45 protein-coding genes and 2 pseudogenes (1 of these 47 cut by a window edge) are annotated in these 57,671 nt (G+C 60.8%); 23 read left to right on the top strand and 24 right to left on the bottom strand.

All coding sequences use genetic code 11. The annotated features are described in order from the left end of the window. The 6 genes from I5961_RS17720 to I5961_RS17745 form a co-directional block, all read right to left on the bottom strand. Nucleotides 1–431: the 5' end (the start) of an efflux RND transporter periplasmic adaptor subunit gene (locus tag I5961_RS17720; protein WP_085699073.1), read on the bottom strand. The gene continues 772 nt to the left of window position 1, outside the view; only the first 431 of its 1,203 coding nucleotides appear in the window; it begins with the start codon at nucleotides 429–431; its stop codon lies off the left edge, out of view. Nucleotides 432–446: 15 nt separating this feature from the next. Next, nucleotides 447–1,916: an efflux transporter outer membrane subunit gene (locus I5961_RS17725; RefSeq protein WP_085703253.1), complete on the bottom strand. Its 1,470-nt coding sequence runs from the start codon at nucleotides 1,914–1,916 to the stop codon at nucleotides 447–449. After that, the gene (locus I5961_RS17730) at nucleotides 1,906–2,388 is read right to left on the bottom strand and encodes a MarR family winged helix-turn-helix transcriptional regulator (RefSeq protein ID WP_085699069.1); all 483 of its coding nucleotides are present in this window, start codon (nucleotides 2,386–2,388) and stop codon (nucleotides 1,906–1,908) included. The genes I5961_RS17725 and I5961_RS17730 overlap by 11 nt, the downstream gene beginning before the upstream one ends. 279 nt (nucleotides 2,389–2,667) lie before the next feature. After that, nucleotides 2,668–6,342, bottom strand: a complete 3,675-nt coding sequence (locus I5961_RS17735; protein ID WP_085703254.1) for a translocation/assembly module TamB domain-containing protein — start codon at nucleotides 6,340–6,342, stop codon at nucleotides 2,668–2,670. Next, nucleotides 6,339–8,066 carry an autotransporter assembly complex protein TamA gene (locus tag I5961_RS17740; RefSeq protein WP_227232941.1) on the bottom strand — a complete coding sequence of 576 codons (1,728 nt, stop codon included), beginning with the start codon at nucleotides 8,064–8,066 and terminating at the stop codon, nucleotides 6,339–6,341. Before I5961_RS17740 ends, I5961_RS17735 begins: the two co-directional genes overlap by 4 nt. Nucleotides 8,067–8,132: 66 nt before the next feature. Continuing rightward, entirely contained in the window at nucleotides 8,133–8,783 is a 651-nt protein-coding gene (locus I5961_RS17745) for a GNAT family N-acetyltransferase (protein WP_007951503.1), read from the bottom strand. A 174-nt stretch (nucleotides 8,784–8,957) separates the two neighbouring features. Between I5961_RS17745 and xthA the strand changes: the two genes are divergently transcribed. Continuing rightward, entirely contained in the window at nucleotides 8,958–9,770 is an 813-nt protein-coding gene (gene xthA, locus I5961_RS17750) for an exodeoxyribonuclease III (protein WP_085703255.1), read from the top strand. Between the two features lie 172 nt (nucleotides 9,771–9,942). Continuing rightward, nucleotides 9,943–11,271: a substrate-binding domain-containing protein gene (locus tag I5961_RS17755; RefSeq protein WP_085703312.1), complete on the top strand. Its 1,329-nt coding sequence runs from the start codon at nucleotides 9,943–9,945 to the stop codon at nucleotides 11,269–11,271. A gap of 174 nt (nucleotides 11,272–11,445) precedes the next feature. On the opposite strand, the gene I5961_RS17760 is transcribed toward I5961_RS17755, so the two are convergent. Continuing rightward, on the bottom strand, nucleotides 11,446–12,675 hold the full coding sequence (locus I5961_RS17760; RefSeq protein ID WP_011334996.1) for an acyl-CoA dehydrogenase: 1,230 nt from the start codon (nucleotides 12,673–12,675) through the stop codon (nucleotides 11,446–11,448). Between the two features lie 189 nt (nucleotides 12,676–12,864). On the opposite strand from I5961_RS17760, the gene I5961_RS17765 reads away from it, so the two are divergent. The 3 genes from I5961_RS17765 (at nucleotide 12,865) to I5961_RS17775 (ending at nucleotide 15,313) form a co-directional block, all read left to right on the top strand. Further along, entirely contained in the window at nucleotides 12,865–13,809 is a 945-nt protein-coding gene (locus I5961_RS17765; RefSeq protein WP_011334997.1) for a LysR family transcriptional regulator, read from the top strand. 55 nt (nucleotides 13,810–13,864) lie between these two features. Further along, nucleotides 13,865–14,266: a MerR family transcriptional regulator gene (locus I5961_RS17770; RefSeq protein ID WP_007951507.1), complete on the top strand. Its 402-nt coding sequence runs from the start codon at nucleotides 13,865–13,867 to the stop codon at nucleotides 14,264–14,266. A gap of 147 nt (nucleotides 14,267–14,413) precedes the next feature. Then, nucleotides 14,414–15,313 carry a hydroxymethylglutaryl-CoA lyase gene (locus I5961_RS17775; protein WP_227232942.1) on the top strand — a complete coding sequence of 300 codons (900 nt, stop codon included), beginning with the start codon at nucleotides 14,414–14,416 and terminating at the stop codon, nucleotides 15,311–15,313. A gap of 606 nt (nucleotides 15,314–15,919) precedes the next feature. On the opposite strand, the gene I5961_RS17780 is transcribed toward I5961_RS17775, so the two are convergent. Further along, nucleotides 15,920–17,617 carry an AMP-binding protein gene (locus tag I5961_RS17780; protein WP_085703257.1) on the bottom strand — a complete coding sequence of 566 codons (1,698 nt, stop codon included), beginning with the start codon at nucleotides 17,615–17,617 and terminating at the stop codon, nucleotides 15,920–15,922. A gap of 200 nt (nucleotides 17,618–17,817) precedes the next feature. Here I5961_RS17780 and I5961_RS17785 point away from each other — a divergent pair, with 200 nt between their 5' ends. From I5961_RS17785 to I5961_RS17800, 4 genes are read left to right on the top strand one after another with little or no spacing between them, the layout of a single operon-like run. Then, a complete protein-coding gene (locus I5961_RS17785; RefSeq protein ID WP_227232943.1) occupies nucleotides 17,818–18,981 on the top strand; it encodes an isovaleryl-CoA dehydrogenase in 1,164 nt (387 codons plus the stop codon). A gap of 12 nt (nucleotides 18,982–18,993) precedes the next feature. Continuing rightward, nucleotides 18,994–20,601, top strand: coding sequence for a carboxyl transferase domain-containing protein (locus I5961_RS17790; RefSeq protein WP_085699053.1), 1,608 nt, complete (start codon nucleotides 18,994–18,996; stop codon nucleotides 20,599–20,601). Nucleotides 20,602–20,614: 13 nt separating this feature from the next. Further along, entirely contained in the window at nucleotides 20,615–21,430 is an 816-nt protein-coding gene (locus I5961_RS17795; protein WP_085703258.1) for a gamma-carboxygeranoyl-CoA hydratase, read from the top strand. Beyond that, nucleotides 21,430–23,379 (top strand): acetyl/propionyl/methylcrotonyl-CoA carboxylase subunit alpha, encoded by a 1,950-nt coding sequence (locus tag I5961_RS17800; RefSeq protein WP_227232944.1) that lies wholly within the window; start codon nucleotides 21,430–21,432, stop codon nucleotides 23,377–23,379. Before I5961_RS17795 ends, I5961_RS17800 begins: the two co-directional genes overlap by 1 nt. A 39-nt stretch (nucleotides 23,380–23,418) precedes the next feature. On the opposite strand, the gene I5961_RS17805 is transcribed toward I5961_RS17800, so the two are convergent. Continuing rightward, complete coding sequence (locus tag I5961_RS17805; RefSeq protein ID WP_085699254.1) at nucleotides 23,419–24,075, bottom strand: LexA family protein; 657 nt, start codon at nucleotides 24,073–24,075, stop codon at nucleotides 23,419–23,421. Between the two features lie 129 nt (nucleotides 24,076–24,204). Between I5961_RS17805 and I5961_RS17810 the strand changes: the two genes are divergently transcribed. The 3 genes from I5961_RS17810 (at nucleotide 24,205) to I5961_RS17820 (ending at nucleotide 27,529) form a co-directional block, all read left to right on the top strand. Beyond that, nucleotides 24,205–24,543 (top strand): DUF6124 family protein, encoded by a 339-nt coding sequence (locus I5961_RS17810; RefSeq protein WP_085699047.1) that lies wholly within the window; start codon nucleotides 24,205–24,207, stop codon nucleotides 24,541–24,543. A 479-nt stretch (nucleotides 24,544–25,022) separates the two neighbouring features. Continuing rightward, nucleotides 25,023–26,174 (top strand): M14-type cytosolic carboxypeptidase, encoded by a 1,152-nt coding sequence (locus I5961_RS17815; RefSeq protein ID WP_085699045.1) that lies wholly within the window; start codon nucleotides 25,023–25,025, stop codon nucleotides 26,172–26,174. Between the two features lie 146 nt (nucleotides 26,175–26,320). Then, nucleotides 26,321–27,529, top strand: coding sequence for an MFS transporter (locus tag I5961_RS17820; RefSeq protein ID WP_227232945.1), 1,209 nt, complete (start codon nucleotides 26,321–26,323; stop codon nucleotides 27,527–27,529). 5 nt (nucleotides 27,530–27,534) lie between these two features. Here I5961_RS17820 and I5961_RS17825 read toward each other — a convergent pair whose 3' ends face one another. Together I5961_RS17825 and I5961_RS17830 are read right to left on the bottom strand one after the other, a co-directional pair. After that, entirely contained in the window at nucleotides 27,535–28,080 is a 546-nt protein-coding gene (locus I5961_RS17825; protein WP_085699041.1) for a cytochrome b, read from the bottom strand. Further along, the gene (locus I5961_RS17830; protein ID WP_227232946.1) at nucleotides 28,077–29,171 is read right to left on the bottom strand and encodes a catalase family peroxidase; all 1,095 of its coding nucleotides are present in this window, start codon (nucleotides 29,169–29,171) and stop codon (nucleotides 28,077–28,079) included. The genes I5961_RS17825 and I5961_RS17830 overlap by 4 nt, the downstream gene beginning before the upstream one ends. A 157-nt stretch (nucleotides 29,172–29,328) precedes the next feature. Here I5961_RS17830 and I5961_RS17835 point away from each other — a divergent pair, with 157 nt between their 5' ends. The 4 genes from I5961_RS17835 (at nucleotide 29,329) to I5961_RS17850 (ending at nucleotide 33,352) form a co-directional block, all read left to right on the top strand. Further along, nucleotides 29,329–29,835 (top strand): RNA polymerase sigma factor, encoded by a 507-nt coding sequence (locus I5961_RS17835; protein WP_085699036.1) that lies wholly within the window; start codon nucleotides 29,329–29,331, stop codon nucleotides 29,833–29,835. Beyond that, nucleotides 29,832–30,584, top strand: coding sequence for an anti-sigma factor family protein (locus I5961_RS17840; RefSeq protein WP_085703263.1), 753 nt, complete (start codon nucleotides 29,832–29,834; stop codon nucleotides 30,582–30,584). Before I5961_RS17835 ends, I5961_RS17840 begins: the two co-directional genes overlap by 4 nt. Nucleotides 30,585–30,843: 259 nt before the next feature. Then, the gene (gene zapE, locus I5961_RS17845; protein WP_085703264.1) at nucleotides 30,844–31,977 is read left to right on the top strand and encodes a cell division protein ZapE; all 1,134 of its coding nucleotides are present in this window, start codon (nucleotides 30,844–30,846) and stop codon (nucleotides 31,975–31,977) included. A 61-nt stretch (nucleotides 31,978–32,038) separates the two neighbouring features. Next, nucleotides 32,039–33,352 carry a leucine-rich repeat-containing protein kinase family protein gene (locus I5961_RS17850; RefSeq protein ID WP_085703265.1) on the top strand — a complete coding sequence of 438 codons (1,314 nt, stop codon included), beginning with the start codon at nucleotides 32,039–32,041 and terminating at the stop codon, nucleotides 33,350–33,352. A gap of 38 nt (nucleotides 33,353–33,390) precedes the next feature. Here I5961_RS17850 and I5961_RS17855 read toward each other — a convergent pair whose 3' ends face one another. After that, nucleotides 33,391–34,095, bottom strand: a complete 705-nt coding sequence (locus I5961_RS17855) for a YebC/PmpR family DNA-binding transcriptional regulator (protein WP_027614601.1) — start codon at nucleotides 34,093–34,095, stop codon at nucleotides 33,391–33,393. A gap of 220 nt (nucleotides 34,096–34,315) precedes the next feature. Between I5961_RS17855 and I5961_RS17860 the strand changes: the two genes are divergently transcribed. Next, nucleotides 34,316–35,722 (top strand): type VI secretion system Vgr family protein, encoded by a 1,407-nt coding sequence (locus I5961_RS17860; protein WP_227232947.1) that lies wholly within the window; start codon nucleotides 34,316–34,318, stop codon nucleotides 35,720–35,722. Between the two features lie 3 nt (nucleotides 35,723–35,725). Here the strand turns inward: I5961_RS17860 and I5961_RS17865 are convergent, their stop codons facing one another. Both I5961_RS17865 and I5961_RS17870 read right to left on the bottom strand, forming a co-directional pair. Beyond that, on the bottom strand, nucleotides 35,726–37,117 hold the full coding sequence (locus I5961_RS17865; RefSeq protein WP_227232948.1) for an FAD-dependent oxidoreductase: 1,392 nt from the start codon (nucleotides 37,115–37,117) through the stop codon (nucleotides 35,726–35,728). Nucleotides 37,118–37,189: 72 nt separating this feature from the next. Further along, entirely contained in the window at nucleotides 37,190–38,515 is a 1,326-nt protein-coding gene (locus tag I5961_RS17870) for an MFS transporter (protein ID WP_085703268.1), read from the bottom strand. A gap of 269 nt (nucleotides 38,516–38,784) precedes the next feature. Between I5961_RS17870 and I5961_RS17875 the strand changes: the two genes are divergently transcribed. Beyond that, on the top strand, nucleotides 38,785–39,657 hold the full coding sequence (locus I5961_RS17875) for a LysR family transcriptional regulator (RefSeq protein WP_085703269.1): 873 nt from the start codon (nucleotides 38,785–38,787) through the stop codon (nucleotides 39,655–39,657). A gap of 104 nt (nucleotides 39,658–39,761) precedes the next feature. Here I5961_RS17875 and I5961_RS17880 read toward each other — a convergent pair whose 3' ends face one another. Continuing rightward, entirely contained in the window at nucleotides 39,762–40,622 is an 861-nt protein-coding gene (locus tag I5961_RS17880) for a LysR substrate-binding domain-containing protein (RefSeq protein ID WP_085703270.1), read from the bottom strand. A gap of 113 nt (nucleotides 40,623–40,735) precedes the next feature. Here I5961_RS17880 and I5961_RS17885 point away from each other — a divergent pair, with 113 nt between their 5' ends. From I5961_RS17885 to I5961_RS17895, 3 genes are all read left to right on the top strand, one after another. After that, a complete protein-coding gene (locus tag I5961_RS17885) occupies nucleotides 40,736–41,845 on the top strand; it encodes a 2-aminoethylphosphonate--pyruvate transaminase (protein ID WP_085703271.1) in 1,110 nt (369 codons plus the stop codon). 145 nt (nucleotides 41,846–41,990) lie between these two features. Then, entirely contained in the window at nucleotides 41,991–42,818 is an 828-nt protein-coding gene (gene phnX, locus I5961_RS17890) for a phosphonoacetaldehyde hydrolase (RefSeq protein ID WP_085703272.1), read from the top strand. Between the two features lie 188 nt (nucleotides 42,819–43,006). Next, nucleotides 43,007–43,561 carry a cytochrome b gene (locus I5961_RS17895; RefSeq protein WP_085699015.1) on the top strand — a complete coding sequence of 185 codons (555 nt, stop codon included), beginning with the start codon at nucleotides 43,007–43,009 and terminating at the stop codon, nucleotides 43,559–43,561. Here I5961_RS17895 and I5961_RS17900 read toward each other — a convergent pair. Next, nucleotides 43,558–44,466, bottom strand: coding sequence for a 1-aminocyclopropane-1-carboxylate deaminase/D-cysteine desulfhydrase (locus I5961_RS17900; protein WP_085703273.1), 909 nt, complete (start codon nucleotides 44,464–44,466; stop codon nucleotides 43,558–43,560). The two genes, I5961_RS17895 and I5961_RS17900, sit on opposite strands and share 4 nt — an antisense overlap. 174 nt (nucleotides 44,467–44,640) lie before the next feature. After that, entirely contained in the window at nucleotides 44,641–46,680 is a 2,040-nt protein-coding gene (locus I5961_RS17905; protein WP_085699011.1) for an NADPH-dependent 2,4-dienoyl-CoA reductase, read from the bottom strand. A 205-nt stretch (nucleotides 46,681–46,885) separates the two neighbouring features. Between I5961_RS17905 and I5961_RS17910 the strand changes: the two genes are divergently transcribed. Together I5961_RS17910 and I5961_RS17915 are read left to right on the top strand one after the other, a co-directional pair. After that, complete coding sequence (locus tag I5961_RS17910; RefSeq protein WP_085699009.1) at nucleotides 46,886–48,016, top strand: nitrilase-related carbon-nitrogen hydrolase; 1,131 nt, start codon at nucleotides 46,886–46,888, stop codon at nucleotides 48,014–48,016. Between the two features lie 3 nt (nucleotides 48,017–48,019). Then, nucleotides 48,020–49,060 (top strand): AraC family transcriptional regulator, encoded by a 1,041-nt coding sequence (locus I5961_RS17915; RefSeq protein ID WP_085703274.1) that lies wholly within the window; start codon nucleotides 48,020–48,022, stop codon nucleotides 49,058–49,060. 321 nt (nucleotides 49,061–49,381) lie between these two features. Here the strand turns inward: I5961_RS17915 and I5961_RS17920 are convergent, their stop codons facing one another. The 7 genes and pseudogenes from I5961_RS17920 to clpP form a co-directional block, all read right to left on the bottom strand. After that, nucleotides 49,382–50,251, bottom strand: a complete 870-nt coding sequence (locus I5961_RS17920) for a DUF2242 domain-containing protein (protein WP_085703275.1) — start codon at nucleotides 50,249–50,251, stop codon at nucleotides 49,382–49,384. Nucleotides 50,252–50,343: 92 nt separating this feature from the next. Next, nucleotides 50,344–50,442, bottom strand: a pseudogene (locus tag I5961_RS17925) (LysR family transcriptional regulator); the annotation flags it as partial. Nucleotides 50,443–50,519: 77 nt separating this feature from the next. Beyond that, nucleotides 50,520–52,391: a SurA N-terminal domain-containing protein gene (locus I5961_RS17930; RefSeq protein WP_085703276.1), complete on the bottom strand. Its 1,872-nt coding sequence runs from the start codon at nucleotides 52,389–52,391 to the stop codon at nucleotides 50,520–50,522. 230 nt (nucleotides 52,392–52,621) lie between these two features. After that, a complete protein-coding gene (locus I5961_RS17935; protein ID WP_002552737.1) occupies nucleotides 52,622–52,894 on the bottom strand; it encodes an HU family DNA-binding protein in 273 nt (90 codons plus the stop codon). Nucleotides 52,895–53,042: 148 nt separating this feature from the next. Continuing rightward, nucleotides 53,043–55,439: an endopeptidase La gene (lon, locus tag I5961_RS17940; protein ID WP_085690114.1), complete on the bottom strand. Its 2,397-nt coding sequence runs from the start codon at nucleotides 55,437–55,439 to the stop codon at nucleotides 53,043–53,045. Nucleotides 55,440–55,601: 162 nt separating this feature from the next. Next, nucleotides 55,602–56,885 (bottom strand): ATP-dependent Clp protease ATP-binding subunit ClpX, encoded by a 1,284-nt coding sequence (gene clpX / locus I5961_RS17945; protein ID WP_085699001.1) that lies wholly within the window; start codon nucleotides 56,883–56,885, stop codon nucleotides 55,602–55,604. 113 nt (nucleotides 56,886–56,998) lie between these two features. Beyond that, nucleotides 56,999–57,633 (bottom strand): annotated as a pseudogene (gene clpP / locus I5961_RS17950) (ATP-dependent Clp endopeptidase proteolytic subunit ClpP). Between the last annotated feature and the right edge of the window lie 38 nt (nucleotides 57,634–57,671).

Raw genomic sequence — 57,671 nt, forward strand, 5'->3', positions numbered from 1 at the left:
TTGTCCTGGGCTTTCTGCACTTCGGCCTGTTGCGCGTTGACCTGAGCCTTCATGCCGTCGACGTTGCTGTACAGACCGCGCACCTGACGCACGGTGCGGGCCAGATTGGCCTTGGCACTTTGCAGGCCGACTTCGGCGTCGTTCGGGTCGAAGTTGATCAGCACCTGGCCTTCCTGAACCAGATCGCCATCGTCGGCGCCGATGCTGACCACGGTGCCGGTCACCAGCGGGGTGATTTCCACCACGTTGCCGTTGACGTAGGCGTCGTCGGTGCTTTCGCTCCAGCGCCCGATGAATTCGTGATACGCCCAGACACCGGCACCGGCGAGGGCAACCACAACGGCCAGCACCAGCAGCATCACCTTGCGTTTGCGCGGATTGCCAGTGTCCTGGGCGTTGTCTTGAGCTTGTGTGTTTTCGGCAGTGGCCATGACAAATACCTTGAATTAGTTGTGCGGCGTGGCTGGGGTGGCGTTGGCTGCGGTCAGGGTTTGCCCCTGGAAGCCGCCGCCCAGCGCTTGCATCAGTTGAATCGACAGGTCGATCTGCTCGGCATTCAGGTTGGCCAGCTGACGCTGGGCCTGCAGCAATTGCTGCTCGATGCTGAGCACGTCCAGGTAGTTGCCGATGCCGGAACCGTAACGCTGGACGACGGTGTTGTAAGAGTCCTGGGCAATCTCGGTCGCGTGCTGCTGGGCGCCGATCTGCCGGCCGATATCACGCAACTGGTTGATCGTGTCGCTGACATCGCCCAAGGCTTTCACCAGGTTTTTGTTGTACTGCGCCACGGCGAGGTCGTAGTCGGCGTCGCGGGCATCGAGGTTGGCGCGCAGGCGTCCGCCATCGAAGATCGGCACCGAAATCGTCGGGGCAATGTTGAAGAAGCGACTGGCGGAACCGAACATCGCGTCCCCCAACAAGGATTCGGCACCGGCGGAAGCCGACAGGTTCAAGTTGGGATAGAAGCGGGTCTTGGCTGAGTCGATGTCCTTGCTCGCCGCCTCGACACGCCAGCGCGCGGCAACCAGATCCGGGCGACGGCCCAGCAGTTCGGCCGGCAGCACCGATGGCAGCGCGACGGCGCTGGCTTGCAGGACTTTCGGCCGGGCGATTTCGCTGGCGCGATCCGGGCCTTTGCCGAGCAGTACCGCCAAAGCGATTTTTGCGCTGTTCAGGCGCTTTTCGGCGTCGATCAGGCTGGCTTCGGAGCTGGCTTCCAGGCTTTGGGTCTGCTGGAACTGGTACTGACTGTCGATCCCGGAGCTCAAACGACGCTGACTCAGGTCGAGCATCTGCTTGGTGCGCTTGAGGTCTTCGTTGGCCAGGTCATAAACGATATGCGCCTGACCCAGATCGCTGTAGGCCCGGGCCACGTCGGCAGCCAGGGTCAACTGCGCGGCCTGACGGTCGACTTCGGCGGCACGGGCCTGACCGAGTGCGGCTTCCCAGGCATCGCGCTGACCGCCCCACAGGTCGAAGTTGTAATTGAAGCCGGCGCTGATGTTGCGCGTGGTGGCGTAGGCATCGCCCTGCCCTCGCGGGTCCTGATCCTTGGCCAGACGCGAACGGCTGATGCCTGCGCTGGCGTCGAGGGTCGGATAGCGCTCGGCATCAGCGGCATACGCGGCGGCGCTGGCCTGATGGGCACGGGCGTCGGCGATCTGCATGTCCGGGCTGTCTTTCAGGGCCTCGCGGATCAGACCGTCGAGCTGCGGATCGCCGAGGCTGGTCCACCAGTCGCTTTTCGGCCACGCGGCCGGCGACAGTGTCACGCCATTGAGGGATTGGCCGACCTTAAGGTCTTTCGCATCAAGGTTTTTGCCATGGGTATCGAGGCCGCTGTAGTTGGCGCAACCGGCGAGGATCATCGCCGACAGCACCAGTGTCAGGCTGCTGCGCAAGGTTTTACCGCTCATTGTGTTCACCTAGCCGCTGGATGGTGATCGGGTCACCGGCCGCCAGCAAAATTTTCTTGAGGATGTATTCCAGGGTTTTCAACTCATCCGGAGTAATCGCGCCGGCCAGCTCATTCATGGCGTCGGCACCGATGTGCGGCAGACGATCGGCCAGCGCCTGACCTTGCCCGGTGAGCTTCAACTGCACCTGACGACGATCGCCTTCGCTGCGCTGGCGGATCAGGAAGTCTTTCTGCTCCAGACGGTCGAGCATGCGGGTCATCGAACCGCTGTCCAGCGACAGGTGCCGACACAGCTCGGCCGGGGTGTCGACGCCGTACTGGGCCATGATGATCAACACCTTGAACTGCGCGGCAGTGATGCCGTGGGGTTCCATGTGGGTGTCGATGATCCTGTCCTTGAGCAAGGCTGCACGGCCGAGCAACAGGCCGAGGTGACAATGCTTGAATTCATCCGGGGTGAAATGCTTCATGTACGCACCTAATAACTGCCTAGGCAGTGAATGTATGTCGAGATGTTACTGCCTAGGCAGCGAATGTCAACGCAATAGTTAGGCTGCTTTGTAATTAGGCGATAACTGACCGCACGAGATCGTTCCCACGCTCTGCGTGGGCATGCAGCCCGGGACGCTCCGCGTCCCATTCAACAGCGGACGCGGAGCGTCCATTGAGGCATTCCCACGCGGAGCGTGGGAACGATCAGGTGTTTGGGCGTGGGGACGATCAGGCAATCCGGCGATGGAAAAAGCGGGCTAGAAATCCCGCTTGTAGAAGATGTCCAGCGAACTGGCCACGCCGCTGGCGGCTTCGAGGTAGACCTTCTTGCTCAGTTTGTAACGCAAGGCAATGGTATTGGCCGGTTCGAACACACCGACGCCATAACGCAAACTGAGCTTCTCCGAGATATTGCCGCTGGCCACCACGCTGGTGGTGTTGCCGCTGCCCTGGGTGTCGAGTTGGAAGTCCTGAATGCCCAGATCACTGGCCAGACTGCTGGTGACCCCGGAACTGCCCATCAGACCCAGACCGAGCGCCGCCTGCGCGAGCATGTTGTTGTCCTCGCCGGTGGTGCTCAGCGGACGCCCCAGCACCAGATAGGACAGCGCCTGCTCCTGGCTCATCGCCGGTTCGGAAAAAATCTGCGTAGTCGGCTGCTCGGCGCTGCCGCTCAGTCGAATACCGGCGATCACGTCGTCAGTCTGGCGAATCGCTTCGATGTCCAGATACGGCTGATCGATCGGCCCGGCAAACAGCAGACGCGCGCGACGCACCGTCAGGCGCTGACCATAGGCGCGGTAGCGACCGTCGTTGAGCCACAGTTCGCCACGGGTGTCCATGTTGTCGCCGATGTGCACGTGACCTTGCAGGTTGGCGGTCAGGCCGAACCCGGCGAAGCTCAGTTTGTCCTCGCCGACCACCACGTCGATGTCCATCTTCATGGCCATCGGTGGTTTGCCCTCTTCGGTCTGCGCGCCGACGATGATCGTGTCATCGCTGACTTTCACCGTCGATGGCGGCAGCTCGCGCACGGTGATTTCGCCTCGGGGCACCAGCACCTTGCCGGCAATCGCCAGTTCATCGCCGGCCATGGAAATCTTCAGGTCCGGCGCCATTTCAAGCTTGGCGTAGGGCTCGACGGTCACCGGCAGTTGCGTACCCTTGAGCGCCAGATCCACCATCAGCGCCTGACCCCAGGCGATGTTGCCGCTCAGACTGCCCTGCCCGCTCTTGCCGCTTTTCCAGCTGCCGTTCAGTTGCACGGATTCTCCCGCGATCACGGCCTGCAGTTGCAACGCTTGCAGTTCGATCGGCAGCTCCGGCCCGGACACTTCGCCGTCGCTGAGTTGCACGGTGCCGTTGACCAGCGGCGCGAGCAGCCCGCCGGAAATCGTGCCGCTGCCATTGAGGCGCCCGGTAAGTTTTTCGACCATTGGCACAAACGGCCGCGCCACCGACAGGTCCAGCCCGCTGAGACGGAATGAACCGCTGAGTGGCTTGTTCTTCGGCAGCGGATTGATCTGCGCCTGCACCATCAACTCACCGAGTTTGCCACCGACGAAATTGAGGTCAGTGTCAATGCGTTTGGGCGTGAGTTTGCTGGTCAGCTTGAGGGTCTGGTACGGGAAGTCGACCCACTGATCCTTTTCCTTCATGCGCAAAGTGCCACCGCTGGCATCCACGCTGATCTGGCCGTTCGGGCCGCTGGCCGGCAGGTCCAGTTGCAGGTCGGCATTGAGCTTGCCCTGCCAGGCGAAATCCTTCGGCAACCATTGCGCGAGGCTTTCGATCGGAAACTGCTTGAGGTGGTAACGCAGCTTCGGCTCCGGCATCAACCGCTGATCTTCGCCACACAGGCTGGCATTGCCGGACATCCAGCAATGGGCGCCGAAGTTGATCTTGCCGTCGGCCAGACGTTCGAGTTTCGCCGGGTTTTGCAGCTTCCAGTCCTGACCGCCGGCCTGGATATCGCCGCTGGCCAGACGCCCGCGCCAGTTGCCTTTGTCCAGGTTGCCGTCCAGCCCCAGCGCGAGTTTCAGCCTCGGCCCGAGCAGGTCGAGGTTGAGCTTCTGATTTTTGATATCGCCCTGAGCGCTGACGGTCAACACACCCAGGTTCGTGTCGCCAGCCTGGATGCCGCTACCCTTCAGATCGATTTTCGCCCGCTGCGCGCTGTCGAGGGTGGCATCGAGGTTGAGGCTTTGCAGGCGGTTGTCCTGGAACACCAGTTGCGAGCCTTGCAGGTCGAGCTTGCCTTGCGGTGCTTTCAGCGTACCGGCGACATCGACTCGACCGTTGATCTGCCCGCGCAACTGCGGCCAGAGCTGGGCCAGACGCGGCAGCTTGATATCGATCTGCCCGGCAAGCTTCTGTTGCAGGCTGCCCTTGCCGTTGATGCTGTTGTCGCCGAGACGGATTTGCAGAGCATTCAGATTCCACTGCTCGCCGGCGCCGTCGGCCTTGGCTTGCAGGATCGCCGGCTGGCCGCGCAGTTTGCCTTTCAGATCGAGGTCGGCATTCAGGCTCAGGCGCTCGTTCTTCATTTCGCCTTTGCTCTTCAATGGGCCGGCCAGCGTGCCCGGCAATTCCGCGACCCAATACGCCGGGTTGAGCGCCGACAGTTCCAGCGCGGTGTCCCAGGCGATGCCATCGGCGAACTGCACGTTCACATGGCCTTCGGCCTTGCCCTGCCCGGCTTCGAGTTTCAGCTGTGGCAGGAAGATCTGCTTGAGATTGCCGCTGAACGGACTGCTCAGGGTGAACGCCCCCGCCGGCCCATCTGCAGCGGCGGCAAAGTTACCAATGTATTGACCGTCGGTGTAGGAGACTTCGCCGGTGAAGGTACGCAACGTGATCTGCGGCTCGTCGATCTCCGGATAGAGCCGGTGCCACGGAAAATCCAGCCAGTTGATATTGGCCTGGGCACTGAGGCCTTTGCTCCAGTCGACATTGCCGGTGAGCTTGAGGCTTTGTTTGTCGCTGGCCGTCAGATCGAGGCCGGCGATCTGCGCGCCGTTGGCGTCGACCTTGCCTTTGAGCAGCAACGCCACCGGACCTTTCTCGGCAGGCAGCGTCGCATTGCCGAGCAATTGGTAACCGTTTTTCAGGTCGCCTTCGCCGGTCAATACCAGTTGATTGAATTGCAGGGTGTCCGGCAGATCGGCGCTCGGCTTGAACGCCTCCGAGGTGATCCGCACTTTGGCCGGCAGGTTTTCCACCAGCGGTTGCAGCTCGCCGCTCAACTGGCCGTCGAGGTAGCCACGGCTGTCGGCGTGCAGGTTGAGGGTTTTCAGCAGGTCGCCGTCGATTTTCAGCGCCAGCGTCCACGGCTCGGGAGCCGGCGACGGCAAGGTCAGATCACCGGCGATGTTCAGCGGCCAGTTGCCGGTCGGTTGCAACAGACCGGACAGATTCAGGCTCAAGTCGTCACGCTGCAGTTTCACGCTGTCGATCTGCAGGCCTTTGGCGGTCCAGTGCGCCGCCAGTTGCAGGCCTTTGAGCTCTTCACTGCCGTTGAACAGCAGACTGCCGACCTGCACGTCGCCCAACTCGATGGCCACGGGCAATTGCAGATCAGGAAGTTTGATCGGACCGCTTTCGGTGACTTCTTCGCTCGGCGGAAATTGCAGGCTGACGGTATCGGCCTTGAGCTGTTCGATGCATAGCGTCATGCGCGTCAGGCACAGCGGCGACCATTCGAAGATCGGCTTGTCCAGTTCGACGCGGCTGGTGTCCTGCTGCCACAACAGGTGATCGGCGCTCCACTGCCCGCCGAGGCGACCCTGGAAATTGTCGACGCTCAAGCCCGGAACCAGTCCCAACACCCAACGGCTGCCGGCCTGCGTTCCGAGCACAACGGCAATACTCAATACCATCAGCAACACCAGCGACAACAGCGCCAGCGCCGACATTTTCAAACCACGCTTCACAGCTCAGGCCCCATGGAAAAGTGCAGCCGGATGCCGCCATCGTCGTCCAGCGCGTGGGCCAGGTCGAGGCGGATCGGCCCCACCGGCGAGACCCAGCGCACACCGATACCGACCCCGGTCTTGAGGTTCGGCAGTTCGAGTTTGTTGAAGGAGTTGCCCTGATCGACGAAGGTCGCCACGCGCCACTTCTCGGCAATCGAGTATTGGTATTCGACGCTGCCGGCCACCATGTAGCGCCCGCCGATGCGGTCGCCTTCGGAGTTCTCCGGGGACAGGCTCTGATAGTCGTAACCGCGCACGCTCTGATCGCCACCGGCGAAGAAGCGCAGCGACGGCGGCACCGATTTATAGCCGTTGGTGGCGCTGCCGCCGACCTGCACCCGACCGAGCAAACGGTGCTTGTCGAACACGGTGGTCAAGCCTTTGACCAGCGCCGTGCCGTAAACCAGGTTGTTGTCCGAGCCGAGGCCTTCTTTTGCCACTTTGCTTTCGAAGGTCAGGCGATAGCCATTGTGCGGATCGATGCGGTTGTCGCTCTTGAGGTAGGAATAGCTGACGCCGGGCATCAGCAAGGTGCTCAGGCCGGAGTCGTCGCCGAGCTGGTATTCCTCGCGCTGCCATTTCAAAGAGATGACCCGCTGCCAGCCGCTCGGCAGTTTGCTGTGCCATTCCGGGCCGAAAGTCAGCAGCTTGCTCAGGGTGTCGGAGCCGTCGATGTCCTCGTATTGATAACCGCCGGCCCAGCGCAGCTTGTCGGTCAGCGGCGGGTCGAGCAGGATGTCGTAAAACAGGCCGACGTTCTGCCGTGGCGCGGACAGTTCGGCCTCCCAGCCATAACTGTCGCCCTGCGGATTGACCCAGTGACGGGTCCAGTTGGCCTTGATTCGCGGGCCGACGTCGGTGGAATAACCAAGACCCAGGCCCATGGTGCGCGGCTTGCGGGTATCGAGTTTGACGTCCACCGGGATCACGTCGTTTTTCGCGGCGGTCGGCGCGGCGTCAACCCGCACGCCTTCGAAGTAACCGCTCGATTGCAAGTCGCGGTTGAGTTCGGCGATCAGCTCGGAATCATACGGCTCGCCGGCCTTGAACGGCACCATGCGTTGCAGCAGGTCTTCATCGAACGGTGTGTCGCCTTCAAAACTGACTTTGCCCAGCGCATAACGCGGGCCGCTTTCGTAGATCAGTTCGACGTCGGCGACCCCGGCGCGGGGATCGACCATCAATTTCTGACTGGTGAAACGACCGCTGAAGAAGCCATAGCGCGAAGCCTGGTTCTGAATCAGGCGCTTGGCGTCTTCGTAACGCCCATGGTTGAGCACCGCGCCGGGCTTGAGCACGTCGCTTTTCGGGACTCGAAAGGATTTGAGGGAGGCCGCCGGGCCGTCGATGCGCACGGTCACGTTACGCAGGCGGATCGGCTCGCCGGGATCGATGTTCAGCACTAGTCGCGGTTTTTCGCCGCCCTTGACGTCACTTTCGATCTGCGGCTGGTAATAGCCCAAGGCCTGGGCGGCCTTGCGCGCCTGTTCTTCGGCGCCGCGACTGAAGCGCTGCAAGGCTTCTTCGTCACGATCGCCGAGGCTGCCGATATAGCCTTCTATATTGGCTTTCAGTTCATCGTTGGACGGTTTGATCCGCACATCCAATTCACTTTGCGCCAGCGCCGCGCAGCTGGTTAACAGCATGAGCACGCCACTGGTAAATCTTCCTGGAAACTTCATAGGCGCGGATGCTATCACGGGCTTGGGAGCGTGATAGAAGAGGAAATTTCCGAAAAAGTTCGATGGTTATCCCGTTGCAGTTTGTAACACCTGCGGGTTGGCATGGAAAAACACGTGCTCGCGCACCGGGCCGACAGCGACTTCGCCGATTTCTTCGTAACCCTGACGCTTGTAGAACTCCAGATATCGCGGGTTGCCGGTGTCGAGGATCACGCCTTGGGAGCTTTCGTCCACCGCGCACCAGTTGTGCACCGCTTGCAACAATTGTTCGCCGAAATGCTTGCCCTGAAATTGTGGGTGCACGCCGAGCAGCGGCAGCATGTGCACCGAGTCGGTCGGCACGCAGGCTTCGACAGCGGCGTGGTATTCCAGATAACGGCGGGTGCAGCGAAAACCGGTGCTCAGCACCATGCGCAGACGCCAGGCCCAACTCTCGGTGACGCCCAGACGCCGTTGCGGCGGCGCGATCAGGGCGATGCCGATCAAACGGTCGTTGACCAACAGGCCGATAGCCGGCAGATCCTGCAGGAAATGCTGTTTGACCAGTTCCCGCACCGTCGCGCGCACCCGCTGCTCGTAACCCGGACGTTCGGCCTCGAACAGATAAGCGAAAGTCGGCTCGTGGCGATACGCCTGATAAAGAAGGGATCGCGCTTCCCGGGAATAGCCGCGGTCGAGCATGTGGATGTCGGCGATGGCAGTTTGGGTTTCAGGCATGACGGTGATTCTCCCTGGACAGGACTCGACAGGCCCCGTTCTTGTTATACGAGCCTTGGGCTGAAGGGATCGTTCCCACACCCGAAAGACATTAGCAGCGCATATGGACTACCGCCACGCTGGCCCAGATCCTACATGTCAGCTAGCATCGCCCTTTTGCCAGGACTGCCGACCATGAAGATCGTTTCCTTCAACATCAACGGACTGCGGGCCCGCCCGCATCAGCTGGCGGCGCTGATCGAAAAGCATCAGCCGGACGTCATCGGCCTGCAGGAAACCAAGGTCCACGACGACCAGTTCCCGCTGGAAGAAGTGCGGGCCCTGGGTTATCACGTGTATTTCCACGGCCAGAAAAGCCATTACGGCGTTGCCCTGCTCTCGCGCCAGGAACCGATCGCCGTGCACAAAGGCTTCGCCACCGATGAAGAAGACGCGCAGCGACGCTTTATCTGGGGCACATTCGCCGACGCCAACGGCGTGCCGGTGACAATCATGAACGGCTATTTCCCACAGGGCGAAAGCCGCGACCACCCGACCAAGTTCCCGGCCAAGCAGCGCTTCTACAGCGATTTGCAGGCGTTGCTGGAAAGCCAGTTCCACAATGAACAACCGCTGGTGGTGATGGGCGACGTCAACATCTCGCCGGAAGACAGCGACATCGGCATCGGCCCGGACAACATGAAGCGCTGGCTGAAAACCGGCAAATGCAGTTTCCTGCCGGAAGAGCGCGAGTGGATGGCCCGCCTGAAAAACTGGGGCCTGACCGACAGCTTCCGTCACCTTAACCCGGACGTGACCGACATGTTCAGCTGGTTCGACTACCGCAGCCGTGGCTTTGAAGACGAGCCGAAGCGTGGTCTGCGCATCGATGTGATTCTGGCGTCCCACGGCTTGCTGCCACGGGTGAAAGCCGCCGGTGTCGACTATGAACTGCGCGCAATGGAAAAGCCTTCGGACCATGCGCCGATCTGGCTTGAATTGAGCTGAGATCCTGTGGGAGCGAGCTTGCTCGCGATAGCAGAGTGTCAGGCTGCAAAAGCTTGACTGGCACACGGCAATCGCGAGCAAGCTCGCTCCCACATTGATTCAGCTGTAATGTTTTGGTCATGCGCCTGACTTAATCTCCCCGGCAATCCCCTTGGCTGCATTCGGTGCCGGCATGACCCTGCGTGTTCTGTTCGTCTTTCTCCTCAGCGCCTGGCTGCAGGTTGCGGCGTTGCCCATTCCCGAGAACGGCCCGGTATTGCGCATCCAGGGTTCCAACACCATTGGCGCGGCGCTCGGCCCGGCGTTGGTGGAAGGCCTGCTGCAAGACCAGGGACTGCTGAAAGTCCACAGCGAAACGCCGGACACCGCCAACGAACAGCGAGTCGCCGGCTTGACGGCCCAAGGCCAAAGGGTCGTCGTGGAGATCGCCGCCCACGGCTCGAGCACCGGTTTCACTGCACTCAAGAACGCCAGCGCCGATCTGGCCGCCTCGTCACGCCCGATCAAGGACAGCGAACTGCTGAACCTGCAAGCCCGGGGCGATCTGAAAAGCCCTGACGCCGAGCAGGTCATCGCCATCGACGGCCTGGCGATCATCCTTCACCCCGCCAATCCGCTGAATCAATTGAACACTGAACAACTGGCGCGGATCTTCAGCGGCGAGGCGAAGACGTGGGACGACGTCGGCGGCAAGGGTGGGACGATTCATCTGTATGCGCGGGATGATCAGTCCGGTACCTACGACACGTTCAAGGAATTGGTTCTCAGCCGTCGTGGGAAATCCCTGAGCAATGCCGCGAAACGGTTTGAATCCAGCGAGCAGTTGTCCGACGCCGTCAGTGCCGACCCGCAGGCCATCGGTTTCATCGGCCTGCCCTACGTGCGTCAGGCCAAGGCCGTGGCGATTGTCGACGGGCAATCCCAGGCGATGCTGCCACTCGCCAGCCTGATCGCCACTGAAGACTATCCTCTGTCGCGGCGGCTGTTCTTCTATCTGCCACCCGACAGCAACAATCCCTGGGCCAAGGCCTTGGTGGAGTTTGCGCAGAGTCGTCGGGGTCAGGCAATTGTCGCGGCCAACGGTTTTATCGCCCAGACCGTGCAGGCCATCGCCGTCACGCCGAATGCGCTGATGCCCGAGGGTTATCAATCCCTCAGCCGCCACGCCCAGCGTCTGACGGTGAACTTCCGCTTCGAAGAAGGCAGCGCCAGCCTCGACAACAAGGCCCGCCAGGATCTGGCCCGGGTGTTCGACTATATAAAGCACCACGACAAGACTGACCGTGCGATAACACTGGTGGGATTCGGCGACGCCAAGGACGACCCGGCACGGGCGGATTTGCTGTCGAAGCTGCGGGCGATGGCGGTACGCCGGGAGCTGGTGAAAAACGGCGTGGTACTGCGCGAAGTGCGCGGGTTTGGCGCGCTGATGCCGGTGGCGACCAACAGCGGGGATGAAGGCCGGATCAAGAATCGGCGGGTTGAGGTGTGGGTTTACTGAGCGTCGAACCACTGATCGTTCCCCCGCTCTGCGTGGTAACGCAGCCATGGATGCTCCGCATCCACTGTGACGCGGAGCGTCACGTTATGCATTCCCACGCAGAGCGTGGGAACGATCACCGCGATCTCCTCGATCAGAGCTTTGCGTGGGAACGATCAGGGCTGAAGTGCTGGATCAGCGCTCGCTACGCAGCATTTCCTTCGGCACATACTTGCCGATCTCGAACTTGCCGATTGCCGCGCGGTGCACCTCGTCCGGGCCGTCGGCCAGGCGCAGGGTGCGTTGCATGGCGTACATGTAGGCCAGCGGGAAATCGTTCGAGACCCCTGCCCCGCCATGAATCTGGATCGCCCGGTCGATCACCCGCAACGCGACGTTCGGCGCAACGACCTTGATTTGCGCGATTTCGCTCTTGGCGACCTTGTTACCCACGGTGTCCATCATGTACGCCGCTTTCAGGGTCAGCAGACGCGCCATGTCGATTTCCATCCGCGAGTCGGCGATCTTGTCGACGTTACCGCCCAGACGCGCCAGCGGTTTGCCGAATGCAGTCCGGCTTACCGAACGTTTGCACATCAGTTCCAGTGCACGCTCGGCCATGCCGATCGAACGCATGCAGTGGTGAATTCGGCCCGGGCCAAGGCGACCCTGAGCAATTTCGAAGCCGCGTCCTTCACCGAGCAGGACGTTTTCGTACGGCACCCGCACGTTGTCGAACAGCACTTCGGCGTGGCCGTGAGGTGCGTCGTCGTAACCGAACACCGGCAGCGGACGGATGATCTTCACGCCGGGGGTGTCGACCGGCACCAGGATCATCGAGTGCTGGGCGTGGCGCGGCGCATCGGGGTTGCTCAGGCCCATGAAGATCAGGATTTTGCAGCGCGGATCGCAGGCGCCGGAGGTCCACCATTTCTTGCCGTTGATCACCCACTCGTCGCCATCGCGCACGGCACGGGCGGCCATGTTGGTGGCGTCGGAGGACGCGACGTCGGGCTCGGTCATGGCGAACGCCGAGCGGATTTCGCCGCGCAGCAGCGGTTCGAGCCAGCGTTGCTTCTGTTCTTCGTTGGCGTAACGCACCAGCACTTCCATGTTGCCGGTGTCCGGCGCCGAGCAGTTGAACGGCTCGGGACCGAGCAGCGAACGACCCATGATTTCCGCCAATGGCGCGTATTCGAGGTTGGTCAGGCCGGCGCCGAGTTCCGACTCAGGCAGAAACAAATTCCACAGCCCTTCGGCTTTTGCCTTGGCCTTAAGTTCTTCCATGATCGCCGTCGGCTGCCAGCGATCGCCTTCGGCGACCTGGCGCTCGAACACGGCTTCGGCCGGGTAAACGTAAGTGTCCATGAACGCGGTCACGCGCTCACGCAGTTCTTGCACCTTGGGCGAATAAGCGAAATCCATGAGCAATTACCTTTTTTCGGCAGGTTGTTTAAGTCATGCAATCGATGCTAGAACAGCGTTGATAATTTACCTAGCCTATTCTCGGCGTGTATAAACATTCATCACCGATATATGATTGGTTGATTTTCCTGGCCGCCCTGACCCGTGCCATCCATCTATAACAAGCACCTATAACAAGAGAGCCGCGTAATGAATCTGAGCAAGGTCGACCTCAACCTTTTCATCGTCTTCGACGCGATCTACACCGAAGCCAACCTGACCCGCGCCGGGCAGATTGTCGGCATTACCCAGCCAGCGGTGTCCAACGCATTGGCGCGGTTGCGCGAAACCTTCAACGACCCGCTCTTCGTGCGCACCGCTCAGGGCATGGTGCCGACGCCCATGGCGCAAAACATCATCGGCCCGGTGCGCAACGCACTGTCGCTGCTGCGGGTGTCAGTTCAGGAAAGTCGGATTTTCAACCCCTCGCAAGCGGTCAAGACCTACCGCATCAGCATGACTGACCTGACCGAAGCGGTGATTCTGCCGCCGCTGTTCCAGCGCCTGCGTCGTCTGGCGCCGACGGTGATCATCGAAAGCTTCCTGTCCAAACGCCGGGAAACCACCAAGGAACTGGCCGCCGGGCGTCTCGACTTTGCCGTGGATGCGCCGCTCAACACCGACCCGCAGGTACGCCACGTCAAGCTGATGGAAGACCGTTACGTCTGCGCGATGCGCAAAGGCCACCCGCTGGCGACCAAGGAAAAATTCACCCTCGACGATTACCTGTCGCTGACCCACATTCATATTTCCAGCCGTCGCAGTGGCCTGGGTCATGTCGATCTGGCACTGGGCAAGATGGGCATTCAGCGCAAGATTGCCCTGCGCTCGCAGCATTACCTGATGGCGTCCCAGGTGTTGCAGCAGACCGACATGGTGATGACCGTGCCGGAGCGTTTCGCCCGCCGCCATGACCTGCATGCGTTCAATCTGCCGGTCAACGATGTGCCGCCGGTTGAAACCCATTTGTACTGGCATGAAAGCACCGATCAGGATCCGGCCAACCGCTGGATGCGCGAGCAGATGATCGAGTTGTGCCAGCAAGTGACGGCACATGAGAAGAAGCTCGACAAGCTGCAGGCGCCCGCCACTTGACGTAAACGTCAACCTGCCATTAGCTTAGCGCCAAGCCCCTTCTTCGAGCGCTTTCATGAGCAGCCAGACCTACAGCATTTCCGACCTCGCCCGCGAGCTGGACATCACCACCCGGGCGATCCGCTTCTATGAAGAACAAGGCCTGCTCAGCCCTGAGCGCCGAGGCCAGGAACGCATCTACTCGCCGCGCGACAAGGTCAGCCTGAAGCTGATCCTGCGGGGCAAGCGCATCGGTTTTTCCCTGGCCGAGTGCCGCGAACTGATCGAGCTCTACGACCCGTCCAGCGGTAACACCAAACAACTCAACAGCATGCTGGCGAAAATCAGCGAACGCCGGGAACAGCTCGAGCAGCAATTGCTGGACATCGAACAGATGAAGCTGGAACTCGACACCGCCGAAGAACGCTGCGTGCAGGCGCTGGAGCAGACGCTCAAGAGTCAGCAAGTCGCGCAGTAACAGCCACACTTCATCTCCTGTGGAAGCGGGCTTGCTCGCGATGAGGCCGGAACATCCAGTATTGATGTTGACTGACCCAACGCCATCGCGAGCAGGCTCGCTCCCACAGGGTTCTCGATACAGTCAGATAATGAGCAGGTTCAGCCCATGTCCCTCCCCTCCAAAGTACGCCTGATCGAAGTCGGCCCCCGTGACGGTTTGCAGAACGAAGCCCAGCCCATCAGCGTCGCCGACAAGGTGCAACTGGTCGACGCGCTGAGCGCCGCCGGCCTTGGCTATATCGAAGTCGGCAGTTTCGTCTCGCCCAAGTGGGTGCCGCAGATGGCCGGCTCCGCCGAGGTGTTCGCGCAGATCCAGCGCAAACCCGGCGTGACCTACGGCGCACTGGCGCCGAACCTGCGTGGTTTTGAAGATGCGCTGGCGGCGGGGGTCAAGGAAGTCGCGGTATTCGCTGCAGCGTCCGAAGCGTTCTCGCAACGCAACATCAATTGCTCGATCAGCGAAAGTCTGGCGCGGTTCGCGCCGATCATGGAATCGGCGAAACAGCACGGCGTTACCGTGCGCGGTTACGTGTCTTGCGTGCTCGGCTGCCCTTATGAGGGCGAGGTCGCGCCGGAACAAGTGGCCATGGTGGCCCGCGAGCTGTACGCGATGGGCTGCTACGAAGTGTCGCTGGGTGACACCATCGGCACCGGTACCGCAGGCGCCACCCGCCGGCTGTTCGAAGTAGTGTCGAAGCAGGTGCCGCGAGAGAAACTCGCCGGCCACTTCCACGATACCTACGGCCAGGCCATGGCCAATATCTACGCCAGTCTGCTGGAAGGCATCGCGGTGTTCGACAGCTCGATCGCCGGCCTCGGCGGCTGCCCGTACGCCAAGGGCGCCAGCGGCAACGTTGCCACCGAAGACGTGGTGTATCTGCTCAACGGCCTGGGCATCGAGACCGGTATCGACTTCGACGCCTTGATTGCCGCCGGCCAACAGATCAGTGCCGTGCTGGGTCGCCCTACCGGTTCGCGCGTAGCCAAGGCCCGTAGCGCACAGTGAGGGCGAAGGTGTTACCGCTGCGTCCGAAACGTGGGCATAGGCGAGTAACACGGAAACAAATTGTCTGGTTTTGCCTGAAGGAGAAATCCTTCAAAAAATTCAACTCCTTGATTTATAAGGTTTTTTAAAAGTTGGCACGGCTTCTGCTATCTCTATGGCATAACAAGAATAAAAAGCAGCAAACCAATAAAAATAAGACGTACCGACTCTGACATAACAAAAACAACACGGCAGAGACGCAGCTAACAGATTTTTTTGGAGAAGGTGTGCTTTTCAGGGTGTTCCTCGGAATGACCCGCAACCGGGCAGAGAACAATAAAACTACCTTAAGGTAGCTCCCGAATCGGTTGGATCGCCTGGCGAGAAAGCAGATCAGCGCTCAAAAAAATACGTTTGCTCTTGACCCCGGATGGGGGTCGCCAAAAACAGCGGTAAAGGGCCACGGTTGCCAAAAACAACAACAGACCGCCCCTCAATAATAAAAAAGAGCACGCGACGACAAAATTAAAGGGGAGCTTCGGCTCCCCTTTGTGCTTTCCACGATTCCTGTTTTCACCGCCGCCCCCTTGTGGGAGCGGGCTTGCTCGCTCCCACATTCGATCTTCGTCAGGCCTGCTTTTCTCGCAACTCCTCGATACTGATCTCGCGCATCCGGAATTTCTGGATCTTGCCTGTTACCGTCATCGGAAACTCCTCCACAAACTTGAAGTAACGCGGCGTCTTGAAGTGGGCGATGCGTTCCTTGCACCACGCTTGCAGCTCTTGTTCGGTGGCGCTGTGGCCGGGATGGAATTTGATCCAGGCGACGATTTCCTCACCGTAACGCGAGCAGGGAATGCCGATCACCTGCACGTCCGCCACCGCCGGGTGGGTGAAGAAGAACTCTTCCAGTTCACGCGGGTAAATGTTTTCGCCACCACGGATGATCATGTCCTTATTACGACCGGCGATGCACACGTAACCCTCGTCGTTCATGCTCGCCAGATCGCCGGTGTGCATCCAGCCCGCCGCGTCGATGGCTTCGGCAGTCGCCTGCGGATTGTTCCAATAGCCGAGCATCACGCTGTAGCCACGGGTGCACAGTTCGCCGATCGTGCCGCGTGGTACCGGGTTGCCGGCCTCGTCGATGATTTTGCTTTCGAGTTGCGGCTGGGTGCGGCCGACGGTGGTGACGCGCAGTTCCAGTTCATCGGATGGGCCGGTTTGCAGCGAGACCGGGCTGGTTTCGGTCATGCCGTAGGCGATCTGCACTTCGCTCATGTGCATTTCGCTGATGACCCTGCGCATCACCTCGATCGGGCACGTGGCGCCGGCCATGATTCCGGTGCGCAGGGTCGACAGGTCGAACTCGGCGCGTTGCGGCTGATCGAGCATGGCGATGAACATGGTGGGTACGCCGTACAGCGCGGTGGCTTTTTCTTCGGCGACGGTGCTCAGGGTCAGCAGCGGATCGAAGGCGTCGTTGGGATAAATCATGGTGCTGCCGTGGGTGATGCAGCCGAGGTTGCCCATGACCATGCCGAAGCAGTGATACAGCGGCACCGGGATCACCAGGCGATCAACAGCGGTCAGGCCAAGGCTTTCGCCGACCATGTAACCGTTGTTGAGGATGTTGTAGTGACTGAGGGTCGCGCCCTTGGGGAAACCGGTGGTGCCGGAGGTGTACTGAATATTGACGGGCTGATCGAAGTGCAGGCTGTCGCTGCGTTCACGCAATTGTTGCGCAGTGACACTGGCGGCCAGATCTGCCAGTTGCGACCACGGAAGAAAACCCGAAGGCGGCTGTGGGTCGAGGCTGATCAGACCGCGCAGTTCCGGCAGCCGCTCACTGTGCAGCTCGCCGATGGATTGCTCGGCCAGTTCCGGCAGCAAGCCTTGCAACATGCCGTGATAGTTGGAGCTCTTGAACGCCCCGGCGCAGACCAGCCATTGGCAACCGGATTGCTTGAGCACGTATTCGAGTTCAGAGCTGCGGTAGGCCGGGTTGATGTTGACCAGGATCACACCGAGCTTCGCGGTGGCGAACTGTGTGATGCACCACTGCGCGCAGTTCGGCGCCCAGATGCCGAGCCGGTCACCGGCTTGCAAACCCAACGCCAGCAGGGCTCTGGCGTGAACATCCACCGCGTCGGCCAGTTGCCGCCAGGTGTAACGCAGCTGCTGATGGCGCACCACCAGCGCCTCGCCGTCCGGGTACTGCGCGACGGTTTCGTCGAACTTCTGCCCGATGGTCATCGCCAGCAAGGCTTTATCCTGGGAACCGCGGGTGTAGCTGCGCTGCGGGTTTGCACTGGGTTGATCCATGACGACCCCTATTGTCTTTATTAGTGGGTGTTGGAACGGAGCTACAGCAGCTCCGACCATTCAGAACTGGCTCTACTCTCGCTCAAGTTGACGTTAACGTAAAGGGTGATTGACAGCCATTCGTCACAGGCTTACGTTAACGTAAAGGTGAGAACTGAAACGCCCTTCTCCCCACCCTACAAAAAGCCAAAAGGTGAACCATGAGCTACCCATCCCTGAACTTTGCCCTCGGTGAAACCATCGACATGCTGCGCGATCAGGTTCAGTCCTTCGTCGCCAACGAGATCGCGCCGCGTGCCGCGCAGATCGACAGCGACAACCTGTTCCCGGCCGATTTGTGGCGCAAGTTCGGTGACATGGGCCTGCTCGGCATCACCGTGCCGGAAGAATACGGCGGCGCTGGCCTGGGTTACCTGGCGCACGTCGTTGCGATGGAAGAAATCAGCCGTGGCTCGGCTTCGGTGGCGTTGTCCTACGGCGCCCACTCCAATCTCTGCGTCAACCAGATCAACCGCAACGGCAACCACGAACAGAAAGCCAAATACCTGCCAAAACTGATCAGCGGCGAACACGTCGGCGCACTCGCCATGAGCGAGCCAAACGCCGGTTCCGACGTGGTCTCGATGAAACTGCGCGCCGATAAACGTGGCGACCGTTTCGTGCTCAACGGCAGCAAGACCTGGATCACCAACGGCCCCGACGCCAACACCTACGTGATCTACGCCAAGACCGACCTGGAAAAGGGCCCCCACGGCATCACCGCCTTCATCGTCGAACGCGACTGGAAAGGCTTCAGCCGCAGCAACAAGTTCGACAAGCTCGGCATGCGCGGCTCCAACACTTGCGAGCTGTTTTTCGACGACGTCGAAGTGCCTGAAGAAAACATCCTCGGCGTACTCAACGGCGGCATAAAAGTGCTGATGAGCGGCCTCGATTACGAGCGCGTCGTGCTGTCCGGTGGCCCGACCGGCATCATGCAGTCGTGCATGGATCTGATCGTGCCGTACATCCATGACCGCAAGCAGTTCGGCCAGAGCATCGGCGAATTCCAGCTGATCCAGGGCAAAGTCGCCGACATGTACACCCAGCTCAACGCCAGCCGCGCCTATCTCTACGCCGTGGCTCAGGCCTGCGAGCGCAACGAAACCACACGCAAGGACGCCGCTGGTGTGATCCTCTACACCGCCGAACGCGCCACGCAAATGGCCCTCGACGCGATCCAGATTCTCGGCGGTAACGGTTACATCAACGAATTCCCGGCCGGCCGCCTGCTGCGTGACGCCAAGCTGTACGAAATCGGCGCCGGTACCAGTGAGATCCGTCGCATGCTGATCGGTCGCGAACTGTTCAACGAAACCCGCTAAACGGAGCTGTCCATGGCCATCCTGCATACCCAGCTCAACCCTCGTTCAGCGGAGTTCGCCGCCAACAGCGCGGCGATGCTCGAACAGGTCGACGCCCTGCACACTCTGCTCGCTCAAGTGGCTCAGGGCGGCGGCGCGAAAGCTCAGGAACGTCACACCTCGCGCGGCAAGCTGCTGCCCCGTGAGCGGATCAACCGCTTGCTCGATCCGGGCTCGCCGTTTCTGGAAATCAGCCAGTTGGCCGCCCACGCCGTTTATGGCGAAGACGTGCCAGCCGCTGGCGTGATTGCCGGGATCGGTCGTGTGGAAGGCGTCGAATGCATGATTGTCGCCAACGACGCGACGGTGAAAGGTGGCTCGTACTACCCGCTGACCGTGAAGAAACACCTGCGCGCCCAGACCATCGCCCAGCAAAACCGCCTGCCGTGCATTTATCTGGTGGATTCGGGTGGCGCCAACCTGCCGCGTCAGGACGAAGTGTTCCCGGATCGCGAACACTTCGGGCGGATCTTCTTCAACCAGGCCAACATGAGCGCCATGGGCATTCCGCAGATTGCCGTGGTCATGGGTTCCTGCACCGCCGGCGGCGCTTATGTACCGGCGATGGCCGACGAAGCGATCATGGTGCGCAATCAGGCGACGATTTTCCTCGCCGGCCCGCCCTTGGTGAAAGCCGCGACCGGTGAAGTGGTCAGCGCCGAAGACCTCGGCGGGGCCGACGTGCACTGCAAGACGTCCGGGGTCGCCGACCATTACGCGGAAAGCGATGAGCACGCCCTCGCCCTCGCCCGGCGCAGCGTCGCCAACCTCAACTGGCGCAAGCTCGGCGAAGTGCAGCAGCGCACGCCGATTGCGCCGCTGTACGCCAGCGATGAGTTGTACGGGGTGGTTTCGGCGGACGCCAAGCAGCCGTTCGATGTGCGCGAAGTGATCGCGCGACTGGTCGACGGCTCGGTGTTCGATGAATTCAAAGCCTTGTTCGGCACCACGCTGGTGTGCGGTTTCGCCCACCTGCACGGCTACCCGATCGCGATCCTCGCCAACAACGGCATCCTGTTCGCCGAAGCCGCGCAAAAAGGCGCGCACTTCATTGAACTGGCCTGCCAACGCGGCATTCCGTTGCTGTTCCTGCAGAACATCACCGGCTTCATGGTCGGTCAGAAATACGAGGCCGGTGGCATCGCCAAACACGGCGCCAAACTGGTGACCGCCGTGGCATGCGCCAAGGTGCCGAAATTCACCGTGATCATCGGTGGCAGCTTCGGTGCCGGTAACTACGGCATGTGCGGGCGGGCCTATGATCCGCGTTTCCTGTGGATGTGGCCGAACGCGCGGATCGGCGTGATGGGCGCCGAACAGGCGGCCGGCGTGCTGGTTCAGGTCAAGCGCGAGCAGGCCGAACGCAGCGGTCAGGCGTTCAGTGCCGAGCAGGAAAGCGAGATCAAGCAGCCGATTCTCGACCAATACGAAGAGCAGGGTCACCCCTACTATTCCAGCGCGCGGCTGTGGGACGACGGCGTCATCGACCCGGCGCAGACCCGCGATGTGCTGGCCCTGGCCTTGTCCGCGTCGTTGAACGCGCCTATCGAACCGAGCCGCTTCGGCGTGTTCCGGATGTGATCGGGAGAACCTCATGAGCGACTTCAACACCCTCGAATTGCACAGCGATCCACGGGGTTTCGCGACCCTGTGGCTGAGCCGCGAAGAAAAGAACAACGCGTTCAACGCCGAGATGATTCGCGAACTGATCCTGGCGCTGGACAAGGTCGCCAGCGACGCCAGCCTGCGCTTTCTGCTGGTACGCGGACGCGGCAAACATTTCAGCGCTGGTGCCGATCTGGCCTGGATGCAGCAATCGGCCGAACTCGATTACCACACCAACCTCGACGACGCCCGGGAACTGGCGGAGCTGATGTACAACCTCGCCAAACTGAAAATCCCGACCGTGGCCGTGGTGCAAGGCGCGGCGTTCGGCGGTGCATTGGGTCTGATCAGTTGCTGCGACATGGCGATTGGCGCCGATGACGCGCAGTTCTGCCTGTCGGAAGTGCGCATCGGTCTTGCGCCAGCGGTGATCAGCCCGTTCGTGGTGCAAGCCATCGGCGAACGCGCGGCGCGGCGTTATGCGCTGACGGCCGAACGTTTCGGCGGGCAGCGGGCGCGGGAAATCGGTTTGTTGTCCGAGAGTTATCCAGCGAATGAGTTTGAACAGAGCGTCGAGCAATGGATCGACAACCTGCTGCTCAACAGCCCCGCCGCCATGCGCGCCAGCAAGGATTTGCTGCGGGAAGTCGGCAACGGCGCGCTGACTCCGGCCCTGCGCCGCTACACCGAAAACGCCATCGCCCGCATCCGCGTCAGCCCAGAGGGACAGGAAGGTCTGCGGGCCTTTTTGCAGAAACGTCCACCGAGCTGGCAAGCCGCAACCACCACCAAGGAGCCGCGTTGATGAGCGCACCTGTTCTCACCACCCTGCTGGTGGCCAACCGTGGCGAAATCGCTTGCCGGGTCATGCGCACCGCCAAGTCGCTGGGCCTGACCACCGTTGCCGTGCACAGCGCCACCGACCGGGAAGCGCGACACAGCCGTGAAGCGGACATCCGTGTTGATCTGGGCGGCAGCAAAGCGGCCGACAGTTACCTGCAAATCGACAAACTGATCGCGGCGGCAAAGGCCAGCGGCGCTCAGGCGATTCATCCGGGTTACGGCTTTCTTTCAGAAAACGCCGGGTTTGCCCGCGCCATTGAAGCGGCCGGCCTGATCTTCCTCGGCCCGCCCGCCTCGGCCATCGACGCGATGGGCAGCAAATCCGCCGCAAAAGCGTTGATGGAAACCGCCGGCGTGCCGCTGGTGCCGGGTTATCACGGCGAAGCCCAGGATCTGGACACTTTCCGCGATGCATGCGAACGCATCGGCTACCCGGTGCTGCTCAAGGCCACGGCCGGCGGTGGCGGCAAGGGCATGAAGGTCGTTGAAGACGTCAGCCAACTGGCTGAAGCGCTGGCATCGGCTCAGCGTGAAGCGAAGTCGTCGTTCGGCGACTCGCGGATGCTGGTGGAGAAATACCTGCTCAAGCCGCGTCACGTGGAAATCCAGGTGTTTGCCGATCAGCATGGCAATTGCCTGTACCTGAACGAGCGCGACTGCTCGATTCAGCGTCGGCACCAGAAAGTCGTCGAAGAAGCGCCGGCTCCAGGCCTGAGTCCAGAACTTCGTCAGGCGATGGGCGAAGCCGCTGTGCGTTCAGCGCAGGCCATCGGTTACGTCGGCGCCGGCACCGTGGAGTTTTTGCTGGACGCTCGCGGCGAATTCTTCTTCATGGAGATGAACACACGGTTGCAGGTCGAACACCCAGTCACTGAAGCCATCACCGGGCTCGATCTGGTGGCCTGGCAAATTCGCGTCGCCCGTGGCGAAGCGTTGCCGATCACTCAGGATCAAGTGCCGCTGAACGGGCATGCGATTGAGGTTCGGTTGTATGCGGAAGATCCGTCGAATGATTTTCTGCCGGCGACCGGGCGTCTGGATCTGTATCGCGAATCCACCGCCGGGCCGGGGCGCCGTGTGGACAGCGGCGTTGAGGAAGGCGATGAGGTTTCGCCGTTCTATGACCCGATGCTTGGCAAGCTGATCGCCTGGGGCGAGGATCGTGAGCAGGCACGCTTGCGACTGCTGAGCATGCTCGATGAGTTTGCGATTGGCGGGTTGAAAACCAACATCAACTTCCTGCGACGGATCATCGGTCATCCGGCGTTTGCGGCGGCGGAGCTGGATACCGGGTTTATTCCGCGCTATCAGGAACAGTTGCTGCCAGCGCCCGCTGCGCTGAGTAATGAGTTCTGGGATGCGGCGGCGCAGGCTTTTGCGCAGAGTTTGCCGGGGATGGCTCGGGCAGATGATCCGGCTTCGCCCTGGGCGCTTCACAGTGGTTTGCGCGCCGGTTTGCCTCGTGAAATCACTCTGCATTTGAGCTGCGAGGGGCAGGATCGAGCGCTGACGCTCGGTGCTGGCGGCAAAGCAAAACTGATCGGCGAGCAATTGGTGGTCGAGCACGATGGACTGCGTCGACAGCTGCGGGCGATTCGTCGTGGAGAAGTTCTGTATCTGCAATGGGACGGCGAGCTGCGACGCGTTGAAACGTACGACCCGATCAGCGCTGTCGAAGCCAGTCACAGCCATCAGGGCGGTCTGACCGCGCCGATGAACGGCAGCATTGTGCGGGTGCTGGTGGAGGCCGGGCAATCGGTTGAAGCCGGTGCGCAATTGGTGGTGCTTGAGGCGATGAAGATGGAGCACAGCATTCGCGCGCCCCACGCCGGTGTGATCAAGTCACTGTATTGCCAGGAAGGTGAAATGGTCAGCGAAGGCAGTGCACTGGTCGAGCTGGAAGAAGCTTGAAAGGTGGATCGATCCTACGCTTGGCGAGGATCGATCTGACTAGTATTTGGCGGTTGCCTGAACCACGACACCGATGATTCGGCACTCGTCGGTCAACAAGGCTTTCGGCCAGGTCGGATTGAGCGGCACCAGGTAACGCTGGCCGCCCTCTTCGATCAGTTTGCGGAAAATCGCCTCGTCGCTGTCCGGCCACTGGGCGATTACCAATTTCCCGGGCTCGGCTTCCAGTGCCGGATCCACCAGAATCATCATTCCCTCGCCGATGCTCTGCCCGGTGGGCGCCGTCATCGCGTTACCCGTCACCGTGAGCCAGAACGCCGGGCCGCGGGCGTGGTAATCCGTCAGTACGAAACGTCGCTTGTCCTTGGCACTCGAATACGCTGGCTGGCTCTCACGGGCCTCGACCGGCGAATTCCACTCGCTGACCGGATAGCGAAAGTAAGGGTTGTACTTCTGCGCAAGGGGCATTTCGTCGTCCGCATCGACCTGCGGTTCACGAATCACCACCGCGACCTCGAGATACTCCATGCCCAGCGCTTTCAGCACGCGGTTCATCTGCGTGATGCCGGGCTCGCGGCGCTTGTTCAGCCAATGGCCGATACCGCCCTGAGACATGCCGACGCGCTCGCCGAGTTCGACTTGAGTGACGTTGAGTTCACTCATTTTGGCCTTGACCAACTCAATCCATTTATCCATGTGCGGCACCATACGTGGACGCCTGCGGCCGGCAAAACACATATTGTAGTATTTAAATTCTGGTCACAAATACTGATAGTACTATTCTTAAGTCACGGATTTGAATCGACCAAGGAGTGACCTTTCACCATGACCATCACCAGCAAAGACTTGCCCGATCTGCAAATGGACACCACCTTCACCTCCCCGCAAGGGTGCGCCGCTGCGCAACGGGCGTTGGACTATTACTTGAAACCAGCTGTGTCAGAACCGGAAGTGGACGAGCGTTTTTTCGGTGTGAACAGCAACCTGAGTGGCGAAGAATCCCTGGTCCACGCTTCCGATCTGCTGCGATGTGCAGCGGCTACCGCGTTCAAGGCGGCGGACGGCTTGCAGGGCGTGAGTCGGGATCTGGCTTTTTCAGTCGTGCACATGGTGGACATGGCGCGGGCGATGGTTGATCACTCGCTCGATGGCGCGGTTCGCTGAAGACGGGAGTTCGGACGGAAGGAAAAGAATTTTCCAATCGCGCAGATAAAAACATTTGACTTGCAAATGATAATGATTACTATTGCAAGCAACTGGTCGCGAGATCAGTCGATGGACCAGAGACCTTAGGTCGGTCTTCTGGACTATCTCCTCATCAGGCTAATCACGGTTTTTGACCCGGCTTTTTGCCGGGTCTTTTTTTGCCAGTTTTCTGGCTTATGGCTTCAGGCTAATGAAGTCTTTGGGTGCTGCAAATTCGATGGCGCGGATAATATCAAAAGAATATTGCTTGGCAAGCGGACCCCGGCCACATTGGGGCTAAGTAATGCCAATCAGCACTTGAGAATCAATCGCACAGTCACTAAGCTGCATCCGCGTCATGGAGGACGCCCCCCCGCCACACCCCGCAATTTCCCTCGGTTTCACCCCTGTCTTGCGTGTAAAGTAGCCGCCATAAAAATCATATTCAGGAACCGATTATGACCGTGGCCAAATCCTCGTTCGACATCAGCGCAAACTTCGACAGCGGCAACATCCAAGTCATCGACATCAGCAATCCGCTCAACCCGGTTCTGGCAATTCGGCCAGATACCCGCAGCGCCCATTTCCAGTGGTTCCACTTCAAGGCCAGCGGCCTGCACGTCCATCAGGAACACTGGTTTCGCCTGGTCAACGCCAGCCAGTCTTCCTACAACAAAGCCTGGACCGGCTATCAGGCGGTCGCTTCCTACGACCACGTCAACTGGTTCCGTATTCCTACCCAATTCGAAGGCGACAGCCTGCGCTTCTGCCTCGAAGCCGAGCAGACCCACGCCTGGTTCGCCTACTTCGAACCTTACAGCCGTGGCCGTCACGACTGGCTGATCGAACAAGCGCTGACCAAGGCCGGCACCGAACTGCTGGCCACCGGCAAAAGCGTCGAGGGCCGCGACATCCAGCTGCTACGCAAAGGCACTGGCGCCGAAGGTCGCCGCAAGATCTGGATCATCGCCCAGCAGCATCCGGGCGAGCACATGGCCGAGTGGTTCATGGAAGGCGTGATCGAACGCCTGGAACATCATGACGATCCGGTACTGAACAAACTGCTGGCCAGCGCCGATCTGTACCTGGTCCCGAACATGAACCCGGACGGCGCCTTCCACGGCCACCTGCGCACCAACGCCATGGGCCAGGACCTGAACCGCGCCTGGCAGAACGCCAGTCAGGAAATCAGCCCGGAAGTATTTTTCGTACAGCAGCAGATGGAAAAGTACGGCGTCGATCTGTTCCTCGACGTACACGGTGACGAAGAAATCCCCCACGTGTTCACCGCCGGCTGCGAGGGCAATCCGGGCTACACCCCGCGCCTGGAGAAGCTTGAAGAGCACTTTCGCAGTCACCTGAAACACACCACCAAAGACTTCCAGACCAAGTACGGCTATACCCGCGACGAACCGGGCCAGGCCAACATGACCCTGGCCTGCAACAGCGTCGGCCAGAAATTCGACTGCCTGTCGCTGACTCTGGAAATGCCGTTCAAGGATCACGACGACGCGCCGAACCCGATCACCGGCTGGTCGGGCAAACGCTCGAAGCAACTGGGCAAAGACGTGCTGACCACCATCGCCGACATGGTCGACACCCTGCGCTGATCCCTCCCCGTTTTTCACTTCACGAAAGATCGCAGCCTGTCTGCGATCTTTTTTTGTGCCGTCTTTTACCCAATCAGGTTGCAAATCAAAACTGGATTACCTACCGTCAATCAAGTTTCAACTTGAAACCTGAAAGGATCCGGGACATGAAAACTGCAACACTCGATAACGCTGTCGTACTGCTTTTCGCCATCGCTTGCAGCCTCGCAGTGGGCAACGTGTATTACGGCCAGCCGCTGCTGGATGCGATGGCCGACGCCTTCGGTCTGACGCCGGGCAGCATCGGCGTCGTCATGACCTTGACTCAGATCGGTTATGGACTCGGTCTGTTATTGCTCGTGCCCCTCGGCGATCTGCTCAATCGGCGGCGGCTGATCGTCACGCAAACGCTGTTGTCCGCCGCAGCCTTGCTGATGATTGCTCTGGCCCCGAACAGCGCGTGGCTGCTGATCGGCGTCACCCTGACCGGTCTGCTTGCGGTGGTCACCCAGGTGCTGGTCGCCTACGCCGCAACCCTTGCCGTCCCCGCGCAACGCGGAAAGGTTGTCGGCGTGATCACCAGCGGCATCGTCGTCGGCATTCTGCTCGCGCGCACGGTAGCGGGCGGCATGGCTGATCTGGCCGGCTGGCGTTCGATCTATCTGTTGTCGGCGGGATTGACGCTGGTGATGGCCGCGCTGCTGTTTCGGGTATTGCCCAAGGATGAAGAAGCACGACCGGACACGCATTACGTGGCACTGATCACTTCAGTGTTCACTCTGTTTCGTGAGGAGCCGGTGCTGCGCCGACGAGCAATCCTGGCGCTGCTCACCTTCGCCAGCGCCATGGTGCTGTGGACGCCGATGGTGTTGCCGCTGTCCGCCCCGCCGTTGTCGCTTTCCCACAGCGAAATCGGATTGTTCGGACTCGCCGGCGCGGCAGGCGCACTCGCCGCCGCCAGAGCCGGTCACCTGGCGGATCGAGGATGGGGACAGTGGGTGAGCGGTCTGTCGCTGCTGTTGATGCTGGGCTCGTGGCTGCCGATCGCACTCACCCAAACTTCGTTGTGGGCGCTGCTGCTTGGCGTCATCACCCTGGATCTGGGCTTGCAGGCCGTGCACGTCGCCAGTCAGAGCATGATCTACAGCGTCCGCCCGGAGGCGCAAAGCCGACTGACTGCCGGCTACATGCTGTTTTACTCCATTGGCAGCGCCTTGGGCTCGATCGCCTCGACGGCCATGTACGCCTGGGCAGGATGGCCGGGCGTCTGCTGGCTGGGTGCCGCAATCAACATGGTCGCGTTGCTTTATTGGTGGCGATCACTGGCCGGACAGAAACGTGGCGAGGCTGTTTGCGCCCTCGCCACGTCGGACTGACACAATCAACCGCGATTGCGTCCCCGCAGCATGCTGTCGAGCACTTCGTCGCGGCGCACCCAGCCATGAAACAGCGCCGCCGCCAGATGCAGCAGCACGGTCAGGAACAACAAATACGCCAGATACCCGTGAGCCTTGCGCAGCAACGCAAACACCTGCGCATCCGCCGGCACGATCGACGGCAATTGCAGGGACGCGCCGAGCATCACCGGATCCCCCGCCGCGCTGATCATCGCCCAGCCCAGCAGCGGCAACACCAGCATCAGCGCGTACAGCAACAGATGAGAGGCCTTGGCCGCCAGCACTTGCCAGCCCGGCAGATCCGCTGGCAGCGGCGGCTGGCGGGTGCCCAGCCGTACAAGAATGCGCACGATCACCAGCAACAGAATCGCGATGCCCAGCGGCTTGTGCAGATTGATCAGCCATTCATGCCGCGCCGACACCGAGGTCACCATGCCGGCACCGATGAACAACATCGCGATGATCATCAACGCCATCAGCCAGTGCAGCAACCGCGCCAGCGGATTGAAATGAGTCGGTTGCGTGCTCATGGGCGAGCCTCCTTTTTGCCGGTCGGCAGTTGGCTGACTTCGCTGGTGCGACGCAGGTAGGAATCGGCGTAACCGGCCGAGCGCGCGGCCAGCAACGGATCGTCGGAACCCTGAATGCCGGCCGGCAGCACCAGCGGATCGTAGTTGATGTCACGGCATTCACCGCTGAGCTGCGGCTGGGTCTTTTCCAGTACCAGAGTGCCGGCGTTCAACACTTTGCGGCCGGCGGGCCAGGTTTTGCTCGCGTCGTTCACCGGATCGTCGGCGTTGGCCAAGGTGATGTTCAACTGAAAGCGCAGCGGCCCTTCGGCCAGGCGTTGCACCAGGTCCTTCTCAAGGAAGTCGCTTCCTTCAGGCGCAGTCGCACCGGCAGCATCCTGGGCCAGAGGCGTCATGCTCCAGCGCACCGCCTGCTTCTTGCCGCTGGCATCCACCAGATAAAACGCGTTGATGCTGTTGTAGGTTTCCGTCGCGTAACTGGCCGACGGTCTGGCGGTTTTTATCCAGGTCAGAAACGGCACGGTTTCCGTGTGTGCGGCAAAAAATGCCGGCACCTTGGCCGGATCCGGCTTGCCCGTGGCGGGATCCGGCGATTGCGCCTGCTGCAACTGATAGAACGCCTCGGGCGTACCGACCGGGAATACCGGCATGCTGTTCATCCCGGTGCGCCACTGCTGGCCGTTGGCCTGAGTGAAACGCAGCGCCAGACTGCGGATCGGTACGGCGCTGTCCGGTGCGTACGGATTGCCGGCCGGTAACGCAAAGCGCCCGACCACCGGGGTGCGCGGCTCGTTGAACACTTGCGCGACCGAATACGAGCGAGCCTCACCGCTGCTCTCGAAGTAGCCGATCACGCAAACACCTTTGGCGTGATTGCGGCGAAAGCCGGGATGCACGCCGTTGTTCTTTTCCAGCACATCGACCAACGCTTTCGGCGTCAGTCGTTGTGGGTCAAATGAACCATGAACGTAGGCAAACGCCCCGGCCAGGGCTGCGACCACCACGGCGATTCCGCCAAGCCGCAACACCAGGCTCGCGGCACTCAGTGGCGGGTGTTGTGGCCCGCCGGGCGATGAGCTGCGATCAACCATGAAGCACTCCAGGGCCATCGGCCACAAGTAGGAAGAATCAGCAAGACGCACGCCATCGGGATTTATTCCACGGTCCGGTATTTATTTTTCAGAACGTGGAATAACCTCCAATGCCGGACGTCTTCCTAGTCCACAGCGTAGTGACTAGTAGAACTTCATGAGCGAATTCGACGAACAACTGAGAGAAATCATTCCCAGATTGCGGCGCTTTGCCGTGTCGTTGACCCGCAACGGCAGCAGCGCCGACGATCTGGTACAGGCCAGCCTGGAGCGGGCGCTGTCGAGTTGGGGCGACAAACGCGCCGACGGCGATCTGCGCGCCTGGCTGTTTTCGATCCTGTACCGGCAGTTCCTCGATGCGCATCGGCGTTCGCGGCGGTATGCGCGGATGCTCGAGTTCTTCACCGGCCGCGATGACGCCGAGCCCTCGGTGGAACGCACCGTCATTGCCCAATCGACCTTGCAGGTCTTCGACCGACTGCCCACCGAACAGCGCGCGCTGCTGTTGATGGTGTCGGTGGAAGGCCTGACTTATAAGGAGGTCGCCGAGATTCTCGACGTCCCCACCGGCACCGTGATGTCGCGCCTGTCCCGTGCTCGCCAGGCCCTGCGCCAGCTCAGCGACGGGGAAATCAGCAGCCCTTCCTTGCGGATACTCAAATGATCAGTCTGCCTCCCAACGAACGTGACCTGCACGCCTACGTCGACCACCAGCTCAGCGAGGCCGACCGACATGTGCTGGAAACCTGGCTCGCCAGCCATCCGGACGAAGCGGCGCAGGTTCGTGCCTGGCAACAGGATGCCCAGCACCTGCGCGCTGCCCTCGGCGGTGCCTTGCAACAACCGGCCAATCCGAACCTCGATCCGTCGCTGATCCGTCAGCGACTCAAGCGCCAGTCGCGCCGCCAATGGGCCAGCGCGGCGGTGCTGCTGATTGCCGTCAGCCTCGGCGGTGTCGGTGGCTGGAAAGCTCGGGACATGACCGTGTTTCATCCCCCGGCACCGATGACGGACGCCTTGCAGGCCTACCGTTTGATCGCCCAGCAAGGGCTTCTGCCGGCGGACTACAAGGTCAACGGCGACGGCGACATCCAGCGCTGGCTCGACCGTTACTTCACTCAGGCCAATCGCCTGCCGGACCTGACATCGGCTGGATTTACACCGGTCAGCGGTCGTCTGCTGAGCACCGATGAAGGCCCGGCGGCGATGGTGATGTATGAAGACCAGAGCGGGCACAAGGTCAGTTTCTACGTGCGTCCACCAGGACCGAAAAATACCTTTCTGCCCCGGGGCAGCCGCCAGGACGGAGATCTGCAGGCCGAGTACTGGTCCGGCAAGGGCTACAACTACGCGATGGTCAGCCCGACTGACACACCTGCAGCGAAAATGCTCAAGCAATCCGTAAGCTTCTAGCCGGGTCAGAACCCCACATCCAGCACCACATTGTCCAGGCAGGTTCCAGCGGGCGGTGTGGTCTGGTCGGTGTGGATTCTCGCGTTGTCATTGCGCATTCTGCCCGTCGTTCAGTCCCACGGTGCAGGCACTGCCCTCTACACGCCGCAGCTTGCTCCCCGGAAAAACGATAAAGCGCAGTGGATGCAAAACTACCCGTCTGGTTAAACTACGCCGCCGCGCTCGGGGGAGCCGGCCCGATGATGACGGAGTGATTGCAGTGCCCGCCCGACCGCCCGAACGTTCGCGTCTGACCCAGCGCTGGTCAGCCTTGCGCCATCTCTTCGGCAAACGCTCCGTTACAAACGCGGGCCAGTGCGCTGCCAGCGCGCAATCGATGCGTGACTATTTCCGGCAAAAGGCCCACGGCCAGGGCTACACCCTCAGCCACAGCCAGCAACGGGTCATCGATTGCATGGCGCAGCAGGCCGGCCTGATGTTTGGCACGCCTGCGCGAACCCCGCGCAGCCTGTATCTGCACGGAGCCGTCGGGCGAGGCAAGAGCTGGTTGCTGGACGGATTCTTCCAGGCATTGCCGATTCAGCAAAAACGCCGTCTGCATTTCCATGGATTCTTCGCCCAACTGCATCAAGGCATGTTCGAGCACCGCGACCGCGACGACGCCCTCGCCGTCACCCTCGATGCGCTGCTGATGGACTGTCGGGTGCTGTGTTTCGATGAATTTCATGTGCATGACATCGGCGATGCGATGCTCATCACCCGATTGTTCAAGGCGTTGTTCAAGCGCGGGATCCTGTTGCTGGTGACCTCCAATTACCCGCCCGAAGGCTTGTTGCCCAACCCGCTGTATCACGCGCGCTTCAAACCGGTGATCGACCTGATCAACGCGCGCATGCAGGTCATGGAAGTCGGCGGCCCGCACGATTACCGCAGCCAGGCGCGCCGGCATGAGCATCAGGTGTTCACCCAGGGCCATTACGTCTGGCCGGCCAGTCCGGCGCAGCGCCTCGCCTTGAACCTGCCGCCACTCGACGCCACACCGTTGCCGCTGGCGGTCGGCAGCCGGCACTTGCAGGCGCGGTTGTGCGAAGGCCGGCGCGTCGGTTTTACCTTCAACGACCTCTGCGAACAGCCCACGGCCGTGATGGATTATCTGGAACTGTGCCGACGCTTCGACCATTGGATCATCGATGAACTGCCGGAGCTGGGCGAATGCTCGATCGCCGCCCAGCAGCGATTCATCAACCTGATCGACGTGCTCTACGATCAGGACAAACACCTGACCCTGCTCGGCCAACGCCCGTTGCACGAAAGCCTCGGCGGTCAGGCGATCGATCTGTCCCGCACCCGCAGCCGACTCGGGCAATTGCGCGAAGTGCACGAACCGGGCTGATTTGCCGTTATCATGCGGCCCATTTCCGGCGCTCTGCGCCTTCTCGATAGCGATCCTGCTCATGCACACCCTTGCACAACTGCGCGCCGGCGAACTGTCGGGCATCACCCGGCTGGACCTGGCCGAAGGCCTGACTGAATTTCCGCCGGAGATTTTCAACCTGGCCGAAACGCTGGAAGTGCTCAACCTCAGCGGCAATGCCCTGAGCAGCCTGCCGGATGACTTGCACCGTCTGACGCACCTGCGCGTGCTGTTCTGCTCCGACAATCAGTTCACGCAATTGCCGGCGTGTCTGGGCCAGTGCCAGGCGCTGACGATGATCGGTTTCAAGGCCAACCGGATCACTCAAGTGCCCGGCGCGGCGCTGCCGCCGAACCTGCGCTGGCTGATCCTCACCGACAACGCCATCGAAACCCTGCCCACGGAACTGGGCGAGCGCCCGTTGCTGCAAAAACTCATGCTCGCCGGCAATCGGTTGCGCGCCCTGCCGCCGTCACTGAGCCAGTGCCATCGGCTGGAGCTGATCCGCATCGCCGCCAACCAGCTGACCGAACTGCCGCAATGGCTGCTGACCCTGCCGAGCCTGACCTGGCTGGCCTACGCCGGTAATCCGCTGGAAACCGAAGCCGATGCCGCCGCCCTCGATGCCGCGCCCCTGATCGACTGGTCGGCGCTGCAGCTGGAGCAACGGCTGGGCGAAGGCGCTTCCGGAGTCATTTACCGGGCGCAGTGGCAACCTGCCGATCAGGCGGCCGCGCCCGTGGCAGTCAAGTTGTACAAGGGTGAAATGACCAGTGACGGTTCGCCGCTGCATGAAATGAACGCGTGCATCACCGCCGGGCTGCACCCGAACCTGATCCGCGTCGAAGGTCGCATCGACCGGCATCCCGATGGCCAGCAAGGCCTGGTGATGCAGTTGATCGATCCGAGCTTCCGCAATTTGGCCGGGCTGCCGAGCCTGGCATCCTGTTCACGGGATGTGTATGCCGACGATTGCCGCTTCAGCGCCGACGTTGCCCTGCGCATTGCCCGGGGCATCGCCTCGGTCGCCGGGCATCTGCACGGTCACGGCATCACCCATGGCGATCTCTACGGACACAACATTCTGTTGAACGATCAGGGCGACTGTCTGCTGGGGGACTTTGGTGCGGCATCGTTCCACGCCACGGCGGACACGCCTGAAACCCGCGCGCTGCAACGCCTTGAAGTGCGGGCGTTCGGGATTTTGCTGGGGGAATTGCTGGCGCGCATCGACTCGGGGTTGAGCGATGAACAGCGTCAGGTGCTGGAAGCCCTGGAACAGCGCTGCTGTCAGCCGGATGTACTGGCGCGGCCGGGGTTTGGCGAGATCAGCCTGGCGTTGCAAGACGCCTGAAAAAAATCGCAGCCCGAGGGCTGCGATTTTCTGGTGTGTCAGCCGGCGAGACCAACGAACATGTCTTGCACGTCGTCATGGTTGTCCAGGCCTTCCAGGAATGCCTCGACTTCTGCCATCTGCTCGGCGCTCAGGCCGCTGACCGGGTTCTTCGGCTGGTAGCCCAGTTTGGCCGACAGCACGGTGAAGCCTTGTTCCGGCAGGGCTTTCTGCACGGCATCGAGGTCGGTCGGGTCGGTCAGGAACAGGGTCGCGCCCTCTTCGCCCGGCTCGAAATCCTGGGCGCCGGCTTCGATCGCGGCCATTTCCGGATCCGCATCCGGGGTGTCCGGCGACGCTTCGATCATGCCGACATGGTTGAAGTCCCACGCAACGGAACCGGAAGCACCCAGTTGGCCCTTGCGGAACGCCACGCGAATTTCCGCCACGGTACGGTTGATGTTGTCGGTCACGCACTCGACGATCAGCGGCACCTGATGCGGTGCGAAACCTTCGTAAGTCACGCGATGGTACTGAACGGTTTCACCCAGCAGGCCAGCACCCTTTTTGATGGCGCGATCCAGGGTTTCCTTGGGCATCGAGGCTTTCTTGGCCTGTTCGACCACCAGACGCAGGTGTGCGTTGGTGGCGGTATCGGCACCGTTACGCGCAGCAATGGTGATTTCCTTCACCAGTTTGCCGAAGATCTTGCCCTTGGCGTTGGCTGCCGCTTCTTTGTGTTTAACCTTCCACTGTGCGCCCATTACTCACTCTCTTGATCTGTGGCGCCGAGACATCTATTGGCCGACGCATGGCGCCAAGTTTATACGGCCTAAAGTCGGCAATCGACCAAAAATTCCGATGCGCATCGACATCTTCTACACGCCTTGTAGGGCGATTCTGAAAAACCGGTTTGCCACGTCCATTCAACGTCGTGTTTTCGTACCCTCTGTGGCCCGTATCGCCTGAACAGAGCCCGCTCGAATGCTCAATGACAAGGAAAGTCCGTTTTCGCTGACCCTGGCCGAGGGCGGGATAAACCTGCCGGTCCTGCGCTTCAGCGGTCATGAAGCGCTGAATCAGCCCTATCGGTTCGAGATCGAAGTCATGGGCCTGGCGCCCGCCTGGTCCCCCGGCACGCTGCTGCATCAGGCGGCATTTCTGCACCTGGATGATGACCACGGAATTCACGGCATCATTCAAAGTGCCAGCTGCGAATACCGCGCAACACACCGGATCGCCTACCAACTGGTGCTGATGCCGTATCTGCAGGCGCTGGAGCAACACCCTGTTCGCCGGGTCTTCACGCAACTGAACGTGCCCGCCATCCTTGAACAACTGCTCAGCGAACATCACCTGCCCGCCGACAGCTATCGGATCGAGATGACTGTCGGCCACTACCCGCCGCGCCCGTTCTGCATTCAATACGAAGAAACCGATCTGGCCTTTTTGCAACGGCTTTGCGAAGAGGAAGGCATCCACTATCACTTCGAACATCAGCCGGACGGCCACGTGGTGGTGTTCGCCGATGACAGCCTGAGCCTGCCGCAGCAACCGACAGCGATTCCTTTCAACACGCAGATCGATGCGCCAGCAACCGGCCTCAGCAGCCTGTTCCAGCGCCATGAGGCGGTGCTGCCTCAGATTCCTGCCGGAGTGCGTGAGCGAGGGTATTCGATTGCGGGCCAGGACGCTGCCAATCACACGCTGGGCAGTGCCATCGCCCCTCCGGGATTTCTGCCGACTGCGCAACGTCACGCGGCCCAGCGCAGTCGTCGCCTGCTGGAACGCCAACGCTGCAGGTCACGCTCGATCCACGGCCGCAGCGATTGCCCGCGACTGCTCAGCGGGCGTCTGGTGCAAGTCATGGAGCACCCGGTAAACGCGTTCAACGAGCAATGGTTGATCACCGACTTGCGTCATCAAGGCCAGCAACCTTCCATTCTCGATCCCGTTCAGACGGTTCGCCGTTATCACAACGACTTTACGGCGCTGCCCTGGTCGACCCCGTTTCGCCCGCCGCCGAAACAACCGCGCCCTGCAATTCCGGGGTATCAGTCGGCGCAGGTACTCGGCGTGCCGGGGCAACCGGCGCAAGTGGACGATCAGGGGCGGATCGCCGTCCGGTTATGGCCCGATCATGCGAATGCCAGCGCCAGCGAAGGGCTGTGGTTGGCGGTGGTCATGCCCCATGCCGGCAGCGGCCTGCCTCGGGAAAATCTGCCCTGCGCCGGCAGCGAGGTCTGGGTGAGTTTTCTCGACAGCGATCCCGACCGGCCGATCCTCTGCCTCGACGCCTGCCGCCCGCGAACGTCGCAGCCCACGGAAACCGAGCCTGACGACGACTTATTGCTCGACTGGCTGCTCAACCGCTACGCCCCGCCCCGTTGACCATCAACCTTTGTCAGCCTTGCCCGCCGCAGCAGCAAATTTCGCCAGACGCACATCAAGGTGCCCGGGCCGCCGACCGTGATCCTCGGCGCGCTCCTTGCGGCGAATGGCGTTGCGCACCATCAGCGAGCCGAGGTAGCGAATCGGTTCCGGCGGGAAGTAACCCAGCGGCCCGTTGACCAGCGGTGAACGCGTCCATGGGTTGTCGAGGCCTTGCACGAGCGAAGCGAGAATCTGCCCGCCCATGTGGCACGGTCCGACACCGCTGCCGGAATAACCGAAACCGTAGAACACGTTGCCGCCGGCACTCATCTGGCCGAAGAACGGCAGGCCGGTGACTGACCGATCCGATGGGCCATTCCAGGTTGCGTCGATCTTCACATCGGCAAAAGCCGGGAAGAAATCGTCGAGGCTGCGCTTGAGCAATCCGGCGTAAGGTGATGGCTGGTCGAATACCGGCAGCATCCGCCCGCCGTAAGCGAAGGTATTGCCGCCCTTGCCGAGCATGATCCGGCCGTCCGGGGTGTTGTGGTAGTAGTGCACGAAAATCCGCGAATCAAGCACGGTCACGCCGCTGGTCAAACCGATTTCCTGCAACAGATCCGGACGCGGTTCGGTGACCAGCATGTCACTGGAAACGATCGCCACACTGCGCTCGAACTGCGGGAAAGCGCGGGCCAGCCACGCGTTCATCGCCAGTACCACGCGGTCGGCGGTCACGCAGCCGTTCGCCGTATGAAGGCGCGCCGGACGGCCTTCCTCCAGCCCGGTCATCGCCGTGCCTTCATGAATCCGCACGCCCAGTTGCAACGCCACCCGGCGCAAGCCACGTACCAGTTTGCCCGGCTGCACGCTGGCGGCGGCTGGCGAAAACCAGCCTTCCAGGTGTTTTTCCGAACCGGCCATGCGCTGCACATCAGCCACCGGACGCTGGGTAAACGAGTTGATGCCGTTGCGCTCCAGCGCCGCAATCACCGCATCGGTGGAGCCGCATTGCGCGCGGTTGGTGGCGGTGTAAAGCGTGCCATCGAGACGGTAATCCGCATCGACGCCGTACTGCTCGCAGAACTCGCCGATGGCGTGGATGCTGCGCTCCGATTCCTTGACCAGCCGCACCGCCTCTTCGACGCCGAACAGCCGCTCAAGGGTGAAATACTTCGCCGACCACGACAGCGCACAACCGCCATTGCGCCCACTGGCGCCGGCGCCGCAGATGTCGGCTTCGATCAGCAACACATCGAGTTCGGGGTTCTGCTGCTTGAGCATGATTGCTGTCCACAACCCGGTGTAACCGCCGCCGACGATGCACACGTCGGTGCGCACATCGCCTTGCAGCGGCGCGCAAGGTTCGGACGTGTCGAGTTGCAAAGCCTGCTCCAGCCAAAACGGTCTCATGGGAGTTCTCCAGTCAGTCGGCCACGGCACAGCCTGCCGCGAATGGCGCAGCAGGCCGCGAGGCAGGTTTATTCAGTTACGCAGGGGTTTGATGGTCAGGGCCCGATTGGGCACCGAAGCACGGGGTTCCATGACGCCGACCGGGCGACTGTTCCAGTGCGGAATCAGCACCAGCGCCGAGAACAGCGCGCAACCGGCGAACACGATGAACACCGTCACCGAGTCGAAGTATCCCGGCAGCAAACCACCGAGCACCGCACCGACCGAGCCGCAGCCGTTGACGAATCCGGCCGCCGTGGCGCCGGCCTTGGCCTTGCCGAAATCGATGGCGGCCGCGCCGCTGATCATCGAGTCCGGGCCATACAGGGTCAGGCCCATCACGAACAACAATGCCACCACCAGCATGACGCTGCCGGTGTGCAAGGCGCCCATGAACAACGCGAGGGTCACGGTCAGCGCCAGCAGGCTCAACACGCAGGCCGGCATGCGTCGGGCTCCGAACAGTTTGTCTGAAGCCAGGCCGATCATGATCGGGCCCAGCAGGCCGGCCAGTTCAAACGCGGTGGGGATGATCGCCGCGCCGACCTTGCCGACCGAAGGCATCTGTTCGAACACGATCACCGGGCCCCACAGCAGAATCGCGTAACGCGCCGGTTTCAACAGAAAATACGCCAGCCCCAGCACCAGCACCGTGCGGTTGCGCAGGATTTCCTTGAGCGGTTCCCAGACGCTGAGTTTGCTGTTGGCTTCGGCTTCCTCGGCGCTGATGACCGGCTCCGGCTCCACGGCGGGCAAGCCGACATCTTCCGGTTTGTTGCGCTGAAAGATGAAGAACAGCACCGCCACCAACGCGACCACCGCCGCACTGGAAATGAACGCCGCGTGCCAGGTACCGACCAGTGTGTAAGCCCACCAACCGGCGAACGGTGACGCCACCAGGCCGCCAAACGCGTAGCAGGAACTCCATAACCCAAGCACCCGCCCGCGCTGTTCGGCGGGGAAGAAACTGCCGAGGTTCTTGCACAATCCCGACCATCCGGTGGACTGCGCCAGCCCCTGAATCAGCATGCAGGTCGCGAAGATCGGCAAGGTCGCGAAGCTGCCCATCACCAGCGCCGCAGCGGCGGAAATCAGCAAGCCGCCGAGGACCACGACCCGTGGACCAAAGCGGTCGGCGAGCATGCCCCAGGTGAACTGACCGATGGCGTAAGCCGCCAGATAAATCGCGTCGAGGTTGGCCATCGCCATTTTGTCGAGCATGAAGGTGGGGTCTTCTGCGATGCCCAGTTTGGCCACCGAAAAGGCTTTGCGGGTGAAATAGAACGCGGCGTAAGCGAGCCAGGTGACAGCGAAGATCTGCATGCGCCAACGCGCAAGGGTGCCGATGTGCTTGTTCATTGTGGTTCTGACCTCAGGGTGTGAGTGTGCCGGCAGAATCGTTAAGTAAACGCCTGTGTTTTTATTGTTGAGCACTGCGATATCACCCCGTCCCTTCGGCGATACCGGTCAGATGAGTCCTGCTGTTGCACGCACAGGCTCATGGCCAGCGTCGCTGCCCGACCGGGCAGTCAGCGTTGGCGTGAGCGGATCAAAGCAATTACTGTTTAATAAATAAAATCGATTTATCGTATTTCACACATAAGCTCAGCTTGTTACTGGAGTCAGAAATGTCGGTTTCACACGCACAGCTCAAAGCCTTTCACGCGGTCGCCGTGCACGGAAGCTTCACCAAAGCCGCCGAGCGGCTTTATCTGACGCAACCGGCGATTTCCGACCAGGTGCGCAAACTCGAAGAACGTTTCGGTGTGTTGCTGTTCCATCGCAACAAACGCTCGGTCCGTTTGACGGATCTGGGCGAACGCCTGCTGGCGATCACCCAGCGTCTGTTCGTGGTCGAGGCCGAAGCCCAGGAGCTGCTGCAGGAATCCCAGGCCTTGCAGACCGGCAGCCTGATTCTGGCGGTGGATGCGCCGGTACACGTGTTGCCGCAGATTGCCCGGTTCTGCGAACGCTACCCGGGGATCAGCGTGAAGATCGAGACTGGCAATACCGATGAATCGCTGTTTCGGCTGTTCAACTATCAGGCTGATCTGGCGTTGCTTGGGCGCGATGTCAGCGATGAACGTCTGCTGTGCGTGCCGCTGCGCAATGATCCGATGGTGGCGTTTGTCTCGCGTCATCATCCGTGGGCCGAGCGCGAGTCGATCTGCCTGGCAGACCTGGATGACACGCCGCTGGTACTGCGCGAACACGGTTCAGTGACTCGCCAGACCCTGGAAGAAGAAATGGCCCGCGCCGGTTTCCGCATTCGCCCGGCGATCCAGGTCGAAGGCCGGGAAGCGGCGCGGGAAGCGGTGGTCGTGGGGATTGGCGTGGGCGTGGTGTCGGCGGCAGAGTTTGGTGCGGACTCACGGGTTTGCGCGCTGCCGATCACCGACTGCACCCGGCGCTTGACCGAAACACTGGTGTGCCTGCGCGAGCAGAGTTCGCGGCGGGTGGTGGCGACGTTTCTCGAGATGGTTCGCGAAAGCCTTGCGTAGTCAGTTCCGGCCCCTTCCCGAGCAAGCTCGGTCCCACACTGGAGCCGCGGCGTGCACAAACCCTGTGGGAGCGAGCTTGCTCGCGAATGGCCGCGATACGGTTATCAGTTGGGAGCCAATCCGAAAAACGCCTGAATCAACCGCAACTCCCGCCGCCGCTCCACGCAGCCGAGCATGTGCCGGTTCACCAGCCCCTCTCCCGCAATGGGAATCGCGACGACACGGGGGTCATGGCTGACCTCCACCGATGACACCACCCCGACCCCCAACTCAGCTGCCACCGCTTCAGTAACCGCCTCGCGACTGTCCAGTTCCAGCAACACCCGTGGGCTGACCGACGCTTGCGCACAGGCCTGATCAAACGTGCGCCGGGTAATCGAACTCGGCTCGCGCAAGACCATGATCACCTGATCCAGCTCCTTGAGCCTGACCTCACCGCTGCGAGCCGCCCACGGATGCCCCGCCGGCACCAGCGCGCAGATCCGCGATTCGCTCAGCGCTTGCAGGTGCAGCCCCTTGCGCGATTCGACTTCGGTCAGCACCGCCACATCAGCATGCTCGGACAACAACGCTGCCAACGTTTCCTGAGCATTGCCCAATCGCAGATTCACCGTGATCCCCGGATAGCGTGCCCGCAGGCTCGCGAGCATCGGCATAACCATGTGCGGGCCGTCCGCCGCGACCTCAAGACGTCCGGTCAGCAACTGCCGATTGGCCTCGAGCAACGCCTGCGCCTCTTCGGCCATGCCGAACATCGCCCGGGTGATCGCTGCCAGTTTGGTGCCCTCCTCCGTCAGCTCGACCCGGCGCGCCGTCCGTCGCAACAGCGTGATCTGGTAATGCTCCTCCAGCGCCTTGATGTGCCCGGTGACCGCCGGCTGGCTGATGAACAACCGCGCAGCCGCACGGGTAAAGCTGCCTTCCCGGGCCACGGCGTCGAAGGCGCGGAGCTGGAACAGGTTCATGAATAACCCTCACTGATGGCTGGCATAACAACAAACAATTTGATTGATGATCCGCCGAATTGCAACGTAGGCCCCGTAGCTTCATCCCACAGCGCTATCGCGAGGACACACGAATGAGTACTGCCGCACCCATCCTGCTCACTCCCGGCCCGTTGACCACCTCGGCCCGCACCCGTCAGTCGATGCTGGTCGACTGGGGTTCATGGGATGACCGCTTCAACCAATTGACCGCCAGCCTGTGCGAGCAACTGCTGGCCATCATCAACGGCGCCGCCACTCACCACTGCGTACCGTTGCAGGGCAGCGGCACCTTCGCCGTCGAAGCCGCGATCGGCACCCTCGTCCCCCGCGACGGCAAGGTGCTGGTGCTGATCAACGGTGCTTACGGCAAGCGTCTGGCGAAAATCTGCGAAGTGCTCGGCCGCCCGTTCAGCACCTTTGAAACCGCTGAAGACGAACCGACCACCGCCGCCGACGTCGACCGCCTGCTGCGCGCCGACAGCGACATCACCCACGTCGCGCTGATCCACTGCGAAACCAGCACCGGCATTCTCAATCCACTGCCGGAAATCGCTCAGGTCGTCGAACAGCACGGCAAACGCCTGATCATCGATGCCATGAGTTCCTTCGGCGCGTTGCCGGTGGATGCGCAAAAAGTCCCGTTCGATGCGCTGATCGCCGCCTCCGGCAAATGCCTGGAAGGCGTGCCGGGCATGGGTTTCGTGTTTGCTCGCAAAGAATCGTTGGCCGCAGCCGCCGACAACTCGCATTCGTTGGCGATGGATTTGTTCGACCAGCACAGCTACATGAAAAAGACCGGCCAGTGGCGCTTCACCCCGCCGACCCACGTGGTCGCGGCGCTGCACGAAGCCCTGCTGCAATACAACGAAGAAGGCGGCCTGCCGGCGCGGCATGCGCGTTACGCCGCCAACTGCCAGGCGCTGATGGAAGAGATGGGCAAGCTCGGCTTGCGCAGTTTCCTGCCCTCCGCGATCCAGGCGCCGATCATTGCGACCTTCCACGCACCGAAAGATCCGCGCTACCAGTTCAAGGACTTCTACGAACGGGTCAAGGCCAAGGGCTACATCCTCTATCCCGGCAAGTTGACCCAGGTCGAAACCTTCCGCGTCGGCTGCATCGGCCACGTCACCCCGGCGCAGATGCGCGAAGCCGTCGCAGCGGTGGGTGAAGTGCTGCGCGAGATGGAAGTGCTCGATATTTAAGCCACCCACTGTGGGAGCGAGCTTGCTCGCGAATGCGGTCACACATTCAACCTAGATGCCAACTGGCACGACGCCTTCGCGAGCAAGCTCGCTCCCACAAGATCACCATATTTTCGAATTGCGTGTTATCACAGGAATCTTTGCCATGAACTACAACAACCCAACCCAGCTGCAAGCCGCCATCCTCGACTGGGCCGGCACCGTCGTCGATTTCGGTTCTTTCGCCCCGACCCAGATCTTCGTCGAAGCCTTCGCCGAGTTCGACGTCCAGGTCTCCATCGAAGAAGCTCGAGGCCCGATGGGCATGGGCAAGTGGGATCACATCCGCACCCTGTGCGATCAGCCGCAGGTTGCCGAGCGCTATCGCAAGGCATTCGGCCGCACTCCGACCGACGATGACGTGACTGCAATCTATAACCGCTTCATGCCGCTGCAGATCGAGAAAATCGCCGAGCATTCAGCGCTGATTCCCGGCGCACTGGAGACCATCGCCAACCTGCGTCAGCAAGGGATCAAGATCGGTTCCTGCTCCGGTTATCCGAAGCAGGTGATGGACAAGGTCGTGGCACTCGCCGCCACCAACGGCTACATCGCCGACCACGTCGTGGCCACCGACGAAGTGCCGAACGGCCGCCCATGGCCTGCACAAGCACTGGCCAACGTGATTGCGCTGGGCATCGACGATGTCGCCGCCTGCGTGAAGATCGACGACACCGTGCCGGGCATTCTCGAAGGCCGTCGCGCCGGCATGTGGACCGTGGCACTGATCTGCTCCGGCAACGCCCTGGGCCTGGATTACGAAGGCTTTCGCGCACTGGGCAGCGATGCGCTGGCCAGCGAACGCAAGCGCATTCACGCGCTGTTCGAAGGCTCGCGCCCGCACTACATGATCGACACCATCAGCGATCTGCCGGAAGTGATCACCGACATCAACAAACGCCTGGCCAACGGCGAGATGCCGCAAAGCAGCTGATTGCGGCGGCTGCGGCAAAAAAAACGCCGGTGTCTGCCCGACACTGGCGTTTTTTTTGGGCAAACCCCTGATTTCGCGCAATGAAAGCGTTTTTAGGCGCGGGCAATTCGGCCAAAGCGGATTACAGTTAAGGCATGCCGTCGCTCAAGAACGGCACGTTTCGACCCTGATCCGTGAGGAAATACCGTATGCCGTGGACAAGTTCAGAATCACGCTACAGCACCGTGTCAGTCCTGTTGCACTGGTTGATGCTGGTGCTGTTGGTGCTGGTTTACGCCAGCATGGAATTGCGTGGCATCTTCCCCAAGGGCAGTGGTGGCCGCTCGCTGATCCGCGAGGTGCACTACATGCTGGGCCTGACAGTGTTCGTGCTGGTGTGGTTTCGCCTGCTGGCACGCAGCATCGGCCCGGCGCCGAAGATCTTCCCCGCTTCACCGCTGTGGCAGACCGCGCTCGCCCGACTGATGCACTGGGCGCTGTACCTGTTCATGATCGCCATGCCGATCCTCGGCTGGCTGATCACCAGCGCCGAGGGCCATCAAGTGATGTTCTACGGTTTCGACCTGCCGTTGCTGGTGCAAGAAGACAAAGCCTTTGCCAAGCAGGTTGAACAATGGCACGTACTGATCGGCAATATCGGCTATTGGCTGATCGGCCTGCATGCATTGGCGGGGCTGTATCACCATTACGTGGTGGGCGATAACACGCTGCTGCGGATGATGCCCAAGCGCAATCAGGGCTAGCCATCAAATCCACGCCGGCCCTGCAAACCGCCGGTGTGGACAAAAATCAAGCGTGAACCCCGGGCAAAGCGGCCAGATTCGATCTGTTGTTTGAGCGCCAGCAAGGCTTTCCCGGTGTACAGCGGTTCGAGGGGAATGCCGCTGGCCTGTTCGGTTTGCGCGATGAATTCAAGCAGCGCCGGATCGACCTTGGCGAAACCACCACGGCTGGCGTCGATCAGCTCGTAGCCTCCGGCCTCACCCACGATCGCCTCGACATTGGCCGCGACGCAGTGATCGTCGGGCACAGCCATTGCGCCATACACCGCATGTTGTCCTGCCTCGGCCAAAACCAATCCCGCGAGCGTGGTGCCCGTGCCACAGGCCAGCCACCAACCCTGATAGTCGTTCCAGCCGAGCTTGCCGAGTTGCGCATTGACTTGATCCTTCAATGACGCACAACCCTGTGCTCCCGGCAAACCGCCGCCACCCTCAGGCACCGGATGCAGTGTCGGATATTGCTCTCGCCACGGCTGCCAGAACCCCGGCTCATGCCGCGCCCGATAACCGCCAAACCCGAGCCAGTGCAGTTGCATGCCGAAATCCTGCAAATCCCTGACCGTCGGCGTGTCCTGCGCATGCCCGCGCAACAGCCCGACCGTCGTGAATCCCAGGCGTTTGCCCGCAGCCGCCAGTGCATGCAGATGATTGGAGTGCGCGCCGCCCAGGCTGATGATGCCTTCGGCGCCCGCGCGATCGGCGGCTTTGAGATGTTCGACGAGTTTGAACCACTTGTTGCCGCTGATCAGCGGATCGATCCTGTCCAGACGCAAGATCGCGACTTCAATGCCGGCGGCAGTGAGCCAGTCCAGATGAAAGGGATCGAGGGGGGCTTGAGGGAGCCAGTCTGCGGGGGGAAGAAGCATGGGTGACTTTTCATTCTGGACAGAGCCAGCATTCTAGTCGCTCAAAGGACGCCATCGCGAGCAAGCTCGCTCCCACAAGGTTCTGCTGAGCTCACAACATCTGTGAACGACGCAAAACCTGTGGGAGCGAGCTTGCTCGCGATGGTCGTTGGCACGCTGGACCTGATTGCAGCGTTACAGCTCGGCGGCCAGACGCGAACCCTGATTGATCGCGCGTTTGGCATCCAGCTCCGCCGCGACATCGGCGCCGCCGATCAGGTGCACGTTCTGCCCGGCTTCGATCAGACCGTCGTGCAGCTCGCGCAGCGGATCCTGGCCGGCGCAGATGACGATGTTGTCCACCGGCAACACTTGCGGCTCGCCGGTTTCGCCGATGCGAATGTGCAGGCCCTGGTCGTCGATCTTCAGGTATTCGACGCTGTTGAGCATCTGTACCTGCTTGTTCTTCAGACCGGTGCGATGAATCCAGCCGGTGGTCTTGCCCAGACCGTCACCGACCTTGGATTTCTTGCGCTGCAGCAGGAACACATCGCGCGCCGGAGCATGTGGTGCAGCCTTGATCCCGGCCACGCCACCACGGGCTTCCAGATTCGAGTCGATGCCCCACTCTTTCCAGAACGCAGCGCGATCCTGACTGGTGGCCACACCTTCATGCACGAGGAATTCCGACACATCGAAACCGATGCCGCCGGCGCCGATCACTGCGACACGCTTGCCGACCGGTTTGCGCTCGAGCAGCACATCCAGGTAGCTCAGCACTTTGGCGTTCTCGATGCCCGGAATCGCCGGCAGACGCGGCACAATGCCGGTCGCCAGAATGACTTCGTCGTAACCGCCCTCGACCAGCTTCGCCACGTCGACGCGGGTGTTCAGGCACACCTCGACGTGGGTGGTCTGCAACTTGCGTTTGAAGTAACGCAGGGTTTCGTAAAACTCTTCCTTGCCCGGCACGCGTTTGGCGACGTTGAACTGGCCACCGATCTCGCTGGCCGAATCGAACAAGGTCACTTGGTGCCCGCGCTCGGCGGCTACGGTGGCAGCGGACAGACCGGCAGGACCGGCACCGACCACGGCGATCTTCTTGATCTGCTTGACCGGCAGATAGTTGAGTTCGGTCTCGTGGCAGGCACGCGGGTTGACCAGGCAACTGGTGAGCTTGCCGCCGAAGGTGTGATCGAGACAGGCCTGGTTGCAACCGATGCAGGTGTTGATTTCGTCAGCGCGGCCTTCAGCGGCTTTGTTGACAAAATCCGGGTCGGCGAGGAACGGCCGGGCCATCGACACCATGTCGGCATCGCCTTCGGCGAGAATCTGCTCGGCGACTTCCGGGGTGTTGATGCGGTTAGTGGTGATCAGCGGAATGCTCACCGAGCCACGCAGCTTGGCCGTGACCTTGCTGAACGCCGCACGCGGCACTTTGGTGGCGATGGTCGGAATCCGTGCTTCGTGCCAACCGATACCGGTGTTGATGATGGTCGCACCGGCCTGCTCGATGGCTTTGGCCAGGGTAACGATTTCTTCCCAGGTGCTGCCGCCTTCCACCAGATCAAGCATCGACAGACGGAAGATGATGATGAAGTTCGGACCCACCGCTTCACGTACGCGGCGAACGATTTCCACCGGCAGACGCATGCGGTTTTCGTAGCTGCCGCCCCAACGGTCGGTGCGATGGTTGGTGTGGGCCGCCAGGAACTGGTTAATGAAATAACCTTCCGAGCCCATGATTTCCACGCCGTCGTACTCGGCGGTCCGGGCCAGTACCGAGCAGGTGACGAAATCGTTGATCTGTTTCTCGATGCCTTCCTCGTCCAGCTCCTTGGGCTTGAACGGGTTGATCGGCGCCTGAATCGCGCTCGGCGCAACCTGTTTCGGGCTGTAGGCATAACGGCCGGCGTGGAGGATCTGCATGCAGATCTTGCCGCCCGCCTCATGCACCGCGCGGGTGACGATACGGTGCTTGAGCGCTTCTTCCTCGGTGGTCAGCTTGGCCGCACCGGAATACACACCGCCCTCGTCGTTCGGGCCGATACCGCCGGTCACCATCAGGCCGACGCCGCCACGGGCACGCTCGGCGAAGTATGCCGCCATGCGTTCGAATCCACCCGGCTTCTCTTCAAGGCCGGTGTGCATCGAGCCCATCAGGGTGCGGTTGCGCAGCGTGGTGAATCCCAGGTCCAGCGGGGCCAGCAGGTGCGGGTATTGAGTGGCGGTCATCGTTAACTCCACAGCGAGCGATCACGGAAAATGCGGGAGCTCTGCGTCCCCCGTCAGTCATGGTCGACAGATTAGGAGTCGCATCGCTGTCACTCAATGACCGTAACTGACAAGTTATTGATCCAAATGCGCAGCGCCCCTTGGCAAGCCGGAGCTGGCGCCCTACCCTGTCCGCACACCCTGTACCCGGCTGTTGTTGGATTTCATGCGCAAACTTCTGTACCTGACTTTTTCCATGGCGCTCATCGCCGCGCTCACCTTCTACGCCATGTGGGCGGCTGACCGCCCGGCCGGTCATTACCTGTCGGACCTGCGGATCAAACTCGCGGTCGATCAGGGCACCCCGGCCGACCGCGGCAATCTGCTGGGCATCCAGCCCGAACTGTTCCCCACCGACTACCAAAGCCCCGAACGTCTGCACCGCAAGCTCGCCGCCTATTTGCAGCAGGCTCAGGATCAGGGGCTGTTGAATGAAAAAACCGTGGTCATCCTGCCGGAGCATGTCGGCACCTGGCTGATGATCAGCGGCGAGAAAGACGAGCTGTACCAGGCCGCCACCCTCGCCGAAGCGATGAACTGGCTGGCGGCGAGCAACCCGGTGCAATTTGCTCGCGCCTGGCTCACCGCCAAGGGCAGCAAACGTCTGGATGACGCGCACCTGCGCATGAAGTCCCGGGACATGGCCAAGGACTATCAAGCGCTGTTCGGTGGGTTGGCGAAGGAATTCCGGATCACACTGGTGGCCGGCTCGATCGTGTTGCCCGAGCCGAACATCATCGAAGGCAGGCTCAAGGCCGGTAGTGGCGCGCTGTACAACAGCACCGTAGTCTTTGGCCGTGACGGCGCCCCGCTCGGCCAGCCTCAGCGGCAGATGCGTCCGGTCTTCGATCAGGACGAAGCACCCAGCACCCGCGAGGCTTCACGGATCAATGTGGTCGACACTCCGGCCGGACGCCTTGGCGTGCTGATCGGCAAGGACAGTTGGTATCCGGACAACTACCGCAAACTCGACGAACAAGGCGCGCAGCTGATCGCAGTGCCTGCGGTTGTCGTCGGTCATGGCGTCTGGGATCAACCGTGGAAAGGCTACAAAGGCTTGAGCGTGCCGGGCTCGGTCAGCCTGAAACCGGGAGCGATCAGCGAAGGCCAGGCCTGGCACCAGTTGACCCTGACCGCGCAACCGTCGGCCAGCAAGGCGCTGGCCGGCATGAGTGTGTTTCTGCGCGGGCAGTTCTGGGACAAACCGAGTTCCGGGCAAAGCTTCCTCAACAGTAACGGCCAGCAGTTCGCTGACAGCGAAGCTCGTGGCGCGCGCCTGCTGAACCTCTGGCTGTAAACCATGAAACCGCTGCCGATGCGTCTCGGGGATCTGTCGGTGGGCTTCGTCCACAGCCTGGCCGATGCCGTGCGCAGCCATGGCGTCGATCCGTTGCCATTGCTCCAACAGTACGGCCTGGATGCCGCACGACTGGCCGAAGCCGGGGCGCGTCTGTCGATCCCGCGCTACATGCGTCTGGGGCATGGCGCGATCCAGCTGACCGGCGATCCGGCACTGGGTTTGCGCATGGGCGGGCTCAGTCGCTTGAGTCAGGCAGGGCTGGCCGGCGTGACCGCGGCGCAGGCCCCGACGGTACGCGAAGCCGCTCGTTGTCTGACTCGCTTCGAACCCTTGTACGGCTCCAACTATCGCGGTCAGTCGAGTTTCCACGAGGACGCCAGTGGTGCATGGCTGCGGTTCTACTCGATCAGCCCGTACAACGCCTACAACCGCTTTGTGGTGGATTCGATCATTGCCGGCTGGCTGCATCAGTTGTCCAGCGTCAGCCCCGAGCCCCTGCGCGCCGAACGGATCGAAATCGAATTCGACAGCCCGGATTACCGCGACGCTTATACGGTGCTCGGCGAATGCCCGATCCAGTTCGGCGCCGAACACAATCAACTGCGCCTGAGCCTCACCAGCCTGGCCCAACGCAACCCGGAGCATTGCCCCAGCACCTGGAAACATCTGCTCGGTTTGTGTGAACGGGAACTGGAGCAATTGACCCGCACCCGCAGCCTGCGTGAGCGCATCACGCAATTGCTCGGGCCGTTGCTCAATGGCGGCCGGGAACCGGATCTGGAAGAAGTGGCGGCACGCCTGAAGCTGCCGACCTGGACGTTACGGCGAAAGCTGGCCGAGGAAGGCACGCAGTTTCGCGCGATCCTCAATGACACCCGCCGTGATCTGGCGATGACCTACATCCGCGACACCGAACTGGCATTCGGTGAAATCGCCTACCTGCTGGGGTTTGCTTCGGCCGAAGCTTTCCAGCGCGCCTTCAAGCGCTGGAACGGCCAGACACCGGGCGAATTTCGCCGCAGTCACCGCAAGACAGGCTGACGCCTCACAGCTCGGTGGCGTCTTCCGCAGGCTCGGGTGAATCCAGCTCAAAGGCCTGGAATTCGAGCAGTTCTTCTTGATAGTCATCCATTGCGTAATCCCCCTACCTGCTTGCTTGAAATGGCCTGGAACAAATGACCAGTGCCTCGAGCATAAAGTGCCCGTGTGAAGGAAAAATGAAACGCGTCCTTCATGAAATAAACGTAGCAGGCGGTCAGGAATTTATCGCGGGAATTTTTTCGACGGGACTGGCAGGAAGAAGCTCAAGGGAGACAACAAAACGCCACGCGTCCGACAGAGGTCGGAGACGTGGCGTAAAGTTCACTGCCCGGAGGCAGGCATGGCTGGAATCGGCTCGGAGGGCGGCGGCATGTCCGTCGGGTTGGCCGGAGGGGTGATGGTTTGCGTCGCGGGCGCAGGTTCGGCAACCGGTGCCGGGGTGATCGGCGCGGCTTCGGCCGGCGGTGCTACCGGCTCGGAACTGGCCGGGGTTGCCTCCGCAGGCGTTGGCGCCGGTGCCGCAGCGGGCTCGGCCGCCGGTGCTGGGGCCGGGGCCGGGGCCGGTTCAGCCGCAGGGGTTGGAGCCAATGGAGCTGGCGTCGCTTTGGCTTCCGGGACGCCCAGGTCGGTCTTCGGTTTTTCGGTGATGTGCGCAGCCTTCTTTGCGTCAGCCGGCAGGAACAGCTCGACCAACGTGAAGAAGCGCTCGTAGAACTTCTGCGACGACACCGTTTCGCTGGCGACCTTGACCATCGAGTCGTCAGACGAGCCGATCGGCATCGAGACCGAGCCCAGCACGCCGACACCGAGGCTGGCCGAGTTGTTGGTCTTCTTCAGCGCGTAGCGGTCCTGCAGGGCGTTGGCGAACACGGTGGCGTGATGGCCGGCGCTGCCATCATCGGCGCACACCACGTTGAAGCTGATCTCCAGATGGGTTTCGCCGGTCTGCTGAAAGCTCTTGTGCCCGCTGACCAGTTTCGGGTCATTGCTGGTAATGATGTAGCCCTGGCTGAGCAACGCTCGGCGGGCCGCTTCGCAACTGGCGGTGTCGGTCACCGGGTAATTGCGCGAAAAGGTGCCGGAGTCGTCGAAATTCTCATGCTCGTAGATAGGCTTGTCCTTGGAACAGCCGGCAGCGGCGGTCAGCAACAACGCCAACCCGATGAAACGCACGGGAATAGAATTCAACATTGAACATCCTGAGGGAAAACGGTCCGGGCCGTATTGTGCAACAGATCGCTGCCCCGCGGCGTATGGATTAGTGTCTTAAAACAGTTACAACTCTATCGACCTTCAATCGCAGGAAAAAGTCGCGCTGATAAATGATCGACGAACACGCGCAATTTGGCGGTTGCATCCCGGCTTGATCGCCACAGGGCCCAGACCGCGGCAGAAACAGCGCGCATAAAAAAACCCCGGATTTTCATCCGGGGCTCGGGTCTTGCGGCTCAGCCAGGCATCAGAAACGCTTGATGTCGGCTTCGCTTTCCAGCTGTTTGCGGTACGCCGCGAAGTCTTGCTGGCCTACACGCGATGCGAGGAAGCGACGGTATTGCGCTTTCTCTTCATCGGTCGGAGCCGCTGCTTCGTTCACGCCGTTCAGACGCACGATGGTCAGGCTGCCATCCGCCAGCGTCACGCTGGTGAAGGTCGGCTTGTCCTTGGCGGACGGTTTCGGCATGCGGAACAACGCTTGCAGCACCGCCGGATCAACGCCTTCCTGAGCGCGGTTCGCCGCTTCAGTGACCTTCCAGTTCTGACCGTCCACCGCCTTGTCCAGCGGCGTCTTGCCATCACGCAGACTGGCGATCAGTTGCTCCGCCTTGGTCTTGGCAGCCGCGCTGGCGTGCTCTTTGGTCAACTGGGTGCGAATGGCAGCGGCTACGCTTTCCAGCGGCAATTGAGCAGGCTTCAGATGCTCCTTGGCACGCAGCACGATCACGGTTTCCGGATCCAGCTCAATGGCAGTGCTGTTGGCACCCTCTTCCAGCACTTCGGTGCTGAACGCGGCGGTCACGACGGCACGGTTGGCTGTAACGCCTTCTCCACCTTCACGGCCGAACGGCTTGGAGGTGTGCACGGTCAGTTTCAGCTCCTGCGCTGGCTGGGCCAGGTCGGATGCTTCGAACGAAGAGTCTTCCAGTTGCTTGGTCGCCTCGACGAAACGCTGCTCCACTTGCTGGGTTTTCAGCTCGCGGGTCAGCTTGTCTTTCAGGCTGGCCAGGGTCGGCACTTCAGGCGCCTCGACACCCAGCAGCTTGATCAGGTGGTAACCGAAGTCGGTGCGAACCGGCTCGGAAACCTGATCCTTGTTCAGCGAGTACAGGGCTTTCTCGAAGGCTGGATCGTAAACGCCAGGACCGGCATAACCGAGGTCACCACCGTTGTTGGCCGAACCCGGATCCTGCGAGAACTCCTTGGCCAGCGCTTCGAATTTCTCGCCCTTGGCCAGACGCGCCTGGATTTCTTCGATCTTCGCCTTGGCCTGAGCTTCGGTGGTCTTGTCGTTGACTTCGATCAGAATGTGCGCCGCACGACGCTGTTCCGACAGGTTGGCGATCTCTTTCTGATACGCCGCCTGCAGGTCTTCGTCCTTGACGGTGACCTGATCGAAGAACGAAGCCTTTTTCAGCTCCAGATAATCGATGACCACTTGATCCGGGGTCATGAATTCCTTGGCGTGCTCGTCGTAGTAAGCCTTGACCTCGTCATCGGTCAGCTTCACGGCCGAAGGATCAGCCTTGATGTTCAACGTGGCGAAATCGCGGGTCTGTTTTTCCAGACGGGCGAAGGCCAGCACTTGAGCGTCGGTCACGAAACCGCTGCCCGCCACACCGGCGCGCAACTGGCCGATCAGCATTTCCTGAGCCAGCATCTGGCGGAACTGCATGCGGGTGTAGCCCAGTTGACGGATCACCTGATCGAAACGGTCGGAGCTGAACTTGCCGTCGACCTGGAATTCAGGCGTCTGCAGGATCACTTGATCCAGGGCCGCTTCGGAGAAAGCGAATTTCGATTGTTCCGCGCCTTGCAGCAGCAGCTTGCGATCGATCAAACCCTTGAGGGCTGATTCGCGCAGCATTTTTTCGTCCAGCAAGGAGGCGTCGAAGTCCTTGCCCAGTTGTTGCATCAGCTGACGGCGTTGCATATCCACCGCCTGGCTCAGCTCGTTCTGGCTGATTTCTTCACCGTTGACCTTGGCCGCCTCATTCTTGTGAGTCGTGGCCTGGAAAATGGCGTCGAAACCGGTCAGAGCCATCAGTGCAACGATGACTCCGATAATGGTCTTGGCAATCCAGCCTTGTGAATTGTCCCTGATATTCTGCAGCATGCGTCCCCCAGAAACGGTTGAACTTCAAATTAGGCAACCGTGGAGCGTGGGTAGAATCCGGATAGAAGAAAGGCGCATCCGAGGATGCGCCTTCTCGTAACTGGCGGAGCGGACAGGGCTCGAACCCTCGATCCCGGTGTGACAGGCGGCTATTCCAACCGCCTGCTCTACCGCTCCGCTGCCAAGTCAGGCATGACCCCGACCCGGATGGGTAAAAACCTGAATCAAACTTAGTTGACGGCTTCTTTCAGGGCTTTACCGGCTTTGAAACCTGGCTTCTTGGCTGCCGCGATTTCCAGAGTCTTGCCGGTCTGTGGGTTACGACCGATGCGAGCTGGACGATCAGTCACGGAGAAAGTACCGAAGCCAACCAGAACAACGGAGTCGCCAGCCTTGAGAGCGCCAGTGACGGATTCGATTACAGCGTCCAGCGCACGGCCAGCAGCAGCTTTCGGGATATCAGCGGATGCAGCGATAGCATCAATCAGTTCCGACTTGTTCACTCTAAGTCCCCTTATATCTATTTTGAGATGATTCTAAGTTTTTTGGTGAAAGCAAAAACGAGTGCTGAATGGCCTACAGACACTTAAGAGCCGCTTTATAACAAGGGCTCTAAAAAGCTGTCAAGGAAGCCCCCCAGGCAAAAGCGTATTAATGCGTGCTAATTCTTTCCTTAGAGTCAGACTCACGTTTTTCATCCTTGGCAACTATCTCCGGAGCCACATCCGGCAAGGGCTCCGGCGCGTATTGCAGCGCAATTTGCAGGACCTCGTCAATCCATTTAACTGGTTTGATCTGCAGATCCTGCTTGATATTGTCAGGAATCTCCTTCAGATCGCGCACGTTCTCTTCCGGAATAATCACTGTCTTGATTCCGCCACGGTGAGCGGCCAGCAGTTTTTCTTTCAAACCGCCGATGGCGAGAACTTGACCACGCAGGGTGATCTCGCCGGTCATGGCGACATCCGCTCGCACAGGAATACCCGTCAAAGCCGACACCAGCGCAGTACACATGCCTACACCGGCGCTCGGGCCGTCTTTCGGCGTAGCGCCTTCCGGCATGTGAATGTGAGTGTCGCGCTTCTCGTGGAAGTCCAGAGGAATGCCCAGGCTCTTGGCACGGCTGCGCACCACGGTCTGGGCCGCAGTGATCGATTCGACCATTACGTCACCCAGCGAACCGGTCTTGATCAGTTGACCTTTACCCGGCACCACAGCCGCTTCGATGGTCAGCAGTTCGCCACCCACCTGAGTCCAGGCCAGGCCGGTCACTTGACCGATCTGATCCTGCTGCTCGGCCAGACCGTAGCGGAACTTGCGGACACCGAGGAAATGCTCCAGCAAGTCAGCTGTCACTTTTACCGAGAAGCGTTTTTCCAGCGCGTGCTCTTTGACCGCCTTGCGGCAAACCTTGGCAATCTGCCGCTCGAGGCCACGCACACCGGCTTCGCGGGTGTAATAACGGATGATGTCGCGGATCGCTTCTTCGTCGAATTCCAGCTCGCCCTTCTTCATGCCGTTGGCTGCAATCTGCTTTGGCGAGAGGTACTTGACCGCAATGTTGATCTTCTCGTCTTCGGTGTAACCCGGCAGGCGGATCACTTCCATCCGGTCCAGCAGCGCTGGCGGGATGTTCATCGAGTTCGAGGTGCACAGGAACATCACGTCCGAAAGGTCGTAATCGACTTCCAGATAGTGGTCGTTGAAGTTGTGGTTCTGTTCCGGATCGAGCACCTCAAGCAGCGCCGACGCCGGGTCGCCACGCATGTCGCTGCCCATTTTGTCGATTTCATCGAGCAGGAACAGCGGGTTGCGCACACCCACTTTTGTCATCTTTTGAATCAATCTTCCTGGCATCGAACCGATATAAGTCCGACGGTGACCACGGATTTCCGCTTCGTCACGCACACCACCGAGAGCCATGCGCACGAATTTGCGGTTGGTGGCATGAGCGATCGACTCCGCCAGCGAGGTTTTACCCACGCCTGGAGGACCGACCAGGCACAACACCGGGCCGCGAATTTTCTTCACGCGTTTTTGCACGGCGAGGTATTCAAGGATGCGTTCCTTGACCTCTTCGAGGCCGTAGTGATCGGCGTCGAGAATGTCTTCGGCACGGGCCAGGTCCAGACGCACCTTGCTCTGAGCCTTCCAAGGCACCTGAACCAGCCAGTCGATGTAGGAGCGCACCACGGTGGCTTCAGCAGACATCGGCGACATCTGCTTGAGCTTGTTCAGCTCGGCAGTGGCCTTGGCCAGGGCATCTTTCGGCAGACCGGCAGCATCAATACGCTTTTTCAGGTCTTCGATTTCGTTGTGGCCTTCGTCGCTGTCGCCGAGCTCTTTCTGAATGGCCTTCATCTGCTCGTTCAGGTAGTACTCGCGCTGACTGCGCTCCATTTGCTTTTTGACGCGGCCACGAATGCGTTTTTCGACTTGCAGCAGGTCGATCTCGGCGTCCAGCAGGGCCAGAACGTGCTCAACCCGGGCCGACAAATCGATGATTTCGAGGATTTCCTGCTTCTGCTCGATCTTCAGTGCCATATGCGCGGCCATGGTGTCTACCAGGCGGCCAGGCTCGTCGATGCTGTTGAGCGACGACAGGACTTCAGCCGGGACCTTCTTGCCCAGCTGCACGTATTGTTCGAACTGCGACAGCAGGCTGCGCACGAACACTTCGGACTCACGCTCGGCGGCGTCGACTTCGTCGATCAACGAGACTTCGGCACGACAGTGGCCATCGACTTCGCTGAAGCGCTCGACAGCGCCACGTTGCTCGCCTTCGACCAGAACCTTGACGGTGCCGTCCGGCAGCTTCAGCAGTTGCAGAACTGTGGCGATGGTACCTACGCGATAGAGAGCTTCTTCACCGGGATCGTCGTCAGCCGGGTTTCTCTGGGCCAGCAGCAGGATCTGCTTGTCGCCCGTCATCGCGGCCTCGAGGGCTTCGATGGATTTCTCGCGCCCCACGAACAGCGGGATAACCATGTGCGGATACACAACGACATCACGCAATGGCAGGAGAGGCAATTCGATGGTGGTCTTCATGATTTCGCCTCTACGGCGGCCATATGGCCGTAATCAGATGGAATTGAACTTGAAACCAAGATGGGGGCTGACTTGAAAAAAAACAAGCGTAAAGGGGGTGTAAAAAACGACATAAAAAAAAGAGGCCCGAAGGCCCCTTCTTTGTTCCGGCAGACCGGACGCTTACGCGTCCGGTGCAGCCTTGGCAGCCGGCTCACTGTTTTCGTAGATATACAGTGGTTTGGACTTGCCTTCGATCACGCTTTCATCGATCACGACTTTGCTCACCTCGGACTGCGAGGGGATTTCATACATCGTGTCGAGCAGTACACCTTCGAGAATCGAACGCAGGCCACGGGCACCGGTTTTACGTTCCAGGGCACGTTTGGCAACTGCTTTCAGCGCGTCGGAACGGAATTCCAGATCCACGCCTTCCATCTCGAACAGCTTGGCATACTGTTTGGTCAGGGCATTTTTCGGCTCGGTGAGGATCTGCATCAAAGCAGCCTCATCCAGCTCGTCCAGCGTCGCCAGGACCGGCAGACGACCGACGAATTCCGGGATCAGACCGAACTTGACCAGATCGTCAGGCTCGACTTCACGCAGGGACTCGCCCACCTTCTTGCCTTCTTCCTTGCTGCGCACTTCTGCGTTGAAACCGATGCCACCCTTTGTAGAACGGTTCTGAATGACCTTCTCCAGACCGGAGAATGCGCCACCGCAGATGAACAGGATGTTGCGGGTATCAACCTGAAGGAATTCCTGCTGCGGATGCTTGCGGCCACCTTGCGGCGGAACCGAAGCGACCGTGCCTTCGATCAGTTTGAGCAAGGCCTGCTGCACGCCTTCACCGGAAACGTCCCGGGTGATCGACGGGTTGTCGGACTTGCGCGAAATCTTGTCGATTTCGTCGATGTAGACAATGCCCATCTGGGCTTTCTCTACGTCGTAATCGCACTTCTGCAGCAGCTTCTGAATGATGTTCTCGACGTCTTCACCCACGTAACCCGCCTCGGTGAGGGTGGTTGCGTCGGCGATGGTGAACGGAACGTTCAGCAAGCGGGCCAGGGTTTCGGCCAGCAGGGTTTTACCGGAGCCGGTCGGGCCGATCAGCAGGATGTTGCTCTTGCCGAGTTCGACGTCGTCAGCCTTTTTGTCACGCTGGTTCAGACGCTTGTAGTGGTTGTACACCGCTACTGCCAGAACCTTCTTGGCACGCTCCTGACCAATTACATACTGATCAAGGATGCCGCTGATTTCTTTAGGCGAAGGCAATTTATGCGCGCTGCTTTCGGCCTGTGCTTCCTGCACCTCCTCGCGGATGATGTCATTGCACAGGTCGACGCACTCGTCGCAGATAAAGACCGAGGGGCCGGCAATCAATTTGCGCACTTCATGCTGGCTTTTGCCACAGAAGGAGCAATAGAGCAGCTTGCCGTTGTCCTCGCCGTTGCGGGTGTCAGTCATTCGTTCGATCCAAATCCGATAGGCTTGCAACACAAGATGAAGGCTATTGCGGGCTTTTTCAAGCCCGCCGCTGATCAGACGCGCCGACCAAGCCTATTTTGAGCTGCTTGTTTTTAAGCTGGGCGCTGGTTGATCACTTCGTCGATCAGACCGTATTCCTTCGCAGCTTCTGCACTCATGAAGTTGTCGCGGTTGGTGTCGCGCTCGATTTCTTCAAGCGTACGGCCGCTGTGCTTGGCCATCAGCGTGTTGAGACGCTCGCGAATGAAGAGGATTTCCTTGGCATGGATTTCAATGTCCGATGCCTGGCCCTGGAAACCGCCCAGTGGCTGGTGAATCATCACGCGCGAGTTAGGCAGGCAGAAACGCTTGCCAGGTGCACCGGCCGTCAGCAGGAACGCGCCCATGCTGCACGCCTGACCGATACAGGTAGTCGATACGTTTGGCTTGATGAACTGCATGGTGTCGTAGATCGACATGCCCGCTGTCACCGAACCGCCCGGGAGTTGATATAAAGATGGATGTCCTTGTCCGGGTTTTCCGCTTCAAGGAACAGCAATTGCGCGCAAATCAGGTTGGCCATGTAGTCCTCTACAGGGCCCACCAGAAAGATTACTCGCTCCTTGAGAAGACGCGAGTAGATGTCATAGGCGCGCTCGCCACGAGCAGATTGCTCGACAACCATCGGGACCAGGCCGCCGGCGGCCTGGATATCAGAGTTCTGCTGAATATAGGAATTACGGAACATGCTCTGCAGTCACTCCCAAATAGTCATGTCTTGAATAC

The organism is Pseudomonas sp. IAC-BECa141 (assembly GCF_020544405.1).
Taxonomy (GTDB): Bacteria; Pseudomonadota; Gammaproteobacteria; order Pseudomonadales; family Pseudomonadaceae; genus Aquipseudomonas.

Bases quoted from the DNA above. Each gene is read 5' to 3' on its own strand.
- I5961_RS17730 (WP_085699069.1), bottom strand. From the start codon at position 2,388: ATGAAGCATTTCACCCCGGATGAATTCAAGCATTGTCACCTCGGCCTG.
- I5961_RS17880 (WP_085703270.1), bottom strand. From the start codon at position 40,622: ATGAACCTGTTCCAGCTCCGCGCCTTCGACGCCGTGGCCCGGGAAGGC.
- I5961_RS17805 (WP_085699254.1), bottom strand. From the start codon at position 24,075: ATGGATAAATGGATTGAGTTGGTCAAGGCCAAAATGAGTGAACTCAAC.
- I5961_RS17785 (WP_227232943.1), top strand. From the start codon at position 17,818: ATGAGCTACCCATCCCTGAACTTTGCCCTCGGTGAAACCATCGACATG.
- I5961_RS17800 (WP_227232944.1), top strand. From the start codon at position 21,430: ATGAGCGCACCTGTTCTCACCACCCTGCTGGTGGCCAACCGTGGCGAA.
- I5961_RS17900 (WP_085703273.1), bottom strand. From the start codon at position 44,466: ATGCTTCTTCCCCCCGCAGACTGGCTCCCTCAAGCCCCCCTCGATCCC.
- phnX (WP_085703272.1), top strand. From the start codon at position 41,991: ATGAACTACAACAACCCAACCCAGCTGCAAGCCGCCATCCTCGACTGG.
- I5961_RS17825 (WP_085699041.1), bottom strand. From the start codon at position 28,080: ATGAGCACGCAACCGACTCATTTCAATCCGCTGGCGCGGTTGCTGCAC.
- I5961_RS17915 (WP_085703274.1), top strand. From the start codon at position 48,020: ATGAAACCGCTGCCGATGCGTCTCGGGGATCTGTCGGTGGGCTTCGTC.
- I5961_RS17835 (WP_085699036.1), top strand. From the start codon at position 29,329: ATGAGCGAATTCGACGAACAACTGAGAGAAATCATTCCCAGATTGCGG.
- I5961_RS17810 (WP_085699047.1), top strand. From the start codon at position 24,205: ATGACCATCACCAGCAAAGACTTGCCCGATCTGCAAATGGACACCACC.
- I5961_RS17870 (WP_085703268.1), bottom strand. From the start codon at position 38,515: ATGAACAAGCACATCGGCACCCTTGCGCGTTGGCGCATGCAGATCTTC.
- I5961_RS17855 (WP_027614601.1), bottom strand. From the start codon at position 34,095: ATGGGCGCACAGTGGAAGGTTAAACACAAAGAAGCGGCAGCCAACGCC.
- I5961_RS17725 (WP_085703253.1), bottom strand. From the start codon at position 1,916: ATGAGCGGTAAAACCTTGCGCAGCAGCCTGACACTGGTGCTGTCGGCG.
- xthA (WP_085703255.1), top strand. From the start codon at position 8,958: ATGAAGATCGTTTCCTTCAACATCAACGGACTGCGGGCCCGCCCGCAT.
- I5961_RS17860 (WP_227232947.1), top strand. From the start codon at position 34,316: ATGCTCAATGACAAGGAAAGTCCGTTTTCGCTGACCCTGGCCGAGGGC.
- clpX (WP_085699001.1), bottom strand. From the start codon at position 56,885: ATGACTGACACCCGCAACGGCGAGGACAACGGCAAGCTGCTCTATTGC.
- I5961_RS17745 (WP_007951503.1), bottom strand. From the start codon at position 8,783: ATGCCTGAAACCCAAACTGCCATCGCCGACATCCACATGCTCGACCGC.
- I5961_RS17840 (WP_085703263.1), top strand. From the start codon at position 29,832: ATGATCAGTCTGCCTCCCAACGAACGTGACCTGCACGCCTACGTCGAC.
- I5961_RS17905 (WP_085699011.1), bottom strand. From the start codon at position 46,680: ATGACCGCCACTCAATACCCGCACCTGCTGGCCCCGCTGGACCTGGGA.
- lon (WP_085690114.1), bottom strand. From the start codon at position 55,439: ATGAAGACCACCATCGAATTGCCTCTCCTGCCATTGCGTGATGTCGTT.
- I5961_RS17795 (WP_085703258.1), top strand. From the start codon at position 20,615: ATGAGCGACTTCAACACCCTCGAATTGCACAGCGATCCACGGGGTTTC.
- I5961_RS17765 (WP_011334997.1), top strand. From the start codon at position 12,865: ATGAATCTGAGCAAGGTCGACCTCAACCTTTTCATCGTCTTCGACGCG.
- I5961_RS17820 (WP_227232945.1), top strand. From the start codon at position 26,321: ATGAAAACTGCAACACTCGATAACGCTGTCGTACTGCTTTTCGCCATC.
- I5961_RS17740 (WP_227232941.1), bottom strand. From the start codon at position 8,066: ATGAAGTTTCCAGGAAGATTTACCAGTGGCGTGCTCATGCTGTTAACC.
- I5961_RS17895 (WP_085699015.1), top strand. From the start codon at position 43,007: ATGCCGTGGACAAGTTCAGAATCACGCTACAGCACCGTGTCAGTCCTG.
- I5961_RS17780 (WP_085703257.1), bottom strand. From the start codon at position 17,617: ATGGATCAACCCAGTGCAAACCCGCAGCGCAGCTACACCCGCGGTTCC.
- I5961_RS17770 (WP_007951507.1), top strand. From the start codon at position 13,865: ATGAGCAGCCAGACCTACAGCATTTCCGACCTCGCCCGCGAGCTGGAC.
- I5961_RS17755 (WP_085703312.1), top strand. From the start codon at position 9,943: ATGACCCTGCGTGTTCTGTTCGTCTTTCTCCTCAGCGCCTGGCTGCAG.
- I5961_RS17930 (WP_085703276.1), bottom strand. From the start codon at position 52,391: ATGCTGCAGAATATCAGGGACAATTCACAAGGCTGGATTGCCAAGACC.
- I5961_RS17875 (WP_085703269.1), top strand. From the start codon at position 38,785: ATGTCGGTTTCACACGCACAGCTCAAAGCCTTTCACGCGGTCGCCGTG.
- I5961_RS17910 (WP_085699009.1), top strand. From the start codon at position 46,886: ATGCGCAAACTTCTGTACCTGACTTTTTCCATGGCGCTCATCGCCGCG.
- I5961_RS17885 (WP_085703271.1), top strand. From the start codon at position 40,736: ATGAGTACTGCCGCACCCATCCTGCTCACTCCCGGCCCGTTGACCACC.
- I5961_RS17850 (WP_085703265.1), top strand. From the start codon at position 32,039: ATGCACACCCTTGCACAACTGCGCGCCGGCGAACTGTCGGGCATCACC.
- I5961_RS17790 (WP_085699053.1), top strand. From the start codon at position 18,994: ATGGCCATCCTGCATACCCAGCTCAACCCTCGTTCAGCGGAGTTCGCC.
- I5961_RS17815 (WP_085699045.1), top strand. From the start codon at position 25,023: ATGACCGTGGCCAAATCCTCGTTCGACATCAGCGCAAACTTCGACAGC.
- I5961_RS17830 (WP_227232946.1), bottom strand. From the start codon at position 29,171: ATGGTTGATCGCAGCTCATCGCCCGGCGGGCCACAACACCCGCCACTG.
- I5961_RS17775 (WP_227232942.1), top strand. From the start codon at position 14,414: ATGTCCCTCCCCTCCAAAGTACGCCTGATCGAAGTCGGCCCCCGTGAC.
- I5961_RS17760 (WP_011334996.1), bottom strand. From the start codon at position 12,675: ATGGATTTCGCTTATTCGCCCAAGGTGCAAGAACTGCGTGAGCGCGTG.
- I5961_RS17920 (WP_085703275.1), bottom strand. From the start codon at position 50,251: ATGTTGAATTCTATTCCCGTGCGTTTCATCGGGTTGGCGTTGTTGCTG.
- I5961_RS17865 (WP_227232948.1), bottom strand. From the start codon at position 37,117: ATGAGACCGTTTTGGCTGGAGCAGGCTTTGCAACTCGACACGTCCGAA.